This window comes from Mycobacterium sp. MUNTM1, assembly GCF_054660795.1.
Genome location: NZ_BAAGDE010000035.1, coordinates 1 through 57,098 on the forward strand (window position 1 = coordinate 1; position 57,098 = coordinate 57,098).

Consider the following 57,098-nt stretch of genomic DNA (forward strand, 5'->3'; position numbering starts at 1 on the left):
CATGACGGCCGGCTACGCGGTGCCCGACTCCCCCGCCGGCCCCGCGCTGCGGCCCGGCACCCCCCCCCCCCCGGGGGCCGGGCAGGCCACCGCGACCGAATGGCTGAACCGCCTGCGCGCCCTCGCGCGCCGGACCTGCGTGGCCCCGCTCCCCTACGCGCAGGCCGATCTGGATGCCGTCCAGCGCGTCAACGATCCCGGCCTGAGCGCCATCGCCACCACGAGCGCCAACAGCATCATCGACAAGATCCTGGACGTCTCCTCGGTCCGCGGCGCCACACTGGTGCCCGACGGCCCGCTTACCAGCCGCGCAATCAAGCTGCTCAGCGCCAACGAGAACACCGTCGCGATCTCCGCCACCGACCTGGCGGAGGAGCAGGGTACTTCGGAGACTGCGGTCGACACCGCACCCCGACGGTTGTCCCCACAGGTGGTGGCCGCGCCGTTCGACCCCGCCGTCGGCGCCGCGCTGGCCGGGGCGGGGATCAACCCCGAGGTGCCGACGTACCTGGACCCGTCCCTAACCGTTCGCCTCGGGCACGATTCGGTGACCGCGCGCCGCCAGGACGCCCTGGGCTCGATCTTCTGGCACGCGCTGCGCCGCGACGACCCGCGCACCCAGATCCTGATGCCGCCCACGACGTGGAACCTGCAGGCCGACGACGCACAGGTCATCCTGACCGCGCTGACCACCACCATCCGCTCCGGCCTGGCGGTGCCGCGCCCGCTGCCGGCTGTGATCGCGGAGGCCAACCAGGCAGCGCAGGCACACCCCGGACCCCCGCAGGAGGTCGGCGACTATCCGTCGGCGCGTGGCCAGTTCAGCGACGACGTCACCGCGGGCATCACCGGGCAGGTCGGCCGGCTGTGGGGCTTGACGTCAGCGCTGATGACCGACGATCGCACGGGGCTGACCGGCGTCCAGTACACCGCGCCGCTGCGCGAGGACATGCTGCGCGCACTGAGCCAGTCCGAACCGCCGGACACCCGCAATGGGTTGGCCCAGCAGCGCCTGGCGTTGGTCGGTAAGACGGTCAACGACCTGTTCGGCGCGGTGACGATCGTCAACCCGGGCGGCTCCTACACCCTGGCCACCGAGCACAGCCCGTTGCCGCTGGCGCTGCACAACGGGCTGGCCGTACCGATCCGGGTGCGGCTGCATGTGGACGCGCCGCCGGGCATGAACGTCACCGACGTCGGCCAGATCGAATTGCCGCCGGGTTACCTGCCGCTGCGCATCCCGATCGAAGTGAACTTCACCCAGCGCGTCGCCGTCGATGTCACCCTGCGGACCGCCGACGGTCTGCGGCTGGGCGACCCAGTGCGGTTGTCGGTGCACTCCAACGCCTACGGCAAGGTCCTGTTCGCGATCACGCTGTCGGCCGCGGCGGTGCTGGTGCTGCTGGCCGGCCGCCGGCTGTGGCACCGCTTCCGCGGCCAGCCCGACCGCGCCGACCTGGACCGCCCCGACCCACCCGATGCCCGGCACGCCGCCGAAGCCCGCCATGCGCGCGACGAGGCCGACCAACCGGCCGAACAAGAGCACCGCGTATGACCCCCGCCTATCGGCAGGCCCAACCACACCACCGCCTGCCCGAACCGTCGCGCCCTTCCCGGACGCAGGGCTCACCGCCGACCGGCCCGCTGCCGCCCGTTGCCGCCGAGATCGACCGTCGGCGCCCCGAGCTGTCCGACGCGGCGCTGGTGTCGCGGTCGTGGGGCATGGCCTTCGCCACGTTGATCAGCCGGCTCACCGGCTTCGCGCGGGTGGTGCTGCTGGCCGCGATCCTGGGCGCCGCGTTGTCCAGCGCGTTCTCGGTGGCCAACCAGCTGCCCAACCTGGTGGCGGCGCTGGTGCTGGAGGCGACGTTCACCGCGATCTTCGTGCCGGTGTTGGCGCGCGCCGAGCAGAGCGACCCCGACGGCGGCGCGGCGTTCGTGCGGCGCCTGGTGACGTTGACGACGACGCTGCTGGTCTTCGCCACGGCGCTGTCCGTGGTGGCCGCCCCCCTGCTGGTGCGGCTGATGCTGGGCCGCAACCCGCAAGTCAACGAGCCGCTGACCGTCGCGTTCGCCTACCTGCTGCTCCCCCAGGTCCTCGCCTACGGGCTGACGTCGGTGTTCATGGCAATCCTGAACACCCGCAACGTGTTTGGGCCCACGGCGTGGGCACCGGTCCTCAACAACGTGGTCGCGCTGGTCACCCTCGGGGTCTACGCGCTGGTGCCCGGTGAGCTCTCGGTCGATCCCGTCCGGATGGGCAACGCCAAGCTGCTAGTGCTCGCCGTCGGCACCACGCTGGGCGTGTTCGCCCAAACCGGGCTGCTCCTGGTGGCGCTGCGCCGCCAGCGGGTCGACCTGCGGCCCCTGTGGGGAATCGACCAGCGGCTCAAGCGCTTCGGCACGATGGCCGCCGCGATGGTGCTCTACGTGCTGATCAGCCAGCTCGGCCTGGTGGTCGGCAACCAGATCGCCAGCACCGCGGCGGCGTCCGGCCCGGCGATCTACAACTACACCTGGCTGGTCCTGATGCTGCCGTTCGGCATGATCGGCGTGACGGTGCTGACCGTGGTTATGCCGCGGCTGAGCCGCAACGCCGCCGCCGACGACACCAAGGCCGTGCTCGGCGACCTGTCGCTGGCCACCCGGCTGACGTTGATCACGCTGATCCCGATCGTGGCATTCATGACCGTCGGCGGTCCCGCGATGGGCAGCGCGCTGTTCGCCTACGGCCATTTCGGCAACGTCGACGCCGGATACCTGGGCGCCGCGATCACCCTGTCGGCCTTCACGCTGATCCCCTATGGCCTGGTGCTGCTGCAGCTGCGGGTGTTCTATGCGCGCGAACAGCCGTGGACGCCGATCGTCATCATCCTCGTCATCACCGCCGTCAAGATCCTGGGCTCGGTGCTGGCGCCGCACCTCACCCATGACCCCAAGCTGGTGGCCGGTTTCCTGGGGCTGGCCAACGGTGTCGGCTTCCTAGCCGGCGCCGTCATCGGCTACGTCCTGCTCCGACGCACCCTGTTGCCGGCTGGCGGCCACCTGATCGGCGTCGGCGAAGTCCGCACCATTCTGGTGACGCTCACGGCATCGATGCTGGCCGGATTAGTCGCCCATGTGATCGACCGGCTGCTCGGGCTGGACGGGCTCACCGAGCACGGCGGCGCCGCTTCCCTGCTTCGGCTGTTGGTGCTGGGGCTGATCATGCTGCCGATCACGGCCGCGGTCATGCTGCGCGCACAGGTCCCCGAGGCGCGGGCGGCGCTGGACGCCCTCCGGTACCGCATCACGGGCCGCGGACCGCGCCCGCGCAAACCGCGTGCCAAGGATCGATCGTCTCACCGGCGCCCCGTCACGTACCCTGAGCAGAGGAATTCGTCCCCGCCTGGGGTAAATGCGGTCCAGGAGCCGATCCGGCGCAGGCCTCCGGAGCGGGCTAACCGAGCCCGGCTAGTGAAAGGACTGGAGGTGACCGACCGCCCGATGGAGAGCGCAGCTCCCAGCGCTGGGCCTGGCACAGGCTCAGGTACGCCGCTGCCGCGGCCGGTCGCCGACGACTTCCAGCCCGACATCCCGGCCGACCAGCCCAAGCGGCCCACCCCGCGGCCGGCCGACAAGGCCAACGGCGATATTTCGGGAGAAGCCCGGCGCGCACCGACCCCGTTCGAAGCCCCGCGCGAACGTTCCGCGGATTCCGCCGGAGACGACGTGCACCTGGTTCCCGGCGCCCGCATCGCCGGCGGCCGCTACCGGCTGCTGGTGTTCCACGGCGGCGCCCCACCACTGCAGTTCTGGCAGGCGCTGGACACCGCGCTGGACCGGCAGGTGGCGCTGACCTTCGTCGACCCGGACGGCGCCCTGCCCGACGAGGTCCTGCAGGAGATCTTGTCGCGCACCCTGCGGCTCAGCCGCATCGACAAACCCGGCATCGCCCGCGTGCTCGACGTGGTGCACACCGGCTCGGGCGGCCTGGTGGTGTCCGAGTGGATTCGGGGCGGCTCGCTGCAGGAGGTGGCCGACACCGCGCCCTCACCGGTCGGGGCCGTGCGGGCCATGCAGTCGCTGGCCGCTGCCGCCGACGCGGCCCACCGCGCCGGCGTCGCGCTCTCGGTCGACCACCCCAGCCGGGTGCGGGTCAGCATCGAGGGCGACGTGGTGCTGGCCTACCCGGCGACCATGCCCGACGCCAACCCGCAGGACGACATCCGCGGCATCGGCGCCGCGCTGTATGCCTTACTGGTCAACCGGTGGCCCATCGTGGAGAGCGGGGTGCGCAGTGGGCTCGCGGCGGCCGAGCGCGACTCGTCGGGCAATCCCGTCGAACCCATGTCCCTCGACCGCGACATCCCCTTCCAGATCTCCGCGGTCGCCGTTCGCGCGGTCCAGGAAGACGGCGGAATACGCAGCGCCTCAACGCTTTTGAACCTACTTCAGCAGGCCACCGCGGTCGCCGACCGCACCGAGGTGCTCGACCCGATCGACGATTCGCCCTCACCGTCGATGGCGATGATCTCACCCGGTCAGGAGCAGGCGACCTTCGCGCGCCGGCGGCGCAACGTGCTCATCGGTGTCGGCGCGGGCCTTGCCGTCATCGTGGTCGCCCTGCTGGTGCTGGCGTCGATCGTGAGCAAGATCTTCGGCAACGTCGGCGGTGGCCTCAACAAGGACGAACTCGGCCTGAACAGCCCGTCGTCGTCGTCCGCGTCGGTGTCGTCGAGCGCACCCTCCGCGGCCGCGGGCAGCGTGGTCAAACCCACCAAGGCGACCGTCTTCTCCCCCGACGGCGACCCCGACAACGCGGGGACGGCCGGCCAGGCGATTGACGGCGATCCCTCCACGGCGTGGGCGACCGAGGTCTACACCGACGCCGTACCCTTCCCCAGCTTCAAGCAGGGCGAGGGGCTGATCTTGCAGCTGCCGAGCCCCACCGTGATCGGCCAAGTCAGCATCGACACCCCCAGCAACGGGACCAAGGTCGAGATCCGCGCGGCCTCCTCGCCGAGCCCGTCGAGCCTCAACGACACGGCCGTGCTGGCGCCGGCCTTCACGCTCAAGCCCGGCCACAACGTGATCCCGGTCAAGGCCGGCGCGCCGACGTCGAATCTGCTGGTGTGGATCTCGACACTGGGTTCCACCAACGGCAAGAGCCAAGCGGGCTTTTCGGAGATCACGGTCCAGGCCGCATCCTGATCCGCGGGCCGTTCCGCCCACTCACACACGCCGTTCCGAGTGAAGTGCCGCGTCATACGCAATTGGTTAATGTCCGGCCGTGGGCTTCGGGAGAAACGCCAAGCAGGAGCGCAGCGATGCCGAGCTGCTGGCAGCCCATGTGGCCGGCGACCGGTACGCGTTCAGCGAGCTGTTCCTGCGGCACCAGCGGCACCTGCACCGGCTCGCCCGGCTGACCACCCGCACCCCCGAGGACGCGGAAGACGCGCTGCAGGACGCCATGCTCTCCGCGCACCGCGGGGCCAGCGCATTCCGGCATGACGCCGCGGTCGGCAGCTGGTTGCATCGCATCGTCGTCAACGCCTGCCTGGACCGCCTGCGCCGCACCAAAGCGCACCCGACCGTGCCGCTGGAAGACATCTATCCGGTGGCCGATCGCACGGCTCAAGTCGAGACCAAGATGGCGGTGCAGCGCGCCTTGATGCGGCTTCCGGTCGAGCAGCGGGCCGCGGTGGTGGCCGTCGACATGCAGGGTTACTCGGTGGCCGACACCGCCCGCCTGCTCGGCGTGGCCGAAGGCACGGTCAAGAGTCGCTGCGCTCGCGCCCGGGTGCGGCTCGCCGAGCTGCTGGGCTACCTCAATGCCGGCGCGCACGCCCTGCCCGACGCCGCCGGCCAGGCCTGACCTTCATCACGCTTAGCCCGCCCCGGCGGGCCATGCGTGGCCATCGGTGCGTGCATGACGGACACTGGGTCCGATGGATGCAGCGGACAACGATGCGGCGGATGACCGCAGCGCGGAGTCAGACCCCCCGCTGACCGTCGAACTGCTCGCCGAACTGCAAGCCGGCATTCTCGACGACGAGGCCGCCGCCCGCGTCCGCAGCCAAGTCCGCGCCGACCCGCACGCCGCCGACGCGCTGGCCGCCTTGAATCGGGTCCGCCGCGACGTCGCCGCCCTCGGCGCCGACCCGGGCGCGGCGCCCGACCCTCCCCCGAAGGTGACCGACCGAATTTCCGCGGCCTTGCGAACGGCGGGGCCGGTGTCCACCGACGCGACCGGGCCGGCCGAGCACTCCGCCCGCCCCCGCATCCGTCCGGCCCGCACCATCGCGGCGGCCACCGGCGTGTGCGCGGCGCTCGCCGCAATCGGGTTCGGAACCGTCGCCCTCCTGCACGCCCCGCAACCCGCCCCGGATACGCCCGGCGATATCCAGCACATCACCGTGTCGACACCGCCGATGGAGATCCCGCTCTCGCAGAACGACGTCCTCGGCCTGCTCAACCGCAGTCCCGACTACGGCACACTCGCCGACCCGGCGCGGCGCGCCTCGTGCCTTACCGGCCTCGGCTATCCCGCGTCCACGCAGGTGCTGGGGGCGCGTCCGGTCGAGATCAACGCCCGCCCCGGCGTCGTTCTGGTCATACCCGGCGACAGCCCGCACATCCTGGCCGTGTTCGCGGTGTCGCCGAACTGCAGCGCCGCCGATACCGGACTACTGGCCAATACCCAGGTCCCCCGCCCCTAATGTGGTCCCATGGGTACGACACACCCGGGAACAGCCGTACCTACGCTGGCGTTTACACAGATCCAGAGACGAATCGCTTGAAAGGTTTTCATGACCGCCGACACAGTGCATGACGTGATCGTTATTGGTTCGGGTCCTGCTGGGTATACCGCGGCGTTGTATGCGGCGCGGGCGCAGTTGGCGCCGGTGGTGTTTGAGGGGACGTCGTTTGGTGGGGCGTTGATGACGACCACCGAGGTGGAGAATTTTCCGGGGTTTCGCGACGGGATCACGGGTCCGGAGTTGATGGATCAGATGCGTGAGCAGGCGTTGCGGTTCGGGGCGGATCTGCGGATGGACGACGTCGAAGCGGTGTCGCTGGCGGGGCCGGTCAAGACGGTGCGCACCGCGGAGGGTCAGACGGTGTCGGCGCGGTCGGTGATTTTGGCGATGGGTGCGGCCGCCCGCTATTTGGGGGTGCCCGGTGAGCAGGAGTTGTTGGGTCGTGGGGTGAGCTCGTGTGCGACCTGTGATGGGTTCTTTTTCAAGGATCAAGATATCGCGGTGATCGGTGGTGGGGACTCGGCGATGGAGGAGGCCACGTTTTTGACCCGGTTTGCCCGCAGTGTGACGTTGGTGCACCGCCGTGAGGAGTTCCGGGCCTCGCGGATCATGTTGGAGCGTGCCCGCGCCAACGACAAGATCACCATCCTGACCAATAAGGCGGTCGAGGCGGTCGAGGGTGAGTCCACGGTGACCGGGTTGCGGCTGCGGGACACCGGCACCGGGCAGGTGTCGGTGTTGGCGGTGACCGGGGTGTTCGTGGCGATCGGGCATGACCCGCGTTCGGAGTTGGTGCGTGATGTGCTCGAGACCGATCCCGACGGTTACGTGCTGGTGCAGGGCCGCACCACGGCCACCTCGATTGATGGGGTGTTCGCCGCCGGAGACCTGGTCGATCGCACCTACCGTCAGGCCATCACCGCCGCCGGCAGCGGCTGCTCGGCCGCCATCGACGCCGAACGCTGGCTCGCCGACCACGAAGAGGACAGCGCCGCCGCGCAGGGTGACGCCACCGAATTTCCGGGCAGTACCGACACATTGATTGGAGCGCCACAATGACCGACGCCGAAAAAGCCGGTGCCACAATAGAAGTCTCCGATGCATCATTCTCCACCGACGTGTTGTCCAGCAATAAGCCTGTGCTGGTTGACTTTTGGGCGACCTGGTGCGGGCCCTGCAAGATGGTCGCGCCCGTTCTCGAGGAAATCGCCAGCGAGCGGGGTGAACACCTCACCGTTGCCAAGCTCGACGTCGATGCCAACCCCGAAACCGCGCAGAACTTCCAGGTGGTCTCCATTCCCACCCTGATCCTGTTCAAGGACGGGCAGCCGGTGAAGCGGATTGTCGGCGCGAAGGGCAAGGCGGCTTTACTGCGTGAGCTCTCGGACGCGGTGCCCGACCTCAGCTGACATTCATTTAATTCGTCGCACCACGCCCCGCGCATAGCCTGGGGTTTTCCCGAATTTACGAAGCGTCTGCGACAATACGGTTAGCTGTTGCCTACATCTGAGCTTGTCAGTCAGTCCCGGAGGGCCCTTGGTATGTCGAGTCCGCGCCGCGAATACGGCGACGCGCTGCGCTGTGGTGACCGCAGCGCTGCTGTGACCGAGATCCGGGCAACGCTGGCCACACTGGGCCTGCTGGATAGCTCCGAGGACGATCTCGATACCGGGCGGCACGTGGCCCTCGAACTTTTCGATACCGAACTTGACCAGGCGGTTCGCGCCTTCCAGCAGCATCGCGGTCTGCTGGTGGACGGCATCGTCGGCGAGGCCACCTACCGGGCGCTCAAGGAGGCGTCGTACCGGCTCGGTGCCCGCACGCTGTATCACCAATTCGGTGCCCCGCTGTTCGGCGATGACGTCGCCACGCTGCAGGCGCGGCTGCAGGACCTCGGCTTCTACACCGGTCTGGTCGACGGCTACTTCGGGTTGCAGACCCACAACGCTTTGATGTCATATCAGCGCGAGTATGGGCTGTCTGCCGACGGCATCTGCGGCCCGGAAACGTTGCGCTCCTTTCACTTCCTGAGTTCACGGGTCACCGGCGGATCACCGCACGCGCTGCGAGAGGAGGAGCTGGTTCGCTCGTCCGGTCCCAAACTGTCGGGCAAGCGGATCATCATCGATCCGGGCCGCGGCGGCGCGGACCATGGCGCGATCATGCAGGGCCCGTCGGGACCGGTCAGCGAAGCAGATGTGTTGTGGGACTTGGCCAGCCGCCTCGAGGGACGGATGGCCGCGATCGGCATGGAAACCTTCCTGTCCCGACCGGTCAGCCGCAGCCCGCTCGACGCCGAACGCGCCGCCACCGCGAACAACGTCGGCGCCGACCTGATGATCAGCCTGCGCTGCGAAAGTCAGATCAGCGCAGCCGCCAATGGGGTAGCTTCGTTCCATTTCGGCAACTCACATGGATCGGTCTCCACCATCGGGCGTAATCTTGCGGACTTCATCCAGCGAGAAGTGGTGGCGCGCACCGGTTTACGGGACTGCCGCACGCACGGCCGGACATGGGACCTGCTGCGGCTGACCCGGATGCCGACGGTCCAGGTCGACGTCGGCTACATCACCAACCCGCGGGATCGCTCGATGCTGGTCTCGACCCAGACCCGGGATGCCATCGCCGAGGGAATCCTCGCCGCGGTGAAGCGGCTCTACCTGCTGGGCAAAAACGACCGTCCCACTGGCACATTCACTTTCGCCGAATTACTGGCCCACGAACTGTCGGTGGAACGCACCAGCCAACTCGGCGGCTCCTAGGCCTAACCACCCTGGGTGGTTTTCAACGCATTCGCCGTCGTGGACCCCGCGCCTACCGGCTGCTCCAAATGGGCGTTCTCGAGCAGGCGTTCCAGGGCGGCCTCCACTTCCGCCTTCCACCCCAGGCCCTTGTCGAGTTCGAGCCGCAGTCGCGGGAAGTACGTATGCGGCGCTACCACAACGAAACCCGCGTCCTTCAGGAATTCCGCATCCATCACGCAGTGATCGACCGAGCAGTCGCCGACGGCTTCCAGGACCGGCCGCACGTCCGGACCGACGAGGCGCGGATCCTGCAATTCCGAAGCCGCCGGCGTTCGGCCGAACGCTTCGAGCGCGCGCACGCCGCGGCGCACCAGTTCGTCGATGACCCGGGCGATCAATCCGTGCGGTAGGTCGTCGGCGGCCGGCCCCGGTTCGATGCCCATCGACGTCAACAGCACCGCGTCCGCCGACACCGGACCGGTCGGGAATCGCTGTGCCCGGGGCACCGCCCGGGGCGGTGCATAGAAGACGTAGCCCAAACACGGCGGCTCGGCGTGGCTTCGCTCGTCCGGGACGGCGGTCGCGATCTGCCCGCACGAGCCCCACTCCAGCATCACCATCGACAGCCACGCTTCTTTTTCGAATTCGGGGTCGGTGAGGTGGTCCTGATTACCGAGGGTCGCGGGATCGACCTCCCAGAAGACGCACCGGCGTGCGTGCTTGGGAAGCTGCTCGAACGCCTCGAGCCGTAGCGGCATGATTCGAGCGGACACTAGCCTCCTGGCTCCTGTGCGGCACTGCAGCGATCTGCACCGACAACCCCTCCAGAATAGGAGAGGTTGTTGGGATCGGGCCAGCTTTGGCCTGGCCACGGCAGTTGGCGGGCCCGAACGGCAGGCGCTGCGCCGCCGTCACGCGCCTACGGTCGAAAGTGGTTGATGCGCATGCTGTTTCGTCGGACCGGAACACCTGGGATACGCGAAAACCGCCGCGGTGTCACAGTGACGTAATTACACGGTGTCCTAGTTCATGCCTTGGGCGGGGACATGACGTCGATGATCCGCTGCAAATCGTCCACCGAACCGAACTCGACGACGATCTTGCCCTTGCGTTTTCCCAGACTGACCGTGACCCGGGTGTCGAAGGCCGTCGAGAGCTTGTCAGCAACATCCTGCAGGCCCGGCATCTGGATCGGCTTGCGACGCGGGGCCGTCGGCGTGGCCGGGCCGCCCCGGTTGGCCAAGGTGACCGCCTCTTCGGTGGCCCGCACCGACAGCCCTTCGGCGACGATCCGCGTGGCCAGCTCCTCCTGGGCTTCGGGGCCCGCCTCCAGCGACAGCAGTGCGCGCGCATGACCGGCGGACAGCACTCCGGCGGCCACCCGACGCTGCACCGCGATCGGCAGCTTGAGCAACCGGATCATGTTGGTGATCAACGGCCGCGATCGGCCGATGCGCGCGGCCAGTTCATCGTGGGTGACCCCGAACTCGTCGAGCAACTGCTGGTAGGCGGCCGCCTCTTCCAACGGATTCAGCTGCACCCGGTGGATGTTCTCCAACAGGGCGTCACGCAGCAGATCGTCGTCGCCGGTCTCGCGCACGATGGCCGGGATGGTCGCCAGGCCGGCTTCTTGGGCCGCGCGCCAGCGCCGCTCCCCCATCACGATCTGATAACGCGCACCGCTCGCTGAATCCTTGACGGCCCGCACGACGATCGGCTGCAAGAGGCCGAACTCGCGGATGGAGTGCACCAGTTCCGACAGCGCCTCCTCGTCGAAGACCTGCCGGGGCTGACGCGGGTTGCGTTCGATGTCGGCCGGCGGGATTTCGCGATAGACCGCACCCACCGACGACGCGTCCTGCGGCGGCGGTCCCCCGATCAGTACGTCGGCGGCGGCGTCGCCCATCCGCGGGCCGAGCGTCGCCGGTCCGGAGTCACCCTCCGCGGGGCCGGTCGGAATTAGCGAAGCCAGGCCCCGGCCGAGGCCGCCCTTCTTGCGTAACGGCTGCGTCATAGTCGTCCCTTCGCGGATGGTGGTCAATCGCGCTCGGCGAGTTCGCGGCTCGCATCGAGATAGCTCATCGCCCCGCGTGAACCGGGGTCGTAATCGATGATGGTCATGCTGTAACCGGGTGCCTCGGAAACCTTCACGCTGCGCGGAATCACGGTGCGCAACACCTTGCTGCCGAAATACCGGCGTACCTCTTCCGCCACCTGGTCCGCGAGTTTGGTGCGGCCGTCATACATGGTCAGCACGACGGTGGTCACCTCGAGCTTGGGGTTGAGGTGAGCTTTCACCATCTCGATATTGCGCATCAGTTGCGAGACGCCCTCGAGTGCGTAGTACTCGCACTGGATCGGGATCATCACCTCCGGCGCGGCGACGAGCGCGTTGATGGTCAGCAGCCCGAGCGATGGCGGGCAGTCGATGAAGACGCAGTCGAAGTCGAGGCTGTCGAGGTCGGCCAGCGCGGTGCGCAGTCGGTTCTCGCGCGCCACCATGCTGACCAATTCGATTTCGGCGCCGGCCAGGTCGATCGTCGCCGGGATGCAGAACAGGCGCTCGTTGTGCGGGCTCTGCCGGAGCGCGTCATGGACGGCGACCTCGCCGAGCAGCACTTCGTATGACGACGGAGTCCCCGATTGCCGGTCCGTGATCCCGAGCGCCGTGCTGGCGTTGCCCTGCGGGTCGAGATCGATGACGAGGGTCTTCAGTCCTTGCAGCGCGAGGGCGGCCGCGAGGTTGACCGCGGTGGTCGTCTTCCCGACCCCGCCCTTCTGGTTTGCGACCGTGAACACCCGGCGATGGGACGGTCGGCGCAGCGGCGGGTAGGTGGTGTGTAGCACCCGCATCGCGCGCTCAGCGGCCGCCCCGATCGGCGTGTCGAATTCGTCCGGTGTTTCACGTGAAACATTCGTCCCCATGGCCGGCGCGGAGGCAACCGGCGGTGGTGCGGATGCATCCGGATTCGCCGCCGCAGCCGGGGCCGCCGCCTGGTGAACGTCTGCCGGGGCCTGCGGAGCCACCGGCCAATCTCCTGAAGAAGTCATCGGGTTCCGGCCTTCCCGGTCCGTGCCGGCTTGTGGTGTGGCGGCTTTCCGCGGCGCGCTGAAACTACGGTTGCGGGGGGACGCAAATAGTTCGCGCCACATGTCACCACCCTGACATCAGCGGCGCCCGATGCTGTCATCACACGCCGGTACTGTTCAACTTCGTCGGAAGCCCGCTCACCCTTGATGGCGAGCATCCGCCCGCCGGGGCGCAGCAGCGGCAAGCTCCACTTCGTCAACTTGTCCAATGACGCAACCGCTCGCGACACCGCAGCATCCCTCTCCCCGAACCGGTTGCGTACCCCCGGCTCCTCCGCACGGCCACGGACCACTTCGACGGCTAACCCTAGTTCGTCGATGACCTCGTTGAGAAATTCGCTGCGCCGCAGCAGTGGCTCGAGCAAGACGACGTCGAGATCGGATCGCGCGATCGCCAAGGGTATGCCAGGCAGTCCCGCCCCGCTGCCGATATCGATGATCCGTTCACCCTGGCCTAGCAGTTCGGTGAGCACCGCGCTATTGAGTATGTGGCGGTCCCACACACGGTCGACCTCTCGCGGGCCGAGGAGCCCGCGTTCCACCCCGGCGGTCGCGAGGAGTTCCGCATAGTGTCGCGCCATCCCCAGCCGGGCGCCGAAGATCGCCGCCGCCGACTTCGGGGCTGGGCCGATCCCCGCGCCCTCCCCCTGCGGGCCCGCCGCGGCGTCGGCGGGACCGACATGTTTCACGTGAAACATCCTCTAGTTGGAGCGTGCACTTGCAACAAGCCGGGTGGGCGACGGGAACTACACCGCTGTAACTCTGGGCGGTCAGTCGTGCAGGACGACCACGCGGCGCGCGGGCTCGACGCCCTCGCTTTCGCTGTGCACCCCGGCGACCGCCGCGACGGCGTCGTGGACGATCTTGCGTTCGAACGGCGTCATCGGCGACAGCTCTTCGCGTTCCCCTGATTCGAGCACGCGGCGCGCGACCTTGTCCCCCAGCGCCGCCAGCTCCTCCCGGCGCCGCCGACGCCAGCTCGCGATGTCGAGCATCAGCCGGCTCCGCACGCCGGTCTTCTGGTGCACCGCCAGCCGGGTGAGTTCCTGCAGTGCGTCGAGCACCTCACCGCCGCGACCGACCAACTTGTTCAAGTCGTCGCTGCCATCGATGCTGACGACCGCCCGGCTGCCCTCGACGTCCAAGTCGATGTCGCCGTCGAAGTCCAACAGGTCCAACAGCTCCTCGAGGTAGTCCCCGGCTATCTCGCCCTCGGCGACCAACCGCTCCTCGAGATCGTCGTTTTCCTCCGCACCGGATTCCGCCGCATCCTCGGCGGCCGCTTGCGTCTCGAGCTCCGTGTCGACGTCACGCTCGGTGGTGTCGGCATCTGTCATGTCTTCTCTCCCTCATTCCATGGGCCCCAGCCCAATTGGGGTCGTCCTATGCAGGCGGCCCCGATAGCTATTCCGCCCGGATCAGCGTTTGCGTTTTTTCGGTCGCGCACCGGGCCGCGGCGTGCGGTTGGTCGGGCCGTCGCCCCCGAAGGTGGCCGGGCCGTCGGCCCGATCGGAATCCGCCACCGCCGAACCGGATGCCTCGATATCGCTGTCAGCCGTCGACGAACCGTTCCCGCCCGGTGATGCCGCCTTGGGGTTCCGCTTCGGCTTCGCGCCCGGCGCCGGCGCGTTAGCCGCGCGGCGTTGGATCGCCTCCCGCTTCTTGGCTTCGTCCTCTTTCTCGATCATCCCGAAGACGTAGTGCTGCTGCCCGAAGGTCCAGATGTTGTTGGCGAACCAGTACAGGATGATCGCGAGCGGAAGGAACGGCCCACCGACCACCACGCCGAGCGGGAAAACGTAGAGCGCGAGTTTGTTCATCATCGCGGTCTGCGGGTTGGCCGCCGCCTCCGGGCTCTGCCGCGCCACCGACGCCCGGCTGTTGAAGTAGGTCGCGACGCCGGCCAGGATCATCACCGGCAGGCCCACCGCGATCACGGCCGGCCGGTCGAAGAGCGTGAACGCGTCCAGACCGGTGCGCTGCGTCATGGAGGCGCCGATGGGTGCGCCGAACAGGTTCGCGTCCAGGAAATGTCCGACGTCGGTCGGGGTGAAGACGTAGTTTCCGGTCAGGCGGTTCTGCGCGACCGACAACTGAGGCTGGCCGAAGCCGCCGGTGGTCCGGTTGAACGAACGCAGCACGTGATACAGACCGAGGAACACCGGGATCTGCGCCAGCATCGGCAGGCACCCCAGGATCGGGTTGAAGCCGTGCTCGCGTTGCAGCTTCTGCATCTCGAGCGCCATCCGCTGGCGGTCCTTGCCGTACTTCTTCTGCAGCGCCTTGATCTGCGGCTGCAGTTCCTGCATCTGGCGGGTGGTGCGGATCTGCCGCACGAACGGCTTGTAGAGCAGCGCCCGGAGACTGAACACCAGGAACATCACCGACAGCGCCCAGGCGAAGAAGTTAGACGGCCCCAGCATGGAGGCGAACAACTTGTACCAAACCCACATGATCCACGACACCGGGTAGTAGACGAAGTCGAGGCTGAAGAAATCAAACAAAAGATCCACTCTCCCCTCGCGCCGCTCGGACAACCGAAGCGCCGCTGGCGTTTTGGCAATTCACGTGGCGTCCGGGGCGGTCCGGTATCGGATCCCATCCGCCTTCATGCCATGGTCCGCACTTGGCGAGTCTGGCCGCAGCCAACCAGCTCCCCCGAATCAGGCCGTACTCGTCGAGCGCATCGACCGCGTACTGGCTGCACGTTGGAACGAAGCGACACGTCGCCGGGCGTAGCGGCGACACCATATGCCGGTACAGCTGGATCAGGAAAATCACTCCGCGGGCGGCGGCCCTTCCGGTCCTACGGGTCAATGCGCGCACCCGCGCGACTGCCGTCACGACTTGCTCCCCGCCGGCGGCACGCGCCGCAGACAACGACGCAGTTCCTGCTCGAGCCGGGCCGAGGATGCGGTGCGGCTGGTGGGCAGCGCACGGATCACCAACTGATCGGATTCACCGAGCTCGCTCAGCAGGGTGCGGGCAACATGCCGCAGCCGGCGCGAGACTCGGTGGCGTTCCACGGCCGATCCGACGGGCTTGCCCACAACCAATCCGACGCGGGGCGCACCGATTTCGTCGCGGTCCATTCCCCGACGGAAGTGCACGACGACGTCGGGCTGTGCCAGACGAATCCCGTGCTTCACCGTCGCGTCAAAGTCAATTGACCGCGTCATGCGGTTGCGTGCGGGAAGCACCGCCGAAAAACCTGACGTTGCGATCAGGCAGAGAGCGCGCGGCGACCCTTGCGGCGCCGACCGGACACGATCGCGCGTCCGGCACGAGTGCGCATCCGCAGGCGGAAACCATGCACGCGGGCTCGGCGCCGGTTATTCGGCTGGAAGGTCCGCTTGCCCTTGGCCACGACGTTCTCCTCGTTGTGTTGCCATCCGGCCGTCAGACGTTTCGCATCGGGCTCGTCCGCGGTTCGACCGGAGGTGGTCTTGGTGCTGCTGGCCGGCGCGGTCCCCAAGTGGTTCGGGTCGCAGCCGTATCGCCGACTTTCGGGCGACTGTTTGAGGGTACTGACGAGCCTTCGCCTGGTCAAACCTGGCTTCCCGCAACGAACCCGCGCGGCGGCCCGCAGAAAGATTTCCGTTTCGCTCACACCCGCCAGGGACGTGGCTACCATAACGAGCCGAAGCAGGCCCCACGTACCCTAAACGACCCGATTGGAATGCAGCGGAACGGTTGGCAGCCGCGCGGAAAACTGTTAGCTTCTGCGAAGTCGTTTTAGACTGAAGCAGCGCTCGACAACGAAGCGAGGATGGTAGATCGACTAGCTGCCTAGACGACCTTTCGAGGTTCTCTTTCAGCGCGGAGATCGCGAGCCGTCGCCGGTAGGTTGTGGCTCACCTACGATCATCCTGTCCACACCTGTGTATAACTATGTGGACAGTTGTTTTGTCGCCAAGCGTGTGTGACTCGGGTCGGGACGTTCGAGAACCAGGGAGATGCGTCGTTGACCGATGACCCCGGTTCCAGTTTCACGACAGTGTGGAATGCGGTCGTTTCCGAACTCAACGGAGAGCCCTCCACGGACGGCATGCCCGCCAACCGCACGACCCTGGTCACCCCCCTCACTCCCCAGCAACGAGCGTGGCTGAATCTCGTTCGCCCGCTGACCATCGTCGAGGGATTTGCTCTGCTGTCGGTGCCCAGCAGTTTTGTCCAAAACGAAATCGAACGACACTTGCGGGCCCCGATCACCGATGCGCTGAGCCGCCGGCTCGGGCAGCAGATCCAGTTGGGCGTCCGCATCGCTCCCCCACCCGACGACGTCGAGGATGCGCTCATCCCACCGGCCGAACCGTTCCCCGGATCCGACCCGTCATTCACCGCTGACGCCGCGGCCGTCGAGACCGAGGAAGCCTTCGAAAACAGCGAGACCGTCAGCGACAACCAGCCGGGCTGGCCGAACTACTTCACCGAGCGGCCGCACGCCATCGATCCGGCCGTCGCGGCCGGAACGAGCCTCAACCGTCGCTACACCTTCGACACCTTCGTGATCGGCGCCTCCAACCGGTTCGCCCACGCCGCCGCCCTGGCCATCGCCGAGGCGCCGGCCCGGGCTTACAACCCGTTGTTCATCTGGGGTGAGTCCGGTCTGGGCAAGACCCACCTGTTGCACGCCGCCGGCAATTACGCGCAGCGGCTCTTCCCCGGGATGCGGGTCAAGTACGTCTCCACCGAGGAATTCACCAACGACTTCATCAACTCGCTACGCGACGACCGCAAGGTCGCGTTCAAGCGCAGCTATCGCGATGTCGACGTGCTGCTGGTCGATGACATTCAGTTCATCGAGGGCAAGGAAGGTATCCAGGAGGAGTTCTTCCACACCTTCAACACCCTGCATAACGCCAACAAGCAGATCGTCATCTCGTCGGACCGGCCGCCCAAACAGCTGGCCACCCTGGAAGACCGGCTCAGGACGCGGTTCGAGTGGGGCTTGATCACCGATGTACAGCCCCCGGAGCTCGAGACCCGCATCGCCATCTTGCGTAAGAAGGCGCAAATGGAACGGTTGGCGGTCCCCGACGACGTCCTCGAGTTGATCGCCAGCAGTATCGAACGCAACATCCGAGAGCTCGAGGGCGCCCTGATCCGGGTGACCGCATTCGCGTCGCTGAACAAGACGCCGATCGACAAGTCGCTGGCCGAGATTGTGCTGCGCGACCTGATCGCCGACGCCAGCACCATGCAGATCAGCGCGGCCACCATCATGGCGGCCACCGCCGAATACTTCGACACCACCGTCGAAGAGCTCCGCGGGCCCGGCAAGACCCGGGCGCTGGCCCAGTCGCGCCAGATCGCGATGTATCTGTGCCGCGAACTCACCGACCTATCCCTGCCCAAGATCGGGCAGGCATTCGGCCGTGACCACACCACAGTCATGTACGCGCAGCGCAAGATCTTGTCCGAGATGGCCGAGCGGCGTGAGGTTTTTGATCACGTCAAGGAGCTCACCACTCGCATCCGGCAGCGCTCCAAGCGCTGACTTCTCCGCTCCCCCAACGCTGCGAGCGCTGATTTTGGTGCTTTCCGCTGCCCATGTTTGTAATTTTTTTCGAGAAACTTCACACCCGTCTGTCACATCCGCCACACCCAGGGCATGTGCGCAGGGCTGTGCACAACGCAATTAAACGCCGGTGCAGTAACAGGCCGTGCGTGCACAACCGTCGTTCGTCCCCATCCACCCAACATGTCACCCACAGGCGTTCCCGTCGTGATGCACAACCCGATCGAGGCGCTAGCTGCGCCGAGACGGTGCTGTCCCCAGAATGCACAGGCCTTAATACTGGTACTGGGATCTCTTCATCGGTTCTTCTTTGAAATACAGGCTTGGGGACGCGCGGCGCACACCCGTCGTCTCAGCCTGCGTCCGCTCAGGTTGTCGGGCTTTGCGATTAGCTTTCAAGATGGCGTCGGAGGATCTACGGTTGTTCTTCGACTGCCGTTGCGATCGGCGTTGGCATTACGTGTCATCGGCGTTCGCGGCGGAGCCCCGTGCTAGCGGGGGGCGGCTAGCCAATGGATTCGAAAACGCTGGGTAGGTGAAGGGACGCTATGGACGCGGCGACGACAACGGCTGGCCTCAGCGACTTGAAATTTCGTTTGGTGCGGGAGTCTTTCGCAGACGCGGTGTCGTGGGTGGCGAAGAACCTGCCGTCCCGGCCCGCGGTGCCGGTGCTTTCCGGGGTGCTGCTCTCGGGAACCGATGAGGGCCTGACCATCTCCGGATTCGATTACGAGGTTTCGGCCGAAGCACAGGTGGCAGCCGAAATCGCTTCTCCGGGCAGTGTTTTGGTGTCCGGTCGGTTGCTGTCCGACATCGTGCGGGCGCTGCCGAACAAGCCGATCGACTTCTACGTCGACGGGAACCGGGTGGCGCTGCACTGCGGAAACGCCAGGTTCTCGCTGCCGACGATGGCGGTTGAGGATTACCCGACGCTGCCGGCGCTGCCCGAAGAGACCGGCACGCTGCCGGCCGACCTGTTCGCCGAGGCGATCAGCCAGGTGGCCATCGCGGCCGGCCGCGACGACACGTTGCCGATGCTGACCGGAATCAGGGTTGAGATTTCGGGTGACACGGTGGTTTTGGCCGCTACCGACAGGTTCCGGCTGGCGGTGCGCGAGTTGACCTGGTCGGCGGCCTCGCCCGACATCGAAGCTGCGGTTCTGGTCCCGGCCAAGACGCTCGCCGAGGCCGCGCGGACGGGCGCCGACGGCTCGGAGGTCCGGCTGTCATTGGGTGCTGGTTCGGGCGTCGGCAAGGACGGATTGCTCGGCATCAGCGGTAACGGCAAGCGCAGCACCACCCGCCTGCTGGATGCGGAATTCCCGAAGTTCCGTCAGCTGCTACCGGCGGAGCACACGGCGGTCGCGACGATCAACGTCGCGGAGTTGACCGAGGCGATCAAGCTGGTGGCGCTGGTGGCCGACCGCGGAGCCCAGGTGCGGATGGAATTCAGTGAGGGATCGCTGCGGCTGTCCGCGGGCGCCGACGACGTCGGCCGGGCCGAGGAGGACCTGGCGGTCGATTTCGTCGGGGAGCCGCTGACCATCGCGTTCAATCCGACGTACCTGACCGACGGATTGGGATCGGTGCATTCCGAGCTGGTGTCGTTCGGTTTCACGACCCCGGGCAAGCCGGCGTTGCTGCGTCCGGCGTTGAACGATGACAGCCATCCCATCGGCGCCGGCCCCTACAGCGCCCTGCCGACCGATTACGTCTACCTACTGATGCCCGTCCGGTTGCCTGGCTAGGTGTACGTCCGGCATTTGGGACTGCGCGATTTCCGGTCCTGGGCACACGCCGACCTCGAATTGCAGCCTGGTCGGACGGTCTTCATCGGTTCCAACGGGTTCGGGAAGACGAATCTTCTTGAGGCGCTGTGGTATTCGAGCACCATGGGTTCGCATCGGGTGGGAACGGATGCGCCGCTGATCCGCGCGGGCGCCGAGCGCGCGGTGGTGTCCACGATCGTGGTCAACGAAGGCAGGGAGTGCGCGGTCGATCTGGAGATCGCGGCCGGCCGGGCGAACAAGGCGCGGCTGAACCGCTCACCGGTGCGCAGTACACGTGAGGTGATCGGGGTCTTGCGCGCGGTGTTGTTTGCTCCCGAGGATCTGTCCCTGGTCCGCGGTGACCCATCCGATCGGCGGCGCTACCTGGACGATCTGGCGACGGTGCGCCGCCCGGCGGTGGCAGCGGTGCGCGCCGACTACGAAAAAGTCCTGCGGCAGCGCACGGCGCTGTTGAAATCTCTGTCCGGTGCGCGCTACCGCGGCGACCAGAGCGCCCTGGACACATTGGACGTCTGGGACAGCCGCCTGGCCGAATACGGTGCCCAATTGATGGCCGTCCGTATCGATTTGGTGAATCAGTTGGCACCGGAGGTCGAGAAGGCCTATCAGCTGCTGGCGCCGGGTTCACGCGCCGCCTCCATCGGTTATCGATCCAGCCTGGGCGCCGAAGCCGCCGCGGACATCGCCGGCGCCGACCGCGAGTTTCTGGAAGCGGCCCTATTGGCGGCGTTGTCGTCCCGCCGCGGTGCGGAGCTGGAACGCGGCATGTGCCTCGTCGGACCGCACCGCGACGACCTGGAATTGTGGCTCGGCGACCAGCCCGCGAAAGGCTTTGCCAGCCATGGGGAATCGTGGTCGTTCGCGCTGTCGCTCCGGTTGGCCGCATACGAATTGCTGCGGGCTGAGGAAAGCGATCCCGTCTTGCTGCTCGATGACGTGTTCGCCGAACTCGACGCGGCGCGGCGCCGGGCGCTGGCCACGGTGGCCGAATCGGCCGAACAGGTGTTGGTGACCGCGGCGGTGCTGGAAGACATTCCGGCGGGCTGGGAGGCTCGGCAGGTGTACGTCGACTTACGGGACAGCGACTCGGGGCGGATATCGGAGGTGCGCACGTGACCGGCACGGATGAGGGTCCGCGTCCCACCGAGCCGTTGAGTGCGCTGAGCGGGATCGACCTGGTGAGGCGCACCCTCGAGGAGGCGCGGGCGGCCGCGCGGGCTCAGGGCAAAGACGCCGGCCGCGGCCGTGCCGTCGCCCCGGCGCCGCGCCGGGTGGCGGGCCGGCGGCGCAGTTGGTCGGGGCCGGGGCCCGACGCGCGCGATCCGCAACCGCTGGGCAGCCTGGCGCGCGATCTGGCGAAAAAACGGGGCTGGTCCGCGCAGGTCGCCGAGGGCACCGTGCTGGGCAACTGGGCGACCGTCGTCGGGCACCAGATCGCTGATCATGCGACGCCGACCGCCCTCAATGATGGTGTGCTGAGCGTGGCCGCCGAATCGACGGCGTGGGCCACTCAGTTGCGGATGATTCAGCCGCAGTTACTGGCCAAGATCGCCGCCGCCGTCGGCAACGGTGTGGTGACGTCGTTGAAAATCACCGGCCCTGCCGCCCCCTCGTGGCGCAAAGGCCCGCGCCATATCGCTGGGCGAGGCCCGCGGGACACCTACGGTTAGGGGAGTTCGACGGCTTCCGCGCATCCCCGGACGGGGGTTCGTCCACAGGCCCCTCAAATCCGCCAGGACGACGCGGACCCCCTCGACGCACGTCGGGACGCGGCCAGAATAAAGAAATCGTGCGCACGGCGCGGTTAGCTGGGTAGAAACGCGGCCAGAAAATCGGTGCGGGCGGTTGATCACGCTAGACTGGCACGGTGCGACTGTTGCGGTGACTGGAACCGCCCGCATGAAACCCCAAGGAGAGCATTCCGACCGTGGCTGCCCAGAAGAAGAAGGCGCAAGAAGAATACGGCGCTTCAGCGATCACTGTGCTCGAAGGCCTGGAGGCCGTCCGCAAACGGCCCGGTATGTACATCGGGTCCACCGGTGAGCGTGGTCTGCACCACCTCATCTGGGAGGTGGTCGACAACTCGGTCGACGAGGCGATGGCCGGCTACGCCGACAAGGTCGACGTCCGCATTCTCGACGACGGCAGCGTCGAGGTCTCCGACAACGGCCGCGGGATCCCGGTCGCGATGCACGCGACCGGCGCCCCCACCGTCGACGTCGTGATGACCCAACTGCACGCGGGCGGCAAGTTCGGCGGAGAGAACAGCGGCTACAACGTCAGTGGTGGTCTGCACGGCGTCGGCGTGTCGGTGGTCAACGCGCTCTCGACCCGCCTCGAGGTCGACATCGCCCGCGACGGCCACGAATGGTCGCAGTACTACGACCGCGCGGTGCCCGGCACCCTCAAGCAGGGCGAGGCCACCAAGCGCACCGGCACCACGATCCGATTCTGGGCCGATCCGGAGATCTTTGAAACCACCGAGTACGACTTCGAAACCGTCGCGCGCCGGCTGCAGGAGATGGCGTTCCTCAACAAGGGGTTGACGATCAACCTCACCGATGAGCGGGTCAGCAATGAAGAGGTCGTCGACGAGGTGGTCAGCGACACCGCTGAGGCTCCCAAGTCGGCTCAGGAAAAGGCCGCGGAATCCACTGCGCCACATAAGGTTAAGCACCGTACCTTCCACTACCCCGGTGGGCTCGTCGACTTCGTCAAGCACATCAACCGCACCAAGAGCCCGATCCAGCAGAGCATCATCGACTTCGACGGCAAGGGTCCGGGCCACGAGGTCGAAATCGCGATGCAATGGAACGGTGGTTACTCGGAATCGGTGCACACCTTCGCCAACACCATCAACACCCACGAGGGAGGCACCCACGAAGAGGGTTTCCGCAGCGCGCTGACGACGGTGGTCAACAAGTACGCCAAAGACAAGAAGCTGCTGAAAGACAAGGATCCGAACCTCACCGGTGACGACATTCGTGAGGGCCTGGCGGCGGTGATCTCGGTCAAGGTCAGCGAGCCGCAGTTCGAGGGTCAGACCAAGACAAAACTGGGCAACACCGAAGTCAAGTCGTTCGTGCAGAAGGTTTGCAACGAGCAACTCACGCACTGGTTCGAGGCCAACCCCGCCGACGCCAAGGTCGTGGTCAACAAGGCGGTGTCGTCGGCACAAGCCCGCATCGCCGCGCGCAAAGCGCGAGAGTTGGTGCGCCGCAAGAGCGCTACCGATCTCGGTGGACTGCCCGGCAAGCTCGCCGATTGCCGCTCCACGGACCCGCGCAAGTCCGAACTGTATGTGGTGGAGGGTGACTCGGCCGGCGGCTCGGCCAAGAGTGGCCGCGACTCGATGTTTCAGGCCATCCTGCCGCTGCGCGGCAAGATCATCAACGTCGAAAAGGCGCGCATCGACCGGGTTTTGAAGAACACCGAAGTCCAGGCGATCATCACCGCGCTGGGCACCGGCATCCACGACGAATTCGACATCGCCAAACTGCGCTACCACAAGATTGTGCTGATGGCCGACGCGGACGTCGACGGCCAGCACATCTCGACCCTGTTGTTGACGCTGCTGTTCCGGTTCATGCGGCCGCTGATCGAGCACGGCCACGTGTTCTTGGCGCAGCCGCCGCTGTACAAGCTGAAGTGGCAGCGCAGCGATCCCGAATTCGCCTACTCCGACCGCGAGCGTGACGGCTTGCTGGAGGCCGGCCAGAAGGCGGGCAAGAAGATCAATAAGGACGACGGGATCCAGCGCTACAAGGGTCTCGGTGAGATGGATGCCAAGGAATTGTGGGAAACCACAATGGATCCCACCGTCCGGGTGCTGCGCCAAGTCACGCTCGACGACGCGGCGGCCGCCGACGAACTGTTCTCCATCCTGATGGGCGAGGACGTCGATGCGCGCCGCAGCTTTATCACCCGCAATGCCAAGGACGTTCGCTTCCTGGACGTCTGAGCGATCGGACCCGGCCAGGAGTTGACCAACCAACGAGGAATACATGACTGACACCACGCTGCCGCCAGGCGACGACTCCGTCGACCGCATCCAGCCGGTCGACATTCAGCAGGAGATGCAGCGCAGCTACATCGATTACGCGATGAGCGTCATCGTCGGCCGCGCGCTGCCCGAGGTGCGCGACGGCCTGAAGCCGGTGCACCGCCGGGTGCTCTACGCGATGTACGACTCCGGGTTCCGCCCCGACCGCAGCCACGCCAAGTCGGCGCGGTCGGTCGCCGAGACGATGGGTAACTACCACCCGCACGGCGACGCCTCGATCTACGACACCCTGGTGCGCATGGCGCAACCGTGGTCGCTGCGCTACCCGCTGGTCGACGGGCAGGGCAACTTCGGTTCGCCGGGTAACGACCCGCCGGCGGCGATGAGATACACAGAAGCCCGGCTGACTCCGCTCGCGATGGACATGCTGCGCGAAATCGACGAGGAGACAGTCGATTTCATCCCCAACTATGACGGCCGGGTGCAGGAGCCGACCGTGCTGCCCAGCCGGTTCCCCAACCTGCTGGCCAACGGCTCCGGCGGCATCGCGGTCGGCATGGCGACCAACATTCCGCCGCACAACCTGCGCGAGTTGGCCGAAGCCGTCTACTGGTGCCTGGACAATCACGAGGCCGACGAAGAGGCCACGCTGGCCGCGGTCTGCGAGCGGGTCAAGGGGCCGGACTTCCCCACCCACGGTCTGATCGTCGGATCGCAGGGCATCCACGACGCGTACACCACCGGACGCGGCTCGATCCGGATGCGCGGAGTCGTTGAGGTGGAAGAGGATTCGCGTGGCCGCACCTCGCTGGTGATCACCGAGCTGCCCTACCAGGTGAACCACGACAACTTCATCACCTCGATCGCCGAGCAGGTCCGCGACGGCAAGCTAGCCGGCATCTCCAACATCGAAGACCAGTCCAGCGACCGCGTCGGTCTGCGCATCGTGGTAGAGATCAAGCGCGACGCCGTGGCCAAGGTGGTGCTGAACAACCTTTACAAGCACACCCAGCTGCAGACCAGTTTCGGCGCGAACATGCTCTCGATCGTCGACGGGGTGCCGCGCACGCTGCGGCTCGACCAGATGATCCGCTACTACGTCGCGCATCAACTCGACGTCATCGTCCGGCGCACCACCTACCGGTTGCGCAAGGCGAACGAACGCGCGCACATCTTGCGCGGTCTGGTCAAAGCGCTCGACGCGCTTGACGAGGTGATCGCCCTGATCCGCGCGTCGGAGACCGTAGAGATCGCGCGGGCCGGACTGATCGAGCTGCTGGACATCGACGAAATCCAGGCGCAGGCGATCCTGGACATGCAGCTGCGCCGGCTGGCCGCCCTGGAGCGCCAGCGCATCATCGACGACCTGGCCAAGATCGAGGCCGAGATCGCGGACCTGGAAGACATCCTGGCCAAGCCCGAGCGGCAGCGCGCGATCGTGCACGAAGAGCTGTCCGAGATCGTGGACAAGCACGGCGACGAGCGTCGCACCCGGATCATCGCCGCCGACGGCGACGTTAACGACGAGGATCTGATCGCCCGTGAGGACGTCGTCGTCACCATCACCGAGACCGGCTACGCCAAGCGAACCAAGACCGACCTGTACCGCAGCCAGAAACGGGGCGGCAAGGGCGTGCAGGGCGCCGGCCTGAAGCAGGACGACATCGTGCGGCACTTCTTCGTGTGCTCCACGCACGACTGGATCCTGTTCTTCACCACGCAGGGCCGGGTGTATCGCGCCAAGGCGTACGAGCTGCCCGAGGCGTCGAGGACCGCGCGCGGTCAGCACGTCGCCAACCTGCTGGCGTTCCAGCCCGAGGAGCGCATCGCGCAGGTCATCCAGATCCGCGGCTACGAGGACGCCCCCTACCTGGTCCTGGCCACCCGCAACGGCCTGGTCAAGAAGTCCAAGCTGACCGACTTCGATTCCAACCGCTCGGGTGGCATCGTCGCCGTCAACCTGCGCGACGGCGACGAGCTGGTGGGCGCGGTGCTGTGCTCCGCCGACGAGGACCTGCTGCTGGTCTCGGCCAACGGCCAGTCCATCCGGTTCTCGGCGACCGACGAAGCGCTGCGCCCGATGGGCCGCGCCACCTCCGGCGTGCAGGGCATGCGGTTCAACGCCGACGACTACCTGCTGTCGCTCAACGTCGTGCGCGAGGGCACCTACCTCCTGGTGGCGACGTCCGGCGGTTATGCCAAGCGCACCGCGATCGAGGAGTATCCGGTGCAGGGCCGTGGGGGCAAGGGAGTCCTGACGGTGATGTACGACCGCCGGCGTGGCAGGCTGGTTGGTGCGTTGATTGTCGATGAGGACAGCGAGCTGTACGCAATCACCTCGGGAGGCGGCGTCATCCGCACCGCAGCGGGCCAGGTCCGCAAGGCGGGACGGCAGACCAAGGGCGTGCGCCTGATGAACCTGGGTGAAGAGAACACGCTGTTGGCCATCGCCCGCAACGCGGAAGAAAACGCGGACGAAGTCGTCGAGGAAAGCGGCGGCGCCGCGGAGTCGGACAGCTAGCCGGCGCCGAGCCACTAGACTCGGCCCGATGACGATGCGGGCCGCGGGACGGCTCGCGGAGGAATCGGGCAATTAGACTCAGCCCGACCAGACATAACGCGACTGCCACCGCGTCGGCGGCCAGGGTAGGAGACCTAAGGAGTCGGGGTGACCTCACCGAACGAGCCGGGTGCCCCCAAAAAGGGGGACGGCCCCAACGGGGATGGTTCGGTCGAGCGTGCCGGGGTGCGCCGCGCCGCGCCGCCCGCGCAGGGCGGCCGCAGCCAAGAGGGCGGGGATGGCCCGCCCTGGCAGCGCGGCGGCCGGCCCCAGCAGCCGGGACCTCGGCAGGGCGAGCCGCCCACCGAAAAGCGGTCTTCCGGCCAGGCCGGCGGCGTCGAAGCCCGGCTGAACCGGTTCATCTCCGGCACCGCGGCACCCGGCGCCCCGTCGCACGCCAAGGAGCCCGAGCCCACGCGCGGCGAGACGTCGCAGACGGAGGCCTACGCCAGCGAGCTACCGGACCTGTCCGGCCCGCTGCCGCGCGGCCCGCACCGCAAGCCCGCCCCCGAGCGGCCCGCGGAGTCGTCGAGCTCGTCGGGCACGGGCCGTTCGACCGCCGCCGAAAGCCGGGACGCACGGGACAGTCGCGACAACCGGGTGCAGGTGTCCCGGCGCACGCGGGGCCCGGTGCGCGCGAGCATGCAGATCCGCCGCATCGACCCGTGGAGCACGCTGAAGGTGTCGCTGCTGCTCTCGGTGGCGTTGTTCTTCGTCTGGATGATTGCCGTCGCGTTCCTCTACCTGGTGCTCGGCGGTATGGGTGTGTGGTCGAAGCTGAACAGCAACGTCGGCGACCTGCTGAACAACACCAGCGGCAGCAGCGGCGAACTGGTGTCCAGCGGCACGATATTCGGCGGCGCCGTCCTGATCGGGCTGGTCAACATCGTGCTGCTGACCGCGATGGCCACCATCGCCGCGTTCGTCTACAACCTGACGACCGATCTGATCGGCGGCGTCGAGGTCACGCTGGCGGACCGCGACTAGCAGTGAATGCTGTGCTTTTGGGAGTAGGGCGGGGATTGCGGTAATCTCGTCGCTCGGCCGTACGCGAGTACGGGCCTATAGCTCAGGCGGTTAGAGCGCTTCGCTGATAACGAAGAGGTCGGAGGTTCGAGTCCTCCTAGGCCCACAACCATGTGCCCGTCAAGACGTTGCGTAAGGCTCGCCCTGCCACTGGGACTCATCGCCGTATTGGCAGCGGTGGCGTGGTCACGACGTGGGGTCGAGGTCTGGCACGTGGCGGTGGATGACCGGGGTCAACCGCTCAGTCACGATGAGGGGCCTTAGCTCAGTTGGTAGAGCACCGCCTTTGCAAGGCGGGTGTCAGGGGTTCGATTCCCCTAGGCTCCACAACTCAAGCGTCCTTCGCCGCCGTCGCGGTATACGACGAGCCGAGAAAGCGCTCCACCAGGGCGCGTTCGGCGTCCGGGTCTTTGAGCGGCCAACCCCACAGCGCCAGGAAGACGCGGATCAACCACTGCGCGGCCAACGGGTCATCGTTGTCGGGCCCCAGCATCTCGGCGGCCAGGGTGGTCACCGTGGGTGAGCTGATGACCCAATCGCTGACCGGGGCCGCATGGATCGAGCGCATGAGCTGAGCCAGCGGATCGGAGCGCAGGCGTTCCAACGCCAGGATCGTGGCGGTCACCACCCGCTCGGGGCCCCGAAGGTCCTCGATGGCTTGCCGTGTGGCGTCGACAATGCGAGCCGCTTGAATGCCGATTACGGCGTCGCGGATGGTCGCCTTGCCGCCGGCATGCCGGTAGATCGTCGCGGGCGAGCAGTGCACCCGGGCCGCCAAAGCCTCGATCGTGAATCCGTCGTATCCGTGGCGCGCGATCAGGTCGGCCGCCGCGGTGTAGATCCGTTCGGCGGCTTCACTGCGGCGGTCCCGACCCACCAACCAGTCATCACGCGGCATCCACCCATGCTCCACCACATTGCACGACCGAGAAGTGTCTTTCGCAGGGTGAGAAATTTGACACACTCCTTATCAAACGAATCGGCTGCTGGTGCCCGGTGTGCGTGGTCGTCCCCCGCTGCGCGCGGGCGCGACGGTTCCTCAACTTCTCGGCATCCCGTTGACGCCGCCGGTGGCCTGCGTCGAGCCTGAAACGCATGACGGTCTTGGACAGCGCGGTCCGATTCTTTGGTAGCGAGGCGATACAGGATCCCTACCCGCTGTACGACCGGATGCGCGCCGAGGCGCCGGTGCACCGCATCGGCGACTCGGTGTTCTACGCGGTATGCGGTTGGGACGCGGTGCTGGAGGCCGTCGACCGGGTCGGAGACTTTTCATCGAACCTCACAGCGACCATGGTTTTCCACGAGGACGGCACCATTACCCCGTTCGATATGGGACCGCCGGGAGCCCCGATGCATACATTGGCCACTGCGGACGACCCGATTCATGCGATGCACCGGAAGATCCTGCTACCCCACCTATCGGCCAAACGTGTTCGGATCATTGAAGAGTTCGCCGCACAGACCGCGGACCTTCTCTGGGAGGAGAACCTGCGCGATGGTCAGATCGAGTGGATGAGCGCGGTCGCCAACCGGTTGCCGATGATGGTGGTCTGCAAGCTGTTGGGTCTGCCCGACGATGATGTCGACAGGCTCATTCGGCTCGGCTACGCCACCACCACCTTGCTCGACGGGATCGTCACACCCGATCAGCTCGCGGCGGCCGGAGTCGCGGCAATGGAACTCTCCGGTTATGTCCTCGAGCACTTCGAAAAGGCAAGCGACAACCGTGAAGACGGTCTGATCGCCGATCTGGCAGCCCGCTGCGCATCGGGTGAACTTGAACAGCTGCCGGCGCTTGGGATCATGCTCACCCTCTTCAGCGCCGCGGGAGAATCGACGGCGTCGCTGCTGGGCAGCGCGGCCTGGATCCTTACCGATCGCCCCGCGATCCAGCAGCAACTTCGCGAAAACCCGGAATTGCTAAGCAGTTTCATCGAAGAGACGCTGCGCTTTGAGTCGCCGTTTCGCGGTCATTACCGCCACGTGTGGCGCGACACCGCGCTGGGTGGGGTCGAAGTGCCGGCCGGCGCGCACCTGTTACTCATGTGGGGAGCGGCCAACCGCGACCCGTCGCACTTCGAAGGCCCGAACGAATTCCGGCTCGACCGCGCGTCCGCCAAGAGCCACGTGACTTTCGGCAAAGGCGTGCATTTCTGCGTCGGTGCCGCGCTGGCCCGGTTGGAGGCCCATATCGTGCTGCGGATGCTGCTCGAGCGCACCTCATGGATCGACGCGACCGACATCGGCGAATGGCTGCCGAGCATCCTGGTCCGGCGCCGCGAACGGCTTCAGCTGGCCGTGCGGTGACCTAGGGACGCGGTTGCACGTCGACGCTGGGCGGACGCGACTGCGGGTCCTGGGGCTTCGCCCGCACGGAGCGCCGGACGAGGCTGAACACGACGGCGCCCCCGGCGAGGACCGCGACGGCGGCCGCGGCAAAGACCAATGGGCGCTTGCCGCGACGCTGCGCGCGCCGCGCGTCCTGCAGCGCCTGGGGCAGATTCGTGACGACTTCCTGCGCGGCGGCCAATTCCTGGGCCAGGGTTTCCTGCGCCGCGGCGAGGTCTTGGGCCAGCCGGCCTTCTTGATACCGGCGACGCAGCTGTGCGGCGGTCGATTGCGCAGACTGGACACTCAGGCCGACCACTCCCCGGGTGACGTCCACCGGTCCCTGCGCCGAATAGGTCAGGCCGCGGGCCAGTCGCTGCCGCGGGGTCAGCCGGGAATCCGCCTTTGCGCTCATCTGTCGCCTTTCCGTCCGGTGGGTAGAGCCCGCCGGCAGGCCGGCCCGGTATCTGAACAGACTGCCAGCATAGGGACGCCGGCGTCGCCTTTGGGTGACACCGCGTGCGGCAACGCCCGCCCGTAGTGGCAGACTCTGATGCCGTGACCAACAGCCCCATTCAGACTGCTACCGCCACGCTCCACACCAACCGCGGCGACATCAAGGTCGCCCTCTTCGGAAACCACGCGCCCAAGACCGTCGCCAACTTCGTTGGCCTGGCGCAGGGCACCAAGGAGTACTCGACGCAGAACGCATCGGGAGGCTCATCCGGCCCGTTCTACGACGGCGCGGTCTTTCACCGGGTGATCCGGGGCTTCATGATCCAGGGTGGCGACCCGACCGGGACCGGTCGCGGCGGTCCGGGCTACAAGTTCGCCGACGAGTTCCACCCCGAACTGCAATTCGACAAGCCCTACCTGCTGGCGATGGCGAACGCGGGGCCCGGCACCAATGGCTCGCAGTTCTTCATCACGGTCGGCCAGACTCCGCACCTGAACCGGCGCCATACGATCTTCGGCGAGGTGACCGACCCCGAGTCGCAGCAGGTCGTCGAGGCGATCTCGACGACGGGCACCGACGGCAATGACCGTCCCACCGAGCCGGTCGTCATCGAGTCGATCACCATCTCCTGAGCCGGCGGTAGGCCGCGGGCCGCTCAGCCTTGCTGGCGGCCCGCGTAGCCCGCTGCCGTGAGCGCGTCGAGCACCTCCAGCGGGTCCGTGCCAAGGTCCCAGCGGGAGAACAGCATTAGGTCGCCGTCGGCCGTCTCAACCTCGAGCAACCGCACTTTGCGCCCGTAGCGGCGGAACTCGATGATGCGGATGATCTCGATGTCGGAATGCTGCAATACCTGCGTTCGGAACCAGCCGCGACGCGCCAGGCCGCCGGGCGTGATTGCCAGCTTGGGACGCGCGCGCCACGACACGCCGGCAAACAAGATCAGACCCGCCGCGGCAACGCCCGCCAGAATGCGCCCCGGCGGGTCTGTGACCACGGTCACAGCCGCGATTGCCATCAGAAGGCCCGCGGCTCCACAACCAGCGATTCCCGTCGCGTGCGGCTGCCATTGTGTTTGCTGCATGCGGTCTCTAACCCCTCCCACCACGGTCTATGCAGTTATCCACATCAGCTATCAACAGTGGGGATAAATCACACGCGTGTGATTGGGTGGTTGGAAAGTTGCTGACGCGGTTGACAGATCAGGCCGAAAATGAATTCATTACGGCGACTGGCCTGCTCAGTGCCAGCGCATCGTGAGCAACAAGCCGGTGATCATGAAAGCGAACGCGATCGCGTAGTTCCACGGACCCAATTGGGCCATCCAATTGAGAGCGGTCGGTGCCTGGCTCCCGACGGCGGCCAACTGGAACACCATCAGCCAGACGAGGCCGATCAGCATCAGACCGATGAAAAGCGCGACGAACCACACGCTCGAGGGTCCGACCTTGACTTTCACCGGGGTGCGGCTGACCGCGCTGACGGTGAAGTCGTTCTTCTTGCGGACCTTGGACTTGGGCATGATTACCTCGCGGATTACCTCAACGACACGGTGAGCGGGACGGGGTGCAACGATAAGCACTGCAGCTGCACCCATAACTTGGCTACGAGACTAACTCACCTGGAGCGGTGACCAGGAAATGGAGAGGCGATGATCCAGACGCGCCGGTCGCCATGGCGCTTGGGCGTGCCGATCGTGTGTCTGCTGGCCGGACTGCTGCTCGCCGCCACCCACGGCGTCTCCGGAGGCGCCGAAATCCGCCGCAGCGACGCCCCCCGGTTGGTGGACCTGGTCCGCGAGACGCAGTCCTCGGTGAACCGTCTCAGCGCGCAGCGCGAGACGCTGGCTGCCAAGATCGACGCCGCGCACGGGCGGTCGTCCGATGCCGCGCTGGCGGCCATGCTGCGGCGCTCCGGCCAGCTCGCCGGTGATGCCGGAATGAGCCCGGTGCACGGGCCGGGCCTGGTGGTCACCCTCGCGGACGCACAACGTGACGCCAACGGCCGCTTCCCCCGCGATGCCTCGCCGGACGATCTGGTGGTGCACCAGCAAGACATCCTGGCCGTGCTCAACGCGCTCTGGAGCGCCGGCGCCGAGGCGATCCAGATGCAGGACCAACGGATCATCGCGACCTCCGTGCCCCGCTGCGTCGGCAACACCCTCCTGCTGAACGGGCGCACCTACAGCCCGCCGTACACGATCACCGCGATCGGCAACGCGGCGGCCATGCAGGCCGCCCTGGCCGCCGCGCCGCTGGTGGTCCTGTACAAGCAGTACGTGGTTCGCTTCGGTCTCGGTTACACCGAAGAGGTGAAGTCGGACGTGCAGGTGGTGGGTCATTTCGAGCCCGACCGGCTGCATTTCGCGCAACCCAACGGCCCGATCGGCTACTGACGCCTACTGACCAGCGGCGCGACCCCCGGCGGACGGTAACCTGGCACGATGCGGATCCTGGTTGTCGACAACTACGACAGCTTCGTGTTCAACCTGGTGCAATACCTCGGTCAGCTGGGTGTGGACGCCGAAGTCTGGCGCAATGACGACACCCGCCTCTCCGACGAGGCCGCCGTGGCGCGCCAGTTCGACGGGGTGTTGCTCAGCCCGGGGCCGGGCACCCCGGAACGCGCGGGCGCGTCGATTCCGATGGTTCGCGCGTGTGCCGCCGAGCGGACCCCCCTGCTCGGCGTCTGCCTCGGACACCAGGCCATCGGCGTCGCCTTCGGCGCCGTCGTCGACCGGGCTCCCGAGCTGCTGCACGGCAAAACCAGCAGCGTCCACCACGGCAATTCCGGTGTGCTGCAAGGACTCCCGGACCCCTTCACGGCGACCCGCTATCATTCGCTGACTATCCTGCCCGAGTCGCTGCCGCCGGTGCTTCAGGTCACCGCCCACACCGAGAGTGGCGTGATCATGGGCGTGCGGCACACCGAACTGCCGATTCACGGCGTCCAGTTCCACCCCGAGTCGATCCTCACCGAGGGCGGCCACCGGATGCTGGCGAACTGGCTCGCCGACTGCGGATGGGAACGCGACGACACGTTGGTGCGCCGGCTCGAGAACGATGTGCACGCCGCGGTGCGACCGTATTTCCCGGCCGACCCGACGGCTACTGACCGAACTTCAGCGTGATGATGCCGTCCCGGTTGACCCCGGAGCCGACCGGCGGGTTCTGATACACCACCCGGTGGGACTGGGAGCCGCCGGCGTCGACGTCGGCGCCCTTGTCCAAGATCCCGGTCCAGCCCAGCGCGCGCAGCCGCGGCTCGGCGTCGGTCCAGAACATGCCGGACAGGTCGGGCATGATGAACTGGTTGCCCTTGGACACCTGCAGCTCGATCACCGAGTCCACTGGAACCGACTGTCCCTTGGGCGGATTGGTGCCGATCACCTCGCCGGCCGGACGCGGGCTGTCCACCTGCACCTGGGTGACCTTGCTGAAGCCGTAGACGGTCAGGTTCTTCTGCGCGATGTCGACGGTCTGGCCGGCGATATCGGGAACCTGCTTGGTCTCCGGCCCCGAACCGACGATGAGGGTGACGACATTGGTGATCGCCGACGTCTGGTTGGCCGGCGGGTTGGTCCCGATCACCTTGCCCAGCAGTTCCGGGGTCGACGGCGAGTTGGCCTGCTTGAACTTGCTGAATCCGGCGGCCTTGAGCTTGGTGACCGCGTCGGAGTAGCTCAGCGAGGACACGTCGGGCACCTCGCGCTGTTCGGGCCCGGTGGAGACGTTGATGGTGATCTCGTCGCCCGCATTGACCGACGCGTTGGCGCCAGGGTCGGTGCCGATGACGTGGTCGGGCGGGATCGTGGAGTCCGGCTTCTGCAGGGTGCGGGTCTTGAAGCCGCGGTTCTGCAGCGCCGCGATGGCATCGGCGGATACCTGCCCGCGCACGTCGGGCACCTGCACGTCGCGGGCGCCGCCGCCGAACGTGTTGAAGGCGATGACGACAACGATCGTCAACACCGCCAGCGCGGCGACCGCGACGATCCAGCGGCCGACCGAGCCGACGCTGCGGTCTTCGCCCGCGTCGGCGAGAACCTGACGCGGCAGCGGATCGGTCCGCGACGGACCGACCGAGCCGGGGCCGGACGACAGCAGCGAGCTCCGGTCGGCGTCGGTGAGCACCTTTGGCGCTTCGGGCTTTTCGCCGTTGTGCACCCGGATCAGATCGGCGCGCATCTCCGCAGCGGTCTGATAACGGTTGTCGGGATTCTTCGCCAACGCCTTGAGCACGACCGCGTCGAGGTCGGCGGAAATGCCCTCGTGCCGCTGCGATGGCGGGACCGGATCTTCCCGAACATGTTGGTAGGCAACGGCAACAGGCGAATCACCCGTGAAAGGTGGCTCGCCAGTGAGGATTTCGTAGAGCACACAGCCCAACGAGTACACGTCGGAACGGGCGTCGACGGTGTCGCCGCGGGCCTGTTCGGGCGAAAGATACTGCGCTGTTCCGATGACCGCGGCGGTCTGGGTGACGCTGTTGCCGCTGTCGGCGATCGCGCGGGCGATGCCGAAGTCCATCACCTTGACCGCATTGGTGGTGCTGATCATGATGTTGGCCGGCTTGACGTCGCGGTGGATGATGCCGTTCTGGTGGCTGAAGTTCAGCGCCTGGCATGCGTCGGCGATGATCTCGATGGCCCGGCGTGGCGGCAGCGGGCCATCGGTGTGCACGATGTCGCGCAGGGTGACGCCGTCGACGTACTCCATGACGATGTAGGGCAGCGGCCCGGTGGGTGTCTCGGCCTCGCCGGTGTCGTAGACCGCGACAATGGACGGGTGATTCAGCGCGGCGGCGTTTTGCGCCTCGCGCCGGAAGCGTAGGTAGAAGCTGGGGTCGCGGGCCAGATCCGCGCGCAGCACCTTGACCGCGACGTCGCGGTGCAAGCGAACGTCGCGGGCCAGGTGGACCTCGGACATACCCCCGAACCCGAGGATCTCGCCCAGTTCGTAACGGTCGGACAGGTGCTGCGGCGTGGTCATTGACGTGTTCCGTGTCGGGCCGGCACGTTGTGCAAGCCGGAGGTCCCTATTGTCCCGTCATCCGGCCAATCGAGTCGCATTTCGGGCCGGGCCCCCAAACCGCTCGGCGTCTTCGTGGGCGGCGGCGCCGTGGCCGGCGGGGTCCCGGTGTCGGTCACCGTCGGTGGCTGTTGCTGCTGGTCGGCCTTCGAATTGATGACGATCAGCACCGCGATGATGATGGCCAGCGCCCCGAGCACACCGGCGGCCCACAGCAGCGCGCGCTGACCCGAGGAGAAGGTACGCCGGGCCGGGGGTGGGCGGTGCCCGCCCGTGGTCGGCCGCGACCGACGGGGCGCCGCGCTGCGGCTCGGCGACACCGCGGCCGCGCGGGTGGTCGGGCTGGACGGAATCGCCGCCGGCGAGGCCCGGCCGGCGGGTGGTGTCGCGCTGGGCCGGGGCGGACGACGACCGGCGCGTACGGCGGCCACGGCGTCGGCGAACGGCCCCCCGCTGCGGTACCGCATCGCGGGGTTCTTCACCAGCGTGATCTCGATGAGTTCGCGCACGTTGGGCGGCAGCTCGGCGGGCAGCGGCGGCGGCGGTTCCTTGATGTGCTTCATCGCCACCGTCAGTGCGCCATCGCCGGTGAACGGCCGCTTGCCCGAAACAACCTCGTAGCCAACCACTCCCAGCGAGTACACGTCGCTGGACGGGGTGGCGTCGTGGCCCAGGGCCTGCTCGGGGGCGATGTATTGGGCGGTGCCCATCACCATCCCGGTCTGGGTCACCGGCGCGGCGTCGACGGCCTTGGCGATACCGAAGTCGGTGATCTTCACCTGGCCGGTCGGGGTGATCAAGATGTTCCCCGGTTTGACGTCGCGGTGCACCAGGCCGGCGGCGTGGGCGACCTGCAGCGCGCGGCCGGTCTGCTCGAGCATGTCCAGGGCGTGCCGCAGCGACAGCCGGCCGGTGCGCTTGAGCACCGAGTTCAGCGGCTCGCCGTTGACCAGCTCCATCACCAGATAGGCGGTCCGGCCTTCCCCGTCCAGCTGGCTTTCGCCGTAGTCGTGGACGGCCGCAATGCCGGGGTGGTTGAGCATCGCGGTGGTACGCGCCTCGGCGCGGAACCGTTCAATGAACTCGGGATCCTGCGAGAACTCCTGCTTGAGCACCTTGACCGCGACGCGTCGGCCCAGCCGGCTGTCTACCGCCTCCCACACCTGACCCATGCCGCCGGTGGCGATCAGGCGCTGTAGGCGGTACCTGCCAGACAGCGTCACACCAACTCGCGGGCTCATGGTCCTCCCTGTAGCGCGGCCTGGATCACAGCCCGTCCGATCGGCGCGGCGAGTGCACCCCCCGTCGCGGACAGGCGGTCGGCGCCATTCTCCACCAACACCGCCACAGCGACCTTCGGGGTCTGTGCGGGCGCGAAAGCGATGTACCACGCGTGCGGCGGGGTGTGCCGCGGATCGCTGCCATGCTCTGCGGTACCAGTCTTAGATGCGATCTGCACGCCGGGAATGGCCCCTTTCTGCTGTGCGACCTTCTCGGCGCCGACCATCAGCTCTGTTAGCTTAGCGGCGACCTGCGGCGACACGGCGCGCCGCTGCTCATACGGTGCCGTGGTGCTGATCGTGGTCAGGTCTGGCCCCTTGAGGCTGTCGATCAGGTAGGGCTGCATCGTCACCCCATCGTTCGCGATGGTCGCGGCGATTTCGGCGTTCTGCAGGGGTGTCATCGCGACATCTTTCTGGCCGATGCTCGACATTCCCAGCGCCGCGGCGTCCGGGATGATCCCCACGGTCGACTCCGCGACCTGCAGCGGGATCACGCTGGGCGCGCTGTCCAGCCCGAACGAGCGCGCCATGTTGCGCAGCGCGTCGGACCCGGTGAGCATCCCGAGCTGGACGAATGCGGTGTTGCAGGACAGGGCGAAGGCCTGCCGCAGCGACACCGTCGGCTCGTTTCCACACGATTCCCCACCGTAGTTCTCCAAGGTTGCCGTGCTGTTGGGCAGCGGGATGGAGGACGCGGCCGTCAGCTGCTCGGTGTCGGAGGCCCCGGCCTGCAGCGCGGCCGCGGTGGTGATCACCTTGAAGGTGGACCCGGGCGGGTACGTCTCCGAGATCGCGCGGTTGGTCAGCGGATTGTTCGGGTCATCGCGCAGCTTCTGCCACGCCTGCGCCTGCACGTCGGGATCGTGCGACGACAGCAGGTTGGGGTCATAGGACGGCGAGGACACCATCGCCAAGATCTTGCCGGTCGACGGCTCGAGTGCGACGACGGCGCCTTTGCACGGCGGACCGCCGCAGCCCTGTTCCATCGCGTCCCAGGCGGCGCGCTGGACGCGCGGCTTGATCGTGGTGTCGACGTTCGCGCCGCGCGGGTCGCGGCCGGTGAAGAAGTCGGCCAGCCGCCGCCCGAACAGCCGCTCGTCGGAGCCGTTCAACAGCGGATCTTCGGCGCGTTCCAGGCCGGTGCTGGAATACCGCAGCGAATAGAAGCCGGTGACGGGCGCGTACTCCTCCGGGTTGGGGTAGACGCGCAGGAAGCGGTAGCGGTTGTCGGTGGCGGCCGAATAGGCCAGCAGCTGGCCGCCGGCCACGATCTGGCCGCGCTGGCGCGAATACTCGTCGAGCAGGACCCGCTGGTTGCGCGGGTCGGCACGCAGCGAGTCGGCGGCGAAGACCTGCGTCATCGTGGCGTTGATCAACAGCAACACGATCAGCGCCATCACGGTCACCGAGATCCGGCGCAGAGAGGTGTTCATACTTTTTCGATCACCTCTGTGCTGGCCGCCGCGATCGGCGGCTTGCGGGTGCGGCTGCGCAGGGGCCGACGAGCGCTGTGCGAGATGCGCACCAGGATGGCCAGCAGCACGTAGTTCGCCAGCAGGGACGAGCCGCCGTAAGACATCCACGGCGTGGTCAGCCCGGTCAGCGGAATGAGCTGGGTTACCCCACCGACGACGATGAACAGCTGAAGGGCCAGCGTCGACGCCAGGCCCGCGGCCAGCAACTTGCCGAAGCTGTCGCGGGTGGCGATCGCCGTGCGCAGGCCCCGCACGATCACGATGGTGTAGAGCATCAGGATGCTGGCCAGGCCCACCAGCCCCAGTTCTTCGCCGAAGGCGGCGATGATGAAGTCGGTCGATGCGGCCGGCACCGTGTCGGGCTGGCCGTTACCCAGGCCGGTCCCGAAGATCCCGCCGGTGGCAAAACTGAAGAGCGACTGGACAATCTGGTAGCCGCTGCCGTCGGGGTCGGAGAACGGGTCCCACCACATCTGCACGCGGACCCGGACGTGGGCGAAAATGTAATACGCGACAACGCTTCCCGCGACGAACAGGACTAGGCCGATCCCCACCCAGCTGAAGCGTTGGGTGGCGAGGTAGACCACCACCAGAAATGACGTGTACAGCAATAGCGATGTGCCGAGGTCTTTTTCGAAGGCCATCACCCCGACCGAGATCACCCACGCCGCCAGCAGGGGCGCGAGGTCGCGCGGCCGGGGCAGGGTGAGTCCCATGAAATGCTTACCCACGCTGGTGAACAGGCCGCGCTTGGCGATCAACACCGCGGAGAAAAAGATCAGCAGCAGGATCTTGGAGAACTCGGCGGGCTGAATTGAGAAGCCGGGCAAGCGAATCCAGATCTTGGCGCCGTTCTGCTCGGACAGCGATGCCGGCAGCAGGGCGGGGATCACCAGAAAGACCAGGCCGACCAGTCCGCAGATGTAGCCGTAGCGCGCCAGTTGGCGATGGTCTTTCAGGAACGTGACCACCAGCGAAAAGGTCACCACGCCGATCAGGGTCCACAGCATCTGCTGGGTCGCGCTGGGGTGGTGCCGTCCGCTGAGCTGATTGGTGACCAGGTCGAGCCGGTGAATCATCACCAGGCCAAGACCGTTGAGCAACGCCACGATCGGCAACAGCAGCGGATCGGTGTAAGGCGCGAAGCGCCGGATGGCCATGTGCGCCGACCCGAAGACGACGAGGAAGACCAGCCCGTAGCTGATCGCGTTCCAATGCAGATCGCGCTCTTGATTGGCTTCGACGATCAGCAGCGCGGCGACGGTGATCAGTGAGGCGAAGACCAGCAGCAGCAACTCGGCATTGCGCCGGGTAGGCAACGGGGGCGTGACCGCGACCGGCGGCTGGAGTTGGGTCGTCATGCCACCGTCCGGCAATCGATGCCCGGTTGAAGTGGCGGCCCGGGAAGCGCGGTGACTGTCTGCGACGTGGTCGTCGGACCTGCCGGCGCAGAGTTCGCGGGGCCATTGGCGCTCGTGCTCGGTGCGGGGGTGGCGCTCGAAGAGGTGGTCGGTGGTGCGGGCGATGCTGTGGTGCCGGGTTCTGTTGTTCCGCTGCGGGTGCCCGGCGCGCCGGGCGGAGACGTCGCGCGCGGGGGCGGACAAATCGGCAACAGATACTCGGCCAGAAGCTGCCGCAGTTGCGACTCGGCCTGGTCCAGGCTGCCGCCCGGCAGTCCGGTTTGAACCTGCACTTGTCCGGGCCGGCGCAGATCTTGCAGCGTCATCGGCTGGCAGTTGGGGTGGCCGCTGGATTGCCCGTAGCTGATCAGGGAGAGCTCGTTGCGGGTGTTGAGGCAGCCCACCAGGTAGGGCTCCTGCAAGGGGATGCCCAGCAGGGTGCCCTGGATGCCGCGGACGATGGAGATCCTGCCGCTGTATTCCGCGACGTAGTAGTTGCGTTGGATGACCCACCATCCGACGGTGAGGCCAGCGAACACCAGCAGCACCGCCAGGCCGACGGCCAGGTACATCTTCCGGCGCGACCAGCGCGGCCGATTCGGTGTCTCCGGTTGCGGCGCAACGCGTTTAGCGGATTCGTCGCGGGGCCGAATAGCCGAGGCGCGGCCGGCCGAGGTGTTGGGCAGGGTCATCTGATCCTCGTCGCCCGACACCGCGCCGGCGAGAATCGGCTGGGTCTGCCCGTAGTCGTAGTCGACGACGTCGGCGACCACGACGGTCACGTTGTCCGGGCCGCCGCCGCGCAGCGCCAACTCGATGAGGCGATAGGCCGCCTCGGCGACATCGGGGATCTGCAGGGCCTCCAGGATGGTCTCGTCGCTCACCGGATCCGATAACCCGTCGGAGCAGAGCAGATAGCGGTCTCCGGCGCGCGCCTCGCGCATGGTCAGCGTCGGCTCGACCTCGTGGCCGGTGAGCGCCCGCATGATCAACGACCGCTGCGGGTGGCTGTGAGCCTCTTCCCGGGTGATGCGGCCTTCATCGACCAGGGTCTGGACGAACGTGTCGTCCTTGGTGATCTGAGTCAGCTCCCCGTCGCGCAACAGGTAGCCGCGCGAGTCGCCGATGTGCACCATCCCGATGCGGTCGCCCGCGAACAGGATCGCGGTGAGGGTGGTGCCCATCCCCTCCAGCTCGGGCTCGGCCTCCACCTGTGCGGCGATGGCCGCGTTGCCGGAGCGCACCGCGTTGTCGAGCTTGGCCAGCAGGTCGCCGCCGGGTTCGTCGTCGTCGAGGTGGGCCAGCGCGGCGATCACCAGTTGGGATGCCACCTCGCCGGCGGCGTGACCACCCATGCCGTCGGCGAGCGCGAGCAGCCGTGCCCCGGCATAGACAGAATCTTCGTTGTTGGCGCGCACCAGGCCGCGATCACTCCGCGCGGCGTATCGCAGGACCAGGGTCACGGGCGCAACTCAATCGCCGTTTTGCCGATTCGAATCGGTGTTCCGATCGGAACTCGTACCGCAGTCGTCACCTTCGCCCTGTCAAGGTAAGTGCCGTTGGTCGATCCTAGATCCTCGACGTACCACTCCGAGCCGCGCTGCGACAGCCTGGCGTGCCGCGTCGAGGCGTAGTCGTCGGTCAGCACCAGCGTGGAGTCGTCGGCCCTACCGATCAACACCGGCTGTCCGCTCAGCGTGATGCGCCCGCCGGCCAGTGCGCCCTCGGTGACCACCAGGTAGCGGGCCGCGTGCCGGCGCTGGCGCGACGGAAGCAGCGTGCTGCGCAGCGCCAGACCCCGTCGCACCATGACGGCACCGGTGGGCGCGTAGATGTCGGTCCGCAGGATACGCAGCACGGACCAGATGAATACCCACAGCAGCATTAAAAATCCGGCGCGCGTCAGCTGCAGTACCAGTCCCTGCATCTGGCGTCCTTTCCGTCCTAGCGTCGCATCCCTGGCGCCCGTGACTCCGAGCACATCGGCTACGTCACGATACTTGGACGGCGGACGACACGGGGCGAAGCACGGCAGCGTTAAGCCCAGTGGCTTAGTGGATCCGGACGATGATCTCCGAATGGCCCAAGCGGATCACGTCGCCGTCGGCCAATTGCCACTCCTGGATCGGTGCGTTGTTCACCGTGGTGCCGTTGGTCGAGTTCAAATCTGACAGCAGCGCGACCTGTCCGTCCCAGCGGATTTCGAGGTGACGCCGTGATACCCCCGTGTCGGGCAACCGGAACTGGGCGTCTTGCCCGCGGCCCACGATGTTGGAGCCCTCGCGCAGCTGGTAGGTGCGGCCGCTGCCGTCGTCGAGCTGGAGGGTGATGGTGGTTCCGCCGGCGCCGTAGCCGCCCTGGTCGTAACCGCCATAACCACCCGGCTGGCCGTAGTCGGCCTGCTGCCCGTAGTCGGCCTGTTGGCCGTAGTCCGCCTGTTGGCCGTACTCGTACTCGGGGCTGGCGGTATCGGGGTAACCCCCGGCCTGGCCGCCGTATGTTCCGCCCTGCACGTGCTCCGAGTACTGGGTGTACTCGGCGGAACCGTAGTCCGGGCGGCCGTATCCGCCCTGTTGGTAGCCCTGGTCGTAACCGCCGCCCTGCTCGGGATAGCTGGGTCGCTGTTCGGGCGGGGCGTAGCCGCCCTCGTCCGGGCGGGCCGGACCGCGGCCGTAGTCGCCGTATCCGCCGTAGCCCTGCTGACCGCCACCCTGCTGACCGCCGGGCGGGCCGTAGCCGCCACCCTGGCGGTACCCCTGGTCGTAGCCTTGACCGCCGTAGCCGCCGGGAGCGGGCGGACGCTGCTCATACGACTGCGGATAGCCGCCCTGTCCCTGCTCGGGGTAGCCGCGCTGGCCTTGATAGCCCTGCTGCGGGGGGTAGCCGCCCTGACCTGGTTGATCGGGGTAGCCGCGTTGATCCGGGTAGCCCTGCTGCGGGGGGTAGCCGCCGCCGTGCCCTTGGTCGGGGTAGCCGCCCTGCTCCGGGTAGCCACCCTGCTCGTGTTGATGAGGCGGCGGGTAGCCCTGCTGAGGCGGGTAGCCCTGCTGCTCGGGTGGATATCCACCCCGCTGGTCGGGTGCTCCCTGCGGGTCCGGGCCACCGCGCGCGTCGTCCTGCGGACGCCCGTAGCGGTCGTCGTAGTACTCGTCGCCGGATCGCCCCGGCCCCTGAGCCCCGCGGTAGCCAGAATTGTCAGTCATTGGTGCTACTCCTCGTTCTTCGCCGAACGCGTTATTTGATTGTGGCCGGACGGCGTCGTCGACCGTCGGGCGGGGCTGGACATCGGGGTTGACAGCACCGCGGGCGCGGTACTGGCCGGTGCGCAGGTTCGACGACTGGTCGAACCGAACGACCACCTCACCATACGTTTGCCACCCCTGTTCGTGGATGTAGTCAGCCAAGTACCTCGCGAAAGCGCTCGACGTGAGATCCGAATCGGCGCTCACCTTCTCGAAGTCGTGCATACCGAGGGTAATGATGTATTCGTTGGGGGCCAAAAGGCGATTTCCGTGCAGCTTCTGAACACCGTCCCGCGCTTCGCGGCATAACAGGGCTTCGACCTCCTGCGGAACGATCGATCCACCGAAGACCCGGGCGAAGGCGTTGTCTACCGTCGCCTCGAGTTTCCGCTCGATCCGCGCAACCAGCCCCCGTTGGCTACTCATGTCCTACCGTTCGTGTGCACTTGCCATCAGGTATTGCCGTTGGACGGCAAACGAATCACCCGGGTGCCGAATCACTTCCGCATGGTATCGGGATACCGCATGGCCGCGGCACTTTCGAAATTGTGAGAATTGCATCGGCGCAGTTCAGACGGGTGCGAGCCGACCGGTGCACGGGGTGATAAGGCTTCCGGGCCCACCTCGGCGGTTCGGGGATTCGGCCATTAGAGTGATATGGTCCATCGGTTGTTTTTCCGGGCGAGTGGCGGAATGGCAGACGCGCTGGCTTCAGGTGCCAGTGTCCTTCGGGACGTGGGGGTTCAAGTCCCCCTTCGCCCACACTGAGCGGTTCTACGAACGGCGGCACGAAAGGTCACGAACTCGAAAGAGGTCGTGACCTTTCGGTTTGGTGGACCAAGCCCTCGCGCCGTGTTGCGAAGCAAGTCGAGGGGGGCCTCGGAGCGCAAATCCCGGAATCGACCCCTCCCCAAATCCGGTCTGGTCTAGTTAAGGTGCGGCCACACTGGACAGCGAAGTACGGCGATTCGGGAGATCAGGTTTGAGCAAGCTGGGTAACTTCGTCTGGGGTATCGCCGACCAGCTGTGCAAGCCGTCGCGTTTCTAGAGAATTTGGACGGTTCAGTTCTTGTCTTGCGCAACGTTCCTCTCATGCGCAACGCGGGACTGCCACACCATCACGGCGGGGACGCCCACAAGTTCCAATGCTGTCGCAGCGACAAAGGCCGGGTGCGGCCGACCCGCGGTTCGCCATGACACGAGTCGGGCCAGTCCGCCGACGAAGACCACGGCAGTCAAACGCCTGATGAATCCGGTGTGCTCTTCAATGCGTGGGATGGCGGCCCAGATGGCTGGTGCGGTGGCAAACCAGAATGCGTTGACAAACCGGTATTCGCTATCCGCGCTCGCGCCTAGCTGGCTGTTGTCACTCGGCAGGCTCTTCGTCCCGAGCAGCATTCCTGACAATCCAGAGAGAAACGGGATTACCGAAAGTACAGCGAGGGTTGCCTGTAGCCCTCGTCGGCCACCATCGTATGAGCCCATGTCTCTAGTGAAGCACTACTACATCGCGTAGTCGATGTTTGCGAATGCGCGACAACAGATCGCCGTCTCGAACGTAGCGAAACGAGACACCACCACGGGCTCCACTCCCCTGCCGGTTAGCCGCAGGTCGTGGTGTCTCGTTCCTTGTCCCACACCGCGTGTCTCGAAACCTTACTGTCGGGGAGCAGTGAGACAGTCATCGCTATGACAGCGATCCTGGGCCACGCACGAGTCAGCACCACCAACCAAGACCGCGACGCACAGCTCTCAACGCTGACCGCGGCCGGCGTCACCGCCAGCCGCTTTTGACTGACACGTTCTCCGGGTCGGCCAACGCCGCCCGCCCGGGGCTGGCCGCGATGCTGGACTAAGCCCGCGCCGACGACATCGTCGTGGTCACCGCCATCGACCGCCTTGGCCGCTTGGTCGCCGAAGTCACCCGCACCATCGCCGAACTCGGTGAGCGCCGAATCCTGTTGCGCGCCTTGCGCGAAGGAATAGACACCGCCACCTCGACCGGCCGCGCGGTAGCAGCGATCATGGCCACCCTCGCCGAACTTGAGCTCGAGCTTGGGTGGGAGCGCCGCGCCGCAGCTCGCGAATCTCGCCATCGCCGTCAACTGCCGGCGACCAAGCCGCACAAACTGTCCCTCGCCCGGCAAGATGCGGCGACCGGGTGGGGTGGGCGTGGCGGAGCGTTACGAGTCGGCAAGGCGATACGTTCCGTGGCCCTCGATGACCGCGTCGTCGCGGAAGATCAAGACCTCGTTGACCGAGTCGCCATTCTGGTTGCGGTAAGCGATGACGATCGTGTCGATGCCTTGGTAGACGCCCTCAACGGAGAACCGCAGATCCGGAATGCGTGCGACGGCCTCGGTCCAGTATCGCCGCAGCGCGGCCTTGCCGCGGACCACGCCGTTTGTATCCGGGAAGAGTTTGGCGGCCACCGGCGACGTGAACACGACGTTGTCATGGAAGTCGGCGAGAACAGCCTCGACGTCGTGAGCGTTCCAGTTGCGCACCCACCGTTCGCTGAACGCGACCGCATCGACATTCATGCCGGCACTGTAGCGCCGGCTCTGGCTCATAGCTGGCGGCGAATGTCGAGGAGATGGTGCTGCAATTCATGTGCGGTGTGCACGGCAACCCAGCGCAACGACCGCTCACTCGTCTCGGGATAGTGATAGACCACCGTGCGCTCCCAGTCCTCGTCGGCGAGCCGTGCCAGGACATTGCTGAATAGTGTTGCCGCATCACTGAGTTGGCGGGCCACCGCGAGGGGATCTTGCTCGTTGTAGCCGTCGTGCTCGGCACGCTCCTCGCGACCCATGGCCGCGCAGTCGGCGCCGTTGACGCGCCGCGCCGCGAGCACCCGTTCCCGTTGCACGAGCAGCACATCGCGCAGATGGCAGCCGTACTCGAGCGGAGACCACACGTCGGGTCGCGGTCGCAGCCGCACGGCGATGTCACTATTGCACAGAAGCGCAACGACTTCGGCGGACACGGCGCGGACATCGTCGCCGGCGCTAGCGGCTCGTCGCAGGTCATAGGTGAAACCGCATCCCGCGCAGGGCTCTGTCACGGAACCATCATTTCAGACTGTTCCTATGCATCGCGTGGAAATCGATGTACATGCGAGGGCACTGTGGGAGCCACGAAAGTTGTTGTGGCAGCGATGAATAGACAACCCGGTGCTCGTCGCAGTGGATGCGCGCACAAACGAGGGAAAGGCCGGCTATGCGGTGACGCAACCCACACCTATGCGATGAGGGTAGCCTTACCTAAATAGAGACGGTATGGTCGCGGCACATGACCTCCTCCCATCCCTCTGTGCCCCGCACCGTCGACGATCAGTTGGTCAGCTTCCTTCACAACAGCCCAGACCTGGGGTCCGAAGGAGGCACTGGGACAACGCGTTTGAGTGACGCAGGAGTCCGCGCGTGAGCGTCCTCGCCGCCGCGATGCGCGAGGCGATGACCCGATCGCCGCATGACTTGGTGGTGTTGGACAAAGAAACCGACCAGTGGACGGCGCGTCCCTGGCCGGAGGTGCACGGGTTGGCCGAACGCATCGCGACGCGTCTGCTGCAGCAGGACCGCGTCGGAGCCGTCGGGCTCGTCGGTGAGCCGACGGTCGAGCTGATCGCCGCCATCCAAGGCGCGTGGCTGGCGGGCGCGGCGGTGTCGATCCTCCCGCGCCCCCGACGTGGCGCCGACCCGACTGAATGGGCGCGCAGCACGATGGCTCGGTTCAGCGGAATCGGAGTCAGCATGGTCCTCAGCCACGGGGCTACCCTGCGTCTCCTTGGCGAGGTCGAAGCGGCGCCGGCCGTGTGCGGCCTGGTCGACGTCGCGCGTACCCCGGCGTCGAATGACCTTCGGATTCCGCGTGATTCAGAGGCCGCGATCCTGCAGGGAACCGCCGGCTCGACGGGTGATCCGCGGACGGCGGTCCTGTCACCGTCCGCGGTGTTAAACAACATGCGCGGCATCGGTGAGCGGCTGCAGCTCGACGGTGCGTCCGACCGGGGCTGTTCGTGGCTGCCGATCTATCACGACATGGGATTGGCTTTCCTGCTGACGTGCGTTCTGCGGGGGATGCCCGTGTGGCAGGCGCCGACGGGCGCCTTCTCCGCGGCGCCCCTTCGTTGGGCGGAGTGGCTTTCTGTCAGCGCGGCGACGTTCACGGCCGGGCCGAATTTCGGGTACGCCACGCTCGGACGCTTCTCGGGGCGCGTGTCGGACGTCGATCTGGGACCACTTCGCATTGCGATCAACGGTGGAGAACCCGTTGACTGCGAGGGATTCCAGCAGTTCGCGACGGCGATGGCGCCGTTCGGGTTTCGGGCCTCGGCGGCGACCCCCGCCTACGGGATGGCCGAGTCGACCTGCGCCGTCACCATGCCCGACTGCGCAGACGGATTGCGCATCGACGAGCGCACCGAATCCGGGAGCCGCCAGAAGTATGCGCTGTTGGGGCGGCCGATCCCCGGCATGGAGTTACGAATAAGCCCGGCCGAGAACAGCTCCGACGGTCGCATCGGAGAAGTCGAAGTCCGTGGGACCTCAATGATGACGCGCTATTTCGGCGACGCCGGCGCCGCACCGGGTCTCGATGCGGGGTGGTTTCGTACCGGAGACATCGGCTACCTGGTTGACGGCGAGCTGGTCATCTGTGGTCGCTCCAAGGAGGTCATCACCATCGCCGGTCGCAACATCTTCCCCACCGAAATCGAACAGGTGGCAGGCCAAGTCGACGGTGTGCGGCAAGGCGCAGTGGTTGCGGTCGGGTCCGAATCCGGGGTCGCCCAGTCCCGGTTGCTCATCGCTGCGGAGTTCCTGGGTTCGGACCACGATGTGACCCGCAGCGCGGTCATCAAACGGGTCATCTCGGTGTGCGGCGTGACGCCGGCCGACGTCGTCTTGATGCCACCCGGATCACTGCCACGCACGTCGTCCGGCAAGCTCAGGCGACTTGAGGTGGGCCGCCAGCTTGCCACCTGAGGCCGGCGGTACCACCGGCGTGCCCGCAACCGCACTCCCGCGCGAGCTCACGGATATCTCCGAGGCTGTCCGCACCGTTGCGCCTCCGCCGATTCCGGAATTGTTGTCGCCGAGCCAGATTCGCGTCGCCGACCCCGACGGGCCGGACGCGGAAATGGTGGCGGAGTGGATGAACCGGCCACATCTGGCCGCGACCTGGGAGTACGACTGGCCGGTGGCCCGCTGGCGCAACCACTTGCGCGCCCAGGTCGACGGCACGTACTCGCGGCCGCTCATCCTCAGCATCAACGGGGTGGATCGCGCCTATATGGAGATCTACCGGGCCGCCAAGGATTCCATCGCGCGCCGCTACGACAGCCACCCGTACGATTTGGGACTGCACGGGGCCCTCGCCGACGAGCAACTGCTGAACCGTGGTCTGGGGCCCCTGATACTGCGCAAGGTCGTCGCCGGCGTTTTCGCCATTGAGCCCGCGTGCCAACGGATCATGTTCGACCCGGACTATCGCAACACGACGGTGCGTCGGATCTGCGAGTTTCTGGGTTGCGAATTTCTCGGTGAACACGACATGCCGAACCGGCGCATGGCGCTGTACGCGCTGGAGCGCGACCGATGCGGAGGGCTGAGCTAGGCACCACGGAAAGACAGCATCGCTGCGTGGTGAATTGACGGGTGTGCCCTTGTCAGTACCCTTATGTGCAGCTCAGGAGGGTTGGGAATGCGCATTGACGTGGAATGCCTGCGTCGACGCGAATGTGCACCAGACCGGCCGCGGTGAGATGCGCATCGCCAGTCAGCCATCGATGGTGTCATGGGACTTCCCTATATAGATGAGAGGGCGCTGGTCGCGGAAGCCGGCGGCGACCCCTGGGCGATCAATGCGAGCCTGCAGGCTGGCAGCCCGTTGCAGATTTCAAATTTAGCCCGGGCCTTTCATCGGGCGGGTCGATGCACTGCCGAGGCCGACAACGCTTTCCAGCAAGCCCGCAGCCGCTTCGAGGCCGCCTGGAATCACCAGGATGGCGGCCATCCCATTAACGACTCCGCAGAAGTGCAGCGGATCGTGAAATCCCTTGGAGCGCAGTCGTTACAGCTGCCCAAGATCGGAGCGGACCTGGAGAACATCGCCGCGGCATTGGCGGACGCACAAAAGGCAGGCGCGGCGCGGATCGCAGCCCTGGATTCGCAGTTGAAGAGCATCTCGGACTCGGTCGTCCAGGCCGTCAACCTGTTGAACAACGACAAAAGCCTCACCGCCGCGGACAAGGACGCGGTGCATGCGTTCATCAACACATGTGAAGACGACGCCCTACGGGACACCAAGGCCGCGCTGGCTGCACTGCAGTCGATTCGCAACGGCTATTCCGACGGCCTTCAGAAATCGCTGGATAGCCTTCATGCCGAAGGGTACGACGGTGCGCCCCTCCATGGCGCCGACGCTGACGGTGTCGCTCCGCCGTCGCCCGCCCAACAAGCTGCACTGGCGGAGATCCGCCAAGTCATCACACAGGCGGTGGCGGACCAGCTGGCCAAGGTACGCGCTGCGCGGGACGCTCTCAATAAGGCCGCGGCCGACGCGTACACCCACGGCCCAGGGTCACCGGAAGCCGAGGCCGCCAATGCCAGGCTGCCCAAGCTCAAGGATGATCTTGCGAAGGCTCTCGACGACCTGCGCAAGATACCCGACTACACCGGCGTCGATCCCGCGTCGGTGAGCATCACCCCCGACGGGCATTTCATGTTCACCTACAACGACAAGGGACAGCCCGTACAGGTCACCGGCCAGCTGAAGAACGGAACGGGCGAGTTCTTCGACCAGGCCACCGGCACCTACTACAGCTTCAACGGCGGCAAGTTGACCGGCATGCGCACACCGGATCCCGGGCAAGTGGAAGCCACCCCCGAACCGCTTTGGACCGCCATCACCCTGGCGGTCGGGGGGCCGGGGCTGAAGGCTGGCGGGGAGGCGGTTTTACAAGGCGCGAAGGCGCTATTCGGCCGAGAAGCGTTTGAGGGCCTGACGTCCGAAAGCCTGACGGCCAGTGGCATGACCGGGCCAGAGTTGCGTGCCGCACTGGCCGGGGCGGATCCCCCTCCGCACGGTGCTCCAGGGATTGGAGGTGAGCCCGTCCCCGGCACGCATCCTCTTGAGCCGCCTCCGGTCGAGCACGCTCCGCCGGCCGAGCACACGCCGCCGGCCGACGTACCCGGCGAGCACGCGCCGGCTGGGCCTCATGTCCCTGCGTTGCCGGACCGCCCACCACCGCTACCGCCGGATCACCCGCCGCCGCCACCACTTGCCTCAGACCACCCACTGTTCGACGGATACCATCCGGTCGAGCCGGGCCCGGAATTCACCCATCCTGACGGTCGCCTGCGATATCCGGACGACACGCTGCCGACCAAGCCGTACGCGGTTCCCGGCACTGTCGTTCCCGACGCCCATCTCACCCCGGGCTCCATTCTCAGCCGATTCGGCAATCCGGGGGGTGCGTATATGGCTCCCGAGGGGACACCGTTTGCTCAACTTTCGTTGCCGCCGGGAAGCGCTGCCCAACCCTTCTACCAATACGTAGTGGAAGATCCGTCTGCCCTGCCTCCTGGTTGGCATATAGAGGAATCGGAGGCAGCGCCGTGGTTCCATCAACCCGGTGGAGGTCAGCAATACCGAATTATCAAACCGGATGGCACAAGTGGTACCGTGGAACAGCTGGAACGTTTTGGCGTAGTGCTGCGGATACGGTGAGATGGTAGATTTTTCGCGCTTGTCAGAAATCTGGTCAGAGTGGGCGCCTAAAGCAGGGCTGGATGGTGCGTCTACATCGTTAAACTGTGATGACTGCGAAATCGCGTTCAAGGCGAACGATTACTCGGTCCATATTCGAGATGGCAAAAATCGCTGGACAATCGACATGGTCGATGACCGTGGCCATAGGCGCAATGATGTGGCGACATTTTCGGACTTTGACCTGGTAGAGAAGTATTTGGTATGGGACTGGGCAACTCTGGCCCGCTCAGGCTTAGCGTCTGGCCCACTAGGCACCGACCTCTACAAGTTGGGATACGCCGCCGGCATCGAAGTTTCCGAGTTGGACAAAGGAAATGTCGAGCTGCGCCTGAATGGTGAATGCGCCACTTTAGTGGTGGGCGACGCTACAATTTTCAGCCACATAATGCTGAAGTCGCTCGACGAACTACTGGCAATTGCCAGCCAAGGCGGACTTTGAACGACTCCAACGTCCGAAATTTAGCTGCGCCGATCGGCCGGCGCTCTTCCGCGCAGCAATGAGCTGTTGTTTGCTTCACCTTTCAATCGGGTGAACTCTGATTCGAACTCCGAACCTTGCCCCTTACGAGCGCACCCACTGCGTGATCTCCGGAGTCACCGGGTCGGTGATGTCGTCGAATTCGGGATGCTTCTTGAGCACCGTGCCGATCATCGAGCACACCGGAACAATGCGCTTGCCCTCGTCGCGCGCCTCGTTGAGCGCCTCCTCGACCAGGATGGTCGCCAGCCCGCGTCCGCCGTACGCCGGATCGATTTCGGTGTGGTAGAAGACGCGCTGATCGCCGCGGTCGGCGAAGTCGGCCAGCCCCACCGTCTTACCCTCGACGGCGATCGTGTACTTGCCGTCCTCGAGGCTAACCGTGGCTTCGGCGCCGGTCTTATCGGTTGTCATCTGTGCTTCCCTTTCTTTGCGGTGTCGATCGGGGCCGCAGCCGAGTAGTCGGCAGCGGTGGTGCGGGCAGTCTGGCGAGCGCTCCCCGGTATCCCTGGACGGCGCCGAATCGGTCGTCGGCGTCCTCCCACAGTTGTCGGTAGTTGACGATGTCCTCGTGGCTTCGCCCGACGACGTTCCACCACATCACCAACTCTTCGGTGAACGGCGTGCCGCCGAGCAGCAGCACCCGCGCGGGGCCCTCCCCCGCATTCTCCACCTGCAGCCGGGCCGGGCCGGGCCCTCGGTATGCCAATTCGGCGCTCGCCAGGGCCGTTCCGTCCACGTGTACGGTCCCGAAGTCACAGAGCACCCCGTGCTCGAAGGTCGGGTCCACGTCGATGTCCAGGACAGCCTCGGCGTCAAGGTCGATCTGGGCGCCCAGCAACGGCGTTGCCGTCGGCACCGGTGATCGGCCGCCGGCCAGCTCGCCGAGAAAAACCCGCGCGATCGCGCCCGGCAGCGCCAGGGGCGGGGGCTTGTAATGGGCGAAGTCACGCCCGGTGTCGCGATCGGATGCGGGCAGTGCGACCCAGAGCTGGGCGCCGTGCAGCAGCGCATGGGACTCGAGGGAGACTTCCGAATGGCAGATGCCGGCGCCCGCGGTCATCAGGTTCAGCTCGCCGGGCCGAACAACCGCGCGCACGCCGGCGCTGTCGCGGTGCTCCACTTCCCCACCGAACAACCAGCTGACGGTTTGTAGTCCCGTATGGGGATGCGGCGGGACGTCCATTCTCGCGTCGACCGGACCGTAGAGGTCGATGAAGCACCACGCCCCGATAAGCGAGCGCTGTCGCTGCGGAAGGGTGCGTCGCACCCGGATCGCCCTGGGGCCGCCCAACGGAACTTCTCGCGGCCGCAGCACTTCCACCACCGGCGAGGCATCCAGGTGTTGTGAAGCGGCGCAAGCGACTTCGGCCGGCGCGGCTTCAAGATTGCTCATCGTCCACCCTCCGTCGCAGGGCCCTCGCGCGAGCGCCATCTCCCGCGACCGTACCCGCCATGCCTATTTGCGCGGGGGCCGCAGCACCTTCATGGCCAGTCGCATGACGGGCTCGGGCACGCGATCCTTCATCGCCAGGGCGCCCTCGGCCGCGCGGGAGCGCAGCGGTGTGCCCCGCCCGAATACCCGGTTCAGCGGTCCCCCCGACGGTTCGAGCACCACATGTAGCGGCGGGGTATCGACGGCGGCACCCAGCGCGTTGGAGATGACCATTCGCTGAATCTCGCTGGTTCCTTCAAAGATGGTGTACAGCTTGGCATCCCGATACCACTTCTCAACCGGATGATCGGTGATGTAGCCCCAGCCACCCATGGTCTGGATAGCGCGTTCGGTGGCCTTGACCGCGACTTCGCTGGCGGCCATCTTCGACATCGAACCTTCGCCCCGCTCGAAGGGGACGTTGTTGGCCGCCATCCACGATGCACGCCAGGTCAGCAGCCGAGCGGCGTCGATCTGGGTGGCCAGCTCCGCCAGCGGGAACGCGATGCCCTGGTTGTCGATGATGGGGCCGCCGAACGCCTCGCGCTCAGTGGCGTACGCCGTGGCGTACTCGAGCGCCGCGCGGGCGATGCCGATGGCCTGTGCGGCGACCATGGGCCGCGTCTGCTCGAAGGTGCCCAAGGTCGCGGAACCCGACCGCTTTCCGCCCGCCACGACTTCCCTGGCCTTAGCGAGCTTGTGTTCGAGTTTCTCTTCTCCGCCAAGCAGATTGGCAGCTGGAACGCGCACGTTCTCGAAGAGCAACTCGGCGGTGTGCGAGGCCCGGCAGCCCAGTTTGTCCAGCTTTCGCACCAGCTTCAGTCCGGGGGTGCCGCCCTGCACCACGAACAGTGCCTGGCCGCGGTGGCCGAGTTCCTCGTCGACCACCGCGTTGACCACGTGCACGTTGGCGATGCCGCCATTGCCGATCCACATCTTGTGGCCGTCGATGATCCAGTCGTCACCGTCGCGCCGCGCGTGGGTGCGCAGGTTACGCACATCGCTGCCGCCCTCGGGCTCGGAGATGGCCAGGGCGGCCAGCTTGAGATCTCCTGGTGTGCCGAAACATTCGGGCGCCCACTCCAGCATCTGCTCCGGGGAGGCGGCCTGGCCGATGGCGGAGAGCGCCAACGCCGGCATGACGATCGCCAAGCCGATGCCCGCGCAGCCCCAGAACAGCTCCTCCATGAACATCGGCAGGGAGATTCCGGTTGGATCGCCGATCAGATCGCGGTAGAACAGTGGGCTGTAGAAACCGCGCTGGGCCGCCTCCTCCAGCACGGCCCAGGGAAATTCCTGTCGCTGGTCGTAGTCGAGCGCGACTGGGCGTATTACGGATTCGGCGAATTCGTGCGTGCGCCGGGCAAGGTCGTGTTGTGCCGCTGTCGGGGTCAGGTCGAACGTCATGGGCGCGCCTCTAGGTCGACAGAACTGGTCTTGCCGACCCCGTCTACCCCGTTGACCGGCTCAGCAAACTGCTGCCCCGGCTTTCGGCGAAATGTCAGGCAGCCGAACGGGGTTTGACTTGCGCGAGCGGCAGGTGCAGCACGACCGCGGCCACCGGGACCGCTTCGTGTTCGTGGCGTGCCAGCAAGGCCGCGTTCTCGGGCAGCTGCCGGGCGTTGATCTCGCCGGAGGCGATGCGCCGGAGGACGTCGTGTGCGTGAGCGAGTTGGTCGCGCTTGCGGTATTGGCCGCCCGGCAGCTTCACCCCGGCCCACACGCCGTACTCCTCGCGGTGGGCGATCGCGTGGGCGGCGCAGCGGCGCTGTTGTGCCAACGGACAGCGGCGCAGGCACTGGATCCGCGCCTCGGTGGCCGAACGCTCGTACGCGCGTGCCTTCGCGGCGCCGTCACCACCGTCGTCGTCGGGGTAGCCGAACCACAGTTCCGGGTTGGCTGCGCAGGGGTGTCCCATGTCGGTCTCCTTGTCGAGCGTGAAACGTAGGCAAAAGCGTATACAGAAGAGGCGCACGAACGCAAGAGAAACGAGACAAAAACGTATATACCTAGAGCGAGGGCGCTGGCTGTGTAATATCCGGCCCATGGCCGGAGCGTGCGGTGACCCGTGAATCAGCCGGTGCGGCTATCCGCGCGCTGCGTGAATCACGCGATTGGTCACTAGCCGACCTCGCCGCGGCGACGGGGGTCAGCATCATGGGGTTGAGCTTCCTCGAGCGCGGAGCCCGCAAGCCGCACAAAAGCACAGTTCAGAAGATTGAAAACGGCCTTGGCCTGCCACCGGGCACCTACTCGCGGCTATTGGTGGCCGCCGATCCGGACGCCGAGCTCGCGCGCTTGATGGCCGCGCAGCCGCCGGCGCCCATGCCCACGCGGCGCAGCGGACCCGTCGTTGTCGACCGGCACAGCGACACAGAAGTCCTGGAAGGCTATGCCGAAGCACAGCTCGATGCCCTCAAATCCGTCATCGATCGATTGCCTGCGACAACATCAAACGAATATGAGACGTATATTCTGTCTGTGATCGCGCAGTGCGTGAAGGCCGAGATGCTCGCCGCCAGCTCCTGGCGGGTGGCCGTGAACGCCGGCGCCGACTCGACCGGCAGGCTGATGGAGCATCTGCAAGCGCTGGAGGCGACGCGCGCGGCGCTGTTGGAGCGGATGCCCACCAGCTTGAGCGCCCGTTTCGACCGGGCATGCGCGCAGTCGTCGTTGCCGGAGACCATCATCGCGGCACTGCTCGGCGTGGATGTCGACGAGATGTGGGACATCCGCAACCGGGGGGTGATCGCGCCGGGTGCGCTCCCCCGCGTCCGCGCCTTCACCGACGCGGTCGAGTCCGGCGCAAAAGAGGCAAGCCAAGCCGACGACGAGGGGGCACCGTGAGTCACACCGACGTCGAGGTGTTGAGCCGTGCCCACGAACTTTTCGCGGGTCACACGCGGGCGCCGTCTATGGACGCGGGCACCGCGCACTACAGCAACGTGCTGCGGCAAGCCGCCCGGCTGAACGACAAGATGGCGCGCGGCGGTTACCAGCTCGCGGTGGACCACAGCAGGCGACGCCTGTCCGCGGCGGCCGGCACCGACGCTGCGGCCACGGACGTCATCGCAGGCGCTCACCGCGATCGGGCACAGGCCCACGACCTGACTCGAAGCGTGCTGGACGCGGCCCGCGCGGATTCCGACATGCCGGGGACCCCACTCGCGCAGCGAGAGGCCATGCGCCGCCGCGCGTCTCGCCTGCGGGCCCAACGGGCACACGTTTTGACGGCGCGCGTGCGTGCCCGCCGTCGCTACGCGCAACTGCTGGCCTTGCGCTATCGGCTCCGGCACGACCGTCGGCTCGGGATAGCGGGACTGCCGAGCGAGCGCGCTGCACTCGCGGTGCGCGCCGCCTTGTCCCGCTTGGGCCGACCGTACGTCTGGGGCGCGACCGGCCCGGACCAGTTCGACTGCTCCGGGCTGGTGCAGTGGAGCTATGCGCAAGCCGGTATCCACCTGGATCGCACGACGTATCAGCAGATCAACGACGGCATCCCGGTGTCCCCCTCCCAGGTGCGGCCCGGCGATCTGGTGTTTCCGCACGCCGGCCATGTGCAGCTGGCCATCGGGAACAACCTGGTTGTGGAAGCGCCCTATTCGGGCACCACGGTGCGAATAAGCCGACTGGGCAACAACGTTGCGATCCGTCGACCGATATGACCAGCCAACACCGCCCGGCAACGCGGGCACGACGAATGGGGTGAGCCGATGCCGGAACAACCCGGGCCCTCGTTAGAGGCCGTTGAGGCGCGGCGGTCGGCGCTGACGAGTCAGCACGGCGCCGCGTCGGAAGCCGATCGGGTGCTGACCGAGGTGCTGACGAGCGCTCATGAGGCAGCGCGTGAGAGCGTCAGGCGACTGGACTCCATCGCCGAACAGATCGACCACGCGACCGTGAACCAGGCGGACCTCGCGCTCGATACGCCCCTGGGGGCGCGGGAGTTTCAGAAATTCCTGATGGCCAAGCAACGCGAGATCGCCTCGGTCGTGGCCGATGCGCGCGAATTCGGTCGGGCGAAAAGTGCTGTGTTGCAGAGCCTCCGGGCCCAGTACGCCGTCGACAGCGGCTAGCCGGAATCGGTCCACACCGTGTTGCGCAGTGAATTGTCGGCAGCTATGCCCCTGAGTACTGTCGCCGAGCATGGAGGGGCCGCGTCATTTCCCGCAGCAGCGTTCGAGCAGGCTGCGGCGCCGCCTGCCTGGCTGATGTCGGCATATGACGACCTGCTTGCGGCGGTCAAATACGTCCGCGACCGCACCGGTGACCCGAACGCATGGCAGACGGGATTGGCCCCGGCCGAAGTGACCGCCGTGATCACCCCGACCACTCGCCCCGAACAGGTCGAGGCGATCCTGCGCAAGATCCGTCAGCAGCACGCCGGCGTGTTCGGCGCGGGAACGGCCGGGCCGCCCGTGCAGCGGCCGTCCGCCGAAACGTCGGCACCGCCGGACCGCGAGACGGGCGCTGCGGCCGATGCCATCGCCGATGCCGAAGCCGCTCTCGCGCAACAGAACTCGGCGAGCTCACAGCTGGACATGCAGGTGGTCTCGGCGATCCTGAACGCGCACCTGCGGGCGGTTGACGGCAGAGAAGCCCTGACCAGATTGCAACACGAAACCGAAGCCGCGGTGCGGACCAGGTCAGACCTGGACACCCCGGCGGGGGCGCGTGACTTCCAGCGGTTTCTCATCGGCAAGCTCCGAGACATTCGCGA

52 protein-coding genes, 3 tRNA genes and 2 pseudogenes (1 of these 57 running past the window's edge) are annotated in these 57,098 nt (G+C 66.7%); 30 read left to right on the forward strand and 27 right to left on the reverse strand.

The genetic code is table 11. The features are described from left to right. The 7 genes and pseudogenes from ACYQ8K_RS19095 to ACYQ8K_RS19125 form a co-directional block, all read left to right on the forward strand. Positions 1-1,555, forward strand: a pseudogene (locus ACYQ8K_RS19095) (hypothetical protein); the annotation flags it as partial. Further along, entirely contained in the window at positions 1,552-5,193 is a 3,642-nt protein-coding gene (locus ACYQ8K_RS19100) for a lipid II flippase MurJ (protein WP_459971403.1), read from the forward strand. The pseudogene ACYQ8K_RS19095 and the gene ACYQ8K_RS19100, both read left to right, overlap by 4 nt. A 79-nt stretch (positions 5,194-5,272) precedes the next feature. Further along, a complete protein-coding gene (sigM, locus tag ACYQ8K_RS19105; RefSeq protein ID WP_459971405.1) occupies positions 5,273-5,857 on the forward strand; it encodes an RNA polymerase sigma factor SigM in 585 nt (194 codons plus the stop codon). Between the two features lie 73 nt (positions 5,858-5,930). After that, entirely contained in the window at positions 5,931-6,701 is a 771-nt protein-coding gene (locus tag ACYQ8K_RS19110; RefSeq protein WP_459971407.1) for a hypothetical protein, read from the forward strand. Between the two features lie 90 nt (positions 6,702-6,791). Next, a complete protein-coding gene (gene trxB / locus ACYQ8K_RS19115; RefSeq protein WP_459971409.1) occupies positions 6,792-7,802 on the forward strand; it encodes a thioredoxin-disulfide reductase in 1,011 nt (336 codons plus the stop codon). Then, positions 7,799-8,152, forward strand: a complete 354-nt coding sequence (gene trxA / locus ACYQ8K_RS19120) for a thioredoxin (protein WP_459971411.1) — start codon at positions 7,799-7,801, stop codon at positions 8,150-8,152. The genes trxB and trxA overlap by 4 nt, the downstream gene beginning before the upstream one ends. A 132-nt stretch (positions 8,153-8,284) precedes the next feature. Beyond that, on the forward strand, positions 8,285-9,505 hold the full coding sequence (locus ACYQ8K_RS19125) for an N-acetylmuramoyl-L-alanine amidase (RefSeq protein WP_459971413.1): 1,221 nt from the start codon (positions 8,285-8,287) through the stop codon (positions 9,503-9,505). Positions 9,506-9,507: 2 nt separating this feature from the next. On the opposite strand, the gene ACYQ8K_RS19130 is transcribed toward ACYQ8K_RS19125, so the two are convergent. From ACYQ8K_RS19130 to rpmH, 9 genes are all read right to left on the reverse strand, one after another. After that, positions 9,508-10,260, reverse strand: a complete 753-nt coding sequence (locus ACYQ8K_RS19130; RefSeq protein WP_459971414.1) for an acetyltransferase — start codon at positions 10,258-10,260, stop codon at positions 9,508-9,510. A gap of 254 nt (positions 10,261-10,514) precedes the next feature. Then, entirely contained in the window at positions 10,515-11,501 is a 987-nt protein-coding gene (locus tag ACYQ8K_RS19135; protein ID WP_459971416.1) for a ParB/RepB/Spo0J family partition protein, read from the reverse strand. Positions 11,502-11,524: 23 nt separating this feature from the next. Then, positions 11,525-12,412: a ParA family protein gene (locus ACYQ8K_RS19140; protein WP_459971418.1), complete on the reverse strand. Its 888-nt coding sequence runs from the start codon at positions 12,410-12,412 to the stop codon at positions 11,525-11,527. 122 nt (positions 12,413-12,534) lie between these two features. Further along, entirely contained in the window at positions 12,535-13,275 is a 741-nt protein-coding gene (gene rsmG, locus ACYQ8K_RS19145) for a 16S rRNA (guanine(527)-N(7))-methyltransferase RsmG (protein ID WP_459971420.1), read from the reverse strand. Positions 13,276-13,347: 72 nt separating this feature from the next. Then, complete coding sequence (locus ACYQ8K_RS19150) at positions 13,348-13,914, reverse strand: Jag family protein (protein ID WP_459971422.1); 567 nt, start codon at positions 13,912-13,914, stop codon at positions 13,348-13,350. Between the two features lie 81 nt (positions 13,915-13,995). Continuing rightward, a complete protein-coding gene (yidC, locus tag ACYQ8K_RS19155) occupies positions 13,996-15,090 on the reverse strand; it encodes a membrane protein insertase YidC (protein ID WP_459971423.1) in 1,095 nt (364 codons plus the stop codon). Continuing rightward, positions 15,074-15,421 carry a membrane protein insertion efficiency factor YidD gene (gene yidD, locus ACYQ8K_RS19160; RefSeq protein ID WP_459971424.1) on the reverse strand — a complete coding sequence of 116 codons (348 nt, stop codon included), beginning with the start codon at positions 15,419-15,421 and terminating at the stop codon, positions 15,074-15,076. The genes yidC and yidD overlap by 17 nt, the downstream gene beginning before the upstream one ends. Beyond that, positions 15,418-15,777, reverse strand: coding sequence for a ribonuclease P protein component (gene rnpA, locus ACYQ8K_RS19165; RefSeq protein ID WP_459971425.1), 360 nt, complete (start codon positions 15,775-15,777; stop codon positions 15,418-15,420). Before rnpA ends, yidD begins: the two co-directional genes overlap by 4 nt. A gap of 23 nt (positions 15,778-15,800) precedes the next feature. Then, positions 15,801-15,944: a 50S ribosomal protein L34 gene (gene rpmH / locus ACYQ8K_RS19170; protein WP_003874369.1), complete on the reverse strand. Its 144-nt coding sequence runs from the start codon at positions 15,942-15,944 to the stop codon at positions 15,801-15,803. A 597-nt stretch (positions 15,945-16,541) separates the two neighbouring features. Here rpmH and dnaA point away from each other — a divergent pair. The 9 genes from dnaA (at position 16,542) to ACYQ8K_RS19215 (ending at position 27,804) form a co-directional block, all read left to right on the forward strand. Next, on the forward strand, positions 16,542-18,077 hold the full coding sequence (gene dnaA, locus ACYQ8K_RS19175; RefSeq protein WP_459971427.1) for a chromosomal replication initiator protein DnaA: 1,536 nt from the start codon (positions 16,542-16,544) through the stop codon (positions 18,075-18,077). Between the two features lie 569 nt (positions 18,078-18,646). After that, entirely contained in the window at positions 18,647-19,846 is a 1,200-nt protein-coding gene (gene dnaN, locus ACYQ8K_RS19180; RefSeq protein ID WP_459971429.1) for a DNA polymerase III subunit beta, read from the forward strand. Continuing rightward, the gene (gene recF, locus ACYQ8K_RS19185; protein ID WP_459971431.1) at positions 19,847-21,004 is read left to right on the forward strand and encodes a DNA replication/repair protein RecF; all 1,158 of its coding nucleotides are present in this window, start codon (positions 19,847-19,849) and stop codon (positions 21,002-21,004) included. It abuts the gene before it with no gap. Continuing rightward, entirely contained in the window at positions 21,001-21,558 is a 558-nt protein-coding gene (locus ACYQ8K_RS19190) for a DUF721 family protein (protein ID WP_459971433.1), read from the forward strand. The genes recF and ACYQ8K_RS19190 overlap by 4 nt, the downstream gene beginning before the upstream one ends. A gap of 257 nt (positions 21,559-21,815) precedes the next feature. Continuing rightward, positions 21,816-23,849 (forward strand): DNA topoisomerase (ATP-hydrolyzing) subunit B, encoded by a 2,034-nt coding sequence (gene gyrB / locus ACYQ8K_RS19195; protein WP_459971435.1) that lies wholly within the window; start codon positions 21,816-21,818, stop codon positions 23,847-23,849. Between the two features lie 43 nt (positions 23,850-23,892). Further along, on the forward strand, positions 23,893-26,412 hold the full coding sequence (gyrA, locus tag ACYQ8K_RS19200; RefSeq protein ID WP_459971437.1) for a DNA gyrase subunit A: 2,520 nt from the start codon (positions 23,893-23,895) through the stop codon (positions 26,410-26,412). Positions 26,413-26,559: 147 nt separating this feature from the next. Then, entirely contained in the window at positions 26,560-27,438 is an 879-nt protein-coding gene (locus ACYQ8K_RS19205) for a DUF3566 domain-containing protein (protein WP_459971439.1), read from the forward strand. Positions 27,439-27,509: 71 nt separating this feature from the next. Continuing rightward, positions 27,510-27,583, forward strand: a tRNA-Ile gene (locus ACYQ8K_RS19210). Positions 27,584-27,731: 148 nt separating this feature from the next. Next, positions 27,732-27,804: transfer RNA gene (locus ACYQ8K_RS19215), tRNA-Ala, on the forward strand. Between the two features lie 4 nt (positions 27,805-27,808). Here the strand turns inward: ACYQ8K_RS19215 and ACYQ8K_RS19220 are convergent. Next, a complete protein-coding gene (locus ACYQ8K_RS19220) occupies positions 27,809-28,375 on the reverse strand; it encodes a TetR/AcrR family transcriptional regulator (RefSeq protein WP_459971441.1) in 567 nt (188 codons plus the stop codon). Between the two features lie 197 nt (positions 28,376-28,572). On the opposite strand from ACYQ8K_RS19220, the gene ACYQ8K_RS19225 reads away from it, so the two are divergent. Then, positions 28,573-29,787, forward strand: a complete 1,215-nt coding sequence (locus tag ACYQ8K_RS19225; RefSeq protein ID WP_459971443.1) for a cytochrome P450 — start codon at positions 28,573-28,575, stop codon at positions 29,785-29,787. 1 nt (position 29,788) lies between these two features. Here the strand turns inward: ACYQ8K_RS19225 and cwsA are convergent, their stop codons facing one another. Next, a complete protein-coding gene (gene cwsA, locus ACYQ8K_RS19230) occupies positions 29,789-30,223 on the reverse strand; it encodes a cell wall synthesis protein CwsA (protein WP_459971445.1) in 435 nt (144 codons plus the stop codon). A gap of 125 nt (positions 30,224-30,348) precedes the next feature. On the opposite strand from cwsA, the gene ACYQ8K_RS19235 reads away from it, so the two are divergent. Then, the gene (locus ACYQ8K_RS19235) at positions 30,349-30,897 is read left to right on the forward strand and encodes a peptidylprolyl isomerase (protein WP_459971447.1); all 549 of its coding nucleotides are present in this window, start codon (positions 30,349-30,351) and stop codon (positions 30,895-30,897) included. A gap of 23 nt (positions 30,898-30,920) precedes the next feature. Here ACYQ8K_RS19235 and ACYQ8K_RS19240 read toward each other — a convergent pair whose 3' ends face one another. Together ACYQ8K_RS19240 and crgA are read right to left on the reverse strand one after the other, a co-directional pair. Then, the gene (locus ACYQ8K_RS19240) at positions 30,921-31,346 is read right to left on the reverse strand and encodes a PH domain-containing protein (protein WP_459971449.1); all 426 of its coding nucleotides are present in this window, start codon (positions 31,344-31,346) and stop codon (positions 30,921-30,923) included. Between the two features lie 156 nt (positions 31,347-31,502). Continuing rightward, positions 31,503-31,784 carry a cell division protein CrgA gene (gene crgA / locus ACYQ8K_RS19245; RefSeq protein WP_003872098.1) on the reverse strand — a complete coding sequence of 94 codons (282 nt, stop codon included), beginning with the start codon at positions 31,782-31,784 and terminating at the stop codon, positions 31,503-31,505. Between the two features lie 129 nt (positions 31,785-31,913). Between crgA and ACYQ8K_RS19250 the strand changes: the two genes are divergently transcribed. After that, entirely contained in the window at positions 31,914-32,657 is a 744-nt protein-coding gene (locus ACYQ8K_RS19250; RefSeq protein ID WP_459971451.1) for a DUF881 domain-containing protein, read from the forward strand. Between the two features lie 48 nt (positions 32,658-32,705). Further along, positions 32,706-33,392 carry an aminodeoxychorismate/anthranilate synthase component II gene (locus tag ACYQ8K_RS19255; protein ID WP_459971453.1) on the forward strand — a complete coding sequence of 229 codons (687 nt, stop codon included), beginning with the start codon at positions 32,706-32,708 and terminating at the stop codon, positions 33,390-33,392. Here the strand turns inward: ACYQ8K_RS19255 and pknB are convergent. From pknB to ACYQ8K_RS19290, 7 genes are all read right to left on the reverse strand, one after another. Continuing rightward, the gene (gene pknB, locus ACYQ8K_RS19260; protein ID WP_459971455.1) at positions 33,370-35,250 is read right to left on the reverse strand and encodes a Stk1 family PASTA domain-containing Ser/Thr kinase; all 1,881 of its coding nucleotides are present in this window, start codon (positions 35,248-35,250) and stop codon (positions 33,370-33,372) included. The genes ACYQ8K_RS19255 and pknB overlap by 23 nt on opposite strands. Continuing rightward, the gene (locus ACYQ8K_RS19265; protein ID WP_459971457.1) at positions 35,247-36,530 is read right to left on the reverse strand and encodes a serine/threonine-protein kinase; all 1,284 of its coding nucleotides are present in this window, start codon (positions 36,528-36,530) and stop codon (positions 35,247-35,249) included. Before ACYQ8K_RS19265 ends, pknB begins: the two co-directional genes overlap by 4 nt. Further along, on the reverse strand, positions 36,527-38,005 hold the full coding sequence (pbpA, locus tag ACYQ8K_RS19270) for a D,D-transpeptidase PbpA (protein WP_459971459.1): 1,479 nt from the start codon (positions 38,003-38,005) through the stop codon (positions 36,527-36,529). The genes ACYQ8K_RS19265 and pbpA overlap by 4 nt, the downstream gene beginning before the upstream one ends. Further along, positions 38,002-39,408, reverse strand: a complete 1,407-nt coding sequence (locus ACYQ8K_RS19275; protein ID WP_459971461.1) for an FtsW/RodA/SpoVE family cell cycle protein — start codon at positions 39,406-39,408, stop codon at positions 38,002-38,004. The genes pbpA and ACYQ8K_RS19275 overlap by 4 nt, the downstream gene beginning before the upstream one ends. Continuing rightward, positions 39,405-40,910, reverse strand: coding sequence for a PP2C family protein-serine/threonine phosphatase (locus ACYQ8K_RS19280; RefSeq protein WP_459971463.1), 1,506 nt, complete (start codon positions 40,908-40,910; stop codon positions 39,405-39,407). Before ACYQ8K_RS19280 ends, ACYQ8K_RS19275 begins: the two co-directional genes overlap by 4 nt. Next, a complete protein-coding gene (locus tag ACYQ8K_RS19285) occupies positions 40,907-41,374 on the reverse strand; it encodes an FHA domain-containing protein FhaB/FipA (protein WP_007771646.1) in 468 nt (155 codons plus the stop codon). The genes ACYQ8K_RS19280 and ACYQ8K_RS19285 overlap by 4 nt, the downstream gene beginning before the upstream one ends. Before the next feature lie 124 nt (positions 41,375-41,498). Next, positions 41,499-43,115 (reverse strand): FhaA domain-containing protein, encoded by a 1,617-nt coding sequence (locus ACYQ8K_RS19290; RefSeq protein WP_459971465.1) that lies wholly within the window; start codon positions 43,113-43,115, stop codon positions 41,499-41,501. Positions 43,116-43,368: 253 nt separating this feature from the next. Here ACYQ8K_RS19290 and ACYQ8K_RS19295 point away from each other — a divergent pair. Then, a tRNA-Leu gene (locus tag ACYQ8K_RS19295) sits at positions 43,369-43,451 on the forward strand. 300 nt (positions 43,452-43,751) lie between these two features. On the opposite strand, the gene ACYQ8K_RS19300 is transcribed toward ACYQ8K_RS19295, so the two are convergent. Then, complete coding sequence (locus ACYQ8K_RS19300) at positions 43,752-44,174, reverse strand: DUF4345 domain-containing protein (protein WP_459971466.1); 423 nt, start codon at positions 44,172-44,174, stop codon at positions 43,752-43,754. A 204-nt stretch (positions 44,175-44,378) separates the two neighbouring features. Between ACYQ8K_RS19300 and ACYQ8K_RS19305 the strand changes: the two are divergent. Then, positions 44,379-44,851, forward strand: a pseudogene (locus ACYQ8K_RS19305) (recombinase family protein); the annotation flags it as partial. A 21-nt stretch (positions 44,852-44,872) separates the two neighbouring features. Here the strand turns inward: ACYQ8K_RS19305 and ACYQ8K_RS19310 are convergent. Both ACYQ8K_RS19310 and ACYQ8K_RS19315 read right to left on the reverse strand, forming a co-directional pair. Continuing rightward, positions 44,873-45,232: a nuclear transport factor 2 family protein gene (locus tag ACYQ8K_RS19310; protein WP_459971467.1), complete on the reverse strand. Its 360-nt coding sequence runs from the start codon at positions 45,230-45,232 to the stop codon at positions 44,873-44,875. A gap of 26 nt (positions 45,233-45,258) precedes the next feature. Further along, the gene (locus ACYQ8K_RS19315) at positions 45,259-45,756 is read right to left on the reverse strand and encodes a DinB family protein (RefSeq protein WP_459971469.1); all 498 of its coding nucleotides are present in this window, start codon (positions 45,754-45,756) and stop codon (positions 45,259-45,261) included. 358 nt (positions 45,757-46,114) lie between these two features. On the opposite strand from ACYQ8K_RS19315, the gene mbtM reads away from it, so the two are divergent. The 4 genes from mbtM (at position 46,115) to ACYQ8K_RS19335 (ending at position 50,904) form a co-directional block, all read left to right on the forward strand. Next, entirely contained in the window at positions 46,115-47,677 is a 1,563-nt protein-coding gene (gene mbtM, locus ACYQ8K_RS19320; protein ID WP_459971471.1) for a long-chain-fatty acid--ACP ligase MbtM, read from the forward strand. Continuing rightward, positions 47,667-48,308: a GNAT family N-acetyltransferase gene (locus ACYQ8K_RS19325; RefSeq protein WP_459971473.1), complete on the forward strand. Its 642-nt coding sequence runs from the start codon at positions 47,667-47,669 to the stop codon at positions 48,306-48,308. Before mbtM ends, ACYQ8K_RS19325 begins: the two co-directional genes overlap by 11 nt. 180 nt (positions 48,309-48,488) lie before the next feature. Next, a complete protein-coding gene (locus ACYQ8K_RS19330) occupies positions 48,489-50,423 on the forward strand; it encodes a putative alpha/beta hydrolase (RefSeq protein WP_459971475.1) in 1,935 nt (644 codons plus the stop codon). 1 nt (position 50,424) lies between these two features. Next, positions 50,425-50,904, forward strand: coding sequence for a hypothetical protein (locus ACYQ8K_RS19335; protein WP_459971477.1), 480 nt, complete (start codon positions 50,425-50,427; stop codon positions 50,902-50,904). A gap of 123 nt (positions 50,905-51,027) precedes the next feature. Here the strand turns inward: ACYQ8K_RS19335 and ACYQ8K_RS19340 are convergent, their stop codons facing one another. From ACYQ8K_RS19340 to ACYQ8K_RS19355, 4 genes are all read right to left on the reverse strand, one after another. After that, positions 51,028-51,357 (reverse strand): GNAT family N-acetyltransferase, encoded by a 330-nt coding sequence (locus tag ACYQ8K_RS19340; RefSeq protein ID WP_459971479.1) that lies wholly within the window; start codon positions 51,355-51,357, stop codon positions 51,028-51,030. Beyond that, positions 51,344-52,339 carry a pirin family protein gene (locus tag ACYQ8K_RS19345; protein ID WP_459971481.1) on the reverse strand — a complete coding sequence of 332 codons (996 nt, stop codon included), beginning with the start codon at positions 52,337-52,339 and terminating at the stop codon, positions 51,344-51,346. The genes ACYQ8K_RS19340 and ACYQ8K_RS19345 overlap by 14 nt, the downstream gene beginning before the upstream one ends. 63 nt (positions 52,340-52,402) lie before the next feature. Further along, positions 52,403-53,785, reverse strand: a complete 1,383-nt coding sequence (locus tag ACYQ8K_RS19350) for an acyl-CoA dehydrogenase family protein (RefSeq protein ID WP_459971482.1) — start codon at positions 53,783-53,785, stop codon at positions 52,403-52,405. 94 nt (positions 53,786-53,879) lie between these two features. Continuing rightward, positions 53,880-54,296 (reverse strand): WhiB family transcriptional regulator, encoded by a 417-nt coding sequence (locus ACYQ8K_RS19355; RefSeq protein ID WP_064953496.1) that lies wholly within the window; start codon positions 54,294-54,296, stop codon positions 53,880-53,882. A gap of 143 nt (positions 54,297-54,439) precedes the next feature. Here ACYQ8K_RS19355 and ACYQ8K_RS19360 point away from each other — a divergent pair, with 143 nt between their 5' ends. From ACYQ8K_RS19360 to ACYQ8K_RS19375, 4 genes are all read left to right on the forward strand, one after another. Then, complete coding sequence (locus tag ACYQ8K_RS19360; RefSeq protein WP_459971484.1) at positions 54,440-55,225, forward strand: helix-turn-helix domain-containing protein; 786 nt, start codon at positions 54,440-54,442, stop codon at positions 55,223-55,225. After that, complete coding sequence (locus ACYQ8K_RS19365; protein ID WP_459971486.1) at positions 55,222-56,043, forward strand: C40 family peptidase; 822 nt, start codon at positions 55,222-55,224, stop codon at positions 56,041-56,043. Before ACYQ8K_RS19360 ends, ACYQ8K_RS19365 begins: the two co-directional genes overlap by 4 nt. Before the next feature lie 48 nt (positions 56,044-56,091). Further along, entirely contained in the window at positions 56,092-56,454 is a 363-nt protein-coding gene (locus ACYQ8K_RS19370; protein ID WP_459971488.1) for a DUF4226 domain-containing protein, read from the forward strand. A 135-nt stretch (positions 56,455-56,589) separates the two neighbouring features. Continuing rightward, on the forward strand, positions 56,590-57,098 hold the beginning of the coding sequence (locus tag ACYQ8K_RS19375; protein WP_459971496.1) for a DUF4226 domain-containing protein. It continues 940 nt past the right edge of the window; 509 of the gene's 1,449 nt are visible here — the first part of the coding sequence; it begins with the start codon at positions 56,590-56,592; its stop codon lies beyond the right edge, outside the window.

Excerpts from the sequence above, each read along its gene's own strand:
- ACYQ8K_RS19220 (WP_459971441.1), bottom strand. The coding sequence starts at position 28,375 with ATGCCGCGTGATGACTGGTTGGTGGGTCGGGACCGCCGCAGTGAAGCC.
- ACYQ8K_RS19135 (WP_459971416.1), bottom strand. The coding sequence starts at position 11,501 with ATGACGCAGCCGTTACGCAAGAAGGGCGGCCTCGGCCGGGGCCTGGCT.
- cwsA (WP_459971445.1), bottom strand. The coding sequence starts at position 30,223 with ATGAGCGCAAAGGCGGATTCCCGGCTGACCCCGCGGCAGCGACTGGCC.
- ACYQ8K_RS19225 (WP_459971443.1), top strand. The coding sequence starts at position 28,573 with ATGACGGTCTTGGACAGCGCGGTCCGATTCTTTGGTAGCGAGGCGATA.
- pknB (WP_459971455.1), bottom strand. The coding sequence starts at position 35,250 with ATGACCACGCCGCAGCACCTGTCCGACCGTTACGAACTGGGCGAGATC.
- trxB (WP_459971409.1), top strand. The coding sequence starts at position 6,792 with ATGACCGCCGACACAGTGCATGACGTGATCGTTATTGGTTCGGGTCCT.
- crgA (WP_003872098.1), bottom strand. The coding sequence starts at position 31,784 with ATGCCCAAGTCCAAGGTCCGCAAGAAGAACGACTTCACCGTCAGCGCG.
- ACYQ8K_RS19150 (WP_459971422.1), bottom strand. The coding sequence starts at position 13,914 with ATGACAGATGCCGACACCACCGAGCGTGACGTCGACACGGAGCTCGAG.
- ACYQ8K_RS19240 (WP_459971449.1), bottom strand. The coding sequence starts at position 31,346 with ATGCAGCAAACACAATGGCAGCCGCACGCGACGGGAATCGCTGGTTGT.
- ACYQ8K_RS19125 (WP_459971413.1), top strand. The coding sequence starts at position 8,285 with ATGTCGAGTCCGCGCCGCGAATACGGCGACGCGCTGCGCTGTGGTGAC.
- ACYQ8K_RS19140 (WP_459971418.1), bottom strand. The coding sequence starts at position 12,412 with ATGGGGACGAATGTTTCACGTGAAACACCGGACGAATTCGACACGCCG.
- ACYQ8K_RS19290 (WP_459971465.1), bottom strand. The coding sequence starts at position 43,115 with ATGAGTAGCCAACGGGGGCTGGTTGCGCGGATCGAGCGGAAACTCGAG.
- pbpA (WP_459971459.1), bottom strand. The coding sequence starts at position 38,005 with ATGAACACCTCTCTGCGCCGGATCTCGGTGACCGTGATGGCGCTGATC.
- ACYQ8K_RS19350 (WP_459971482.1), bottom strand. The coding sequence starts at position 53,785 with ATGACGTTCGACCTGACCCCGACAGCGGCACAACACGACCTTGCCCGG.
- ACYQ8K_RS19275 (WP_459971461.1), bottom strand. The coding sequence starts at position 39,408 with ATGACGACCCAACTCCAGCCGCCGGTCGCGGTCACGCCCCCGTTGCCT.
- gyrA (WP_459971437.1), top strand. The coding sequence starts at position 23,893 with ATGACTGACACCACGCTGCCGCCAGGCGACGACTCCGTCGACCGCATC.
- ACYQ8K_RS19370 (WP_459971488.1), top strand. The coding sequence starts at position 56,092 with ATGCCGGAACAACCCGGGCCCTCGTTAGAGGCCGTTGAGGCGCGGCGG.
- ACYQ8K_RS19285 (WP_007771646.1), bottom strand. The coding sequence starts at position 41,374 with ATGCAGGGACTGGTACTGCAGCTGACGCGCGCCGGATTTTTAATGCTG.
- ACYQ8K_RS19335 (WP_459971477.1), top strand. The coding sequence starts at position 50,425 with ATGGTAGATTTTTCGCGCTTGTCAGAAATCTGGTCAGAGTGGGCGCCT.
- ACYQ8K_RS19330 (WP_459971475.1), top strand. The coding sequence starts at position 48,489 with ATGGGACTTCCCTATATAGATGAGAGGGCGCTGGTCGCGGAAGCCGGC.
- trxA (WP_459971411.1), top strand. The coding sequence starts at position 7,799 with ATGACCGACGCCGAAAAAGCCGGTGCCACAATAGAAGTCTCCGATGCA.
- ACYQ8K_RS19110 (WP_459971407.1), top strand. The coding sequence starts at position 5,931 with ATGGATGCAGCGGACAACGATGCGGCGGATGACCGCAGCGCGGAGTCA.
- rsmG (WP_459971420.1), bottom strand. The coding sequence starts at position 13,275 with ATGTTTCACGTGAAACATGTCGGTCCCGCCGACGCCGCGGCGGGCCCG.
- ACYQ8K_RS19100 (WP_459971403.1), top strand. The coding sequence starts at position 1,552 with ATGACCCCCGCCTATCGGCAGGCCCAACCACACCACCGCCTGCCCGAA.
- ACYQ8K_RS19265 (WP_459971457.1), bottom strand. The coding sequence starts at position 36,530 with ATGAGCCCGCGAGTTGGTGTGACGCTGTCTGGCAGGTACCGCCTACAG.
- ACYQ8K_RS19340 (WP_459971479.1), bottom strand. The coding sequence starts at position 51,357 with ATGACAACCGATAAGACCGGCGCCGAAGCCACGGTTAGCCTCGAGGAC.
- ACYQ8K_RS19310 (WP_459971467.1), bottom strand. The coding sequence starts at position 45,232 with ATGAATGTCGATGCGGTCGCGTTCAGCGAACGGTGGGTGCGCAACTGG.
- ACYQ8K_RS19300 (WP_459971466.1), bottom strand. The coding sequence starts at position 44,174 with ATGGGCTCATACGATGGTGGCCGACGAGGGCTACAGGCAACCCTCGCT.
- ACYQ8K_RS19250 (WP_459971451.1), top strand. The coding sequence starts at position 31,914 with ATGATCCAGACGCGCCGGTCGCCATGGCGCTTGGGCGTGCCGATCGTG.
- ACYQ8K_RS19355 (WP_064953496.1), bottom strand. The coding sequence starts at position 54,296 with ATGGGACACCCCTGCGCAGCCAACCCGGAACTGTGGTTCGGCTACCCC.
- ACYQ8K_RS19255 (WP_459971453.1), top strand. The coding sequence starts at position 32,706 with ATGCGGATCCTGGTTGTCGACAACTACGACAGCTTCGTGTTCAACCTG.
- ACYQ8K_RS19345 (WP_459971481.1), bottom strand. The coding sequence starts at position 52,339 with ATGAGCAATCTTGAAGCCGCGCCGGCCGAAGTCGCTTGCGCCGCTTCA.
- dnaN (WP_459971429.1), top strand. The coding sequence starts at position 18,647 with ATGGACGCGGCGACGACAACGGCTGGCCTCAGCGACTTGAAATTTCGT.